This is a genomic window from Candidatus Microthrix parvicella Bio17-1 (genome assembly GCF_000299415.1).
In the GTDB taxonomy this organism is placed as follows: domain Bacteria; phylum Actinomycetota; class Acidimicrobiia; order Acidimicrobiales; family Microtrichaceae; genus Microthrix; species Microthrix parvicella.
Genome location: NZ_AMPG01000003.1, coordinates 287,876 through 344,641, shown reverse-complemented (window position 1 = coordinate 344,641; position 56,766 = coordinate 287,876). Strand labels below are relative to the sequence as shown.

At 65.1% G+C, this 56,766-nt stretch carries 54 protein-coding genes and 5 pseudogenes (2 of these 59 only partly in view); 21 read left to right on the top strand and 38 right to left on the bottom strand.

The annotated features are described in order from the left end of the window. Positions 1-459 (top strand): annotated as a pseudogene (locus MPARV_RS26140) (DUF1206 domain-containing protein) (its annotated part extends 24 nt beyond the left edge of the window); the annotation flags it as partial. Between the two features lie 378 nt (positions 460-837). Here MPARV_RS26140 and MPARV_RS25665 read toward each other — a convergent pair. The 10 genes from MPARV_RS25665 to MPARV_RS25655 all read right to left on the bottom strand — a co-directional run bounded on the left by MPARV_RS25665 (position 838) and on the right by MPARV_RS25655 (position 12,393). Then, positions 838-1,314, bottom strand: a complete 477-nt coding sequence (locus tag MPARV_RS25665) for a hypothetical protein (protein ID WP_020378857.1) — start codon at positions 1,312-1,314, stop codon at positions 838-840. Beyond that, a complete protein-coding gene (locus MPARV_RS25660) occupies positions 1,314-2,621 on the bottom strand; it encodes a prepilin-type N-terminal cleavage/methylation domain-containing protein (protein WP_020378856.1) in 1,308 nt (435 codons plus the stop codon). Before MPARV_RS25660 ends, MPARV_RS25665 begins: the two co-directional genes overlap by 1 nt. Continuing rightward, complete coding sequence (locus MPARV_RS0114855) at positions 2,618-4,933, bottom strand: ricin-type beta-trefoil lectin domain protein (protein ID WP_274517216.1); 2,316 nt, start codon at positions 4,931-4,933, stop codon at positions 2,618-2,620. The genes MPARV_RS25660 and MPARV_RS0114855 overlap by 4 nt, the downstream gene beginning before the upstream one ends. Positions 4,934-5,118: 185 nt before the next feature. Beyond that, a complete protein-coding gene (locus MPARV_RS0114850) occupies positions 5,119-6,336 on the bottom strand; it encodes an IS4 family transposase (RefSeq protein WP_012231293.1) in 1,218 nt (405 codons plus the stop codon). 25 nt (positions 6,337-6,361) lie between these two features. Then, positions 6,362-8,161 (bottom strand): ricin-type beta-trefoil lectin domain protein, encoded by a 1,800-nt coding sequence (locus MPARV_RS0114845; protein WP_081582333.1) that lies wholly within the window; start codon positions 8,159-8,161, stop codon positions 6,362-6,364. A gap of 233 nt (positions 8,162-8,394) precedes the next feature. Continuing rightward, positions 8,395-9,177 carry an inositol monophosphatase family protein gene (locus MPARV_RS0114840; RefSeq protein WP_020378852.1) on the bottom strand — a complete coding sequence of 261 codons (783 nt, stop codon included), beginning with the start codon at positions 9,175-9,177 and terminating at the stop codon, positions 8,395-8,397. Beyond that, complete coding sequence (locus MPARV_RS0114835; protein WP_020378851.1) at positions 9,174-10,058, bottom strand: DUF1295 domain-containing protein; 885 nt, start codon at positions 10,056-10,058, stop codon at positions 9,174-9,176. Before MPARV_RS0114835 ends, MPARV_RS0114840 begins: the two co-directional genes overlap by 4 nt. A gap of 100 nt (positions 10,059-10,158) precedes the next feature. Beyond that, a complete protein-coding gene (locus MPARV_RS0114830; protein WP_157789660.1) occupies positions 10,159-10,815 on the bottom strand; it encodes a hypothetical protein in 657 nt (218 codons plus the stop codon). Positions 10,816-11,390: 575 nt separating this feature from the next. Further along, positions 11,391-11,954 (bottom strand): hypothetical protein, encoded by a 564-nt coding sequence (locus MPARV_RS0114825; protein WP_020378849.1) that lies wholly within the window; start codon positions 11,952-11,954, stop codon positions 11,391-11,393. A 247-nt stretch (positions 11,955-12,201) separates the two neighbouring features. Then, entirely contained in the window at positions 12,202-12,393 is a 192-nt protein-coding gene (locus tag MPARV_RS25655) for a hypothetical protein (protein WP_020378847.1), read from the bottom strand. A gap of 85 nt (positions 12,394-12,478) precedes the next feature. Between MPARV_RS25655 and MPARV_RS25650 the strand changes: the two genes are divergently transcribed. Beyond that, on the top strand, positions 12,479-12,748 hold the full coding sequence (locus MPARV_RS25650; protein WP_031278753.1) for a hypothetical protein: 270 nt from the start codon (positions 12,479-12,481) through the stop codon (positions 12,746-12,748). 2,040 nt (positions 12,749-14,788) lie between these two features. Here the strand turns inward: MPARV_RS25650 and MPARV_RS26135 are convergent. The 7 genes and pseudogenes from MPARV_RS26135 to MPARV_RS0114775 form a co-directional block, all read right to left on the bottom strand. Beyond that, positions 14,789-14,905 (bottom strand): annotated as a pseudogene (locus MPARV_RS26135) (prepilin-type N-terminal cleavage/methylation domain-containing protein); the annotation flags it as partial. 1 nt (position 14,906) lies between these two features. Beyond that, positions 14,907-16,676 carry a PKD domain-containing protein gene (locus MPARV_RS25850; RefSeq protein WP_020378844.1) on the bottom strand — a complete coding sequence of 590 codons (1,770 nt, stop codon included), beginning with the start codon at positions 16,674-16,676 and terminating at the stop codon, positions 14,907-14,909. A 40-nt stretch (positions 16,677-16,716) separates the two neighbouring features. Further along, positions 16,717-17,802 carry a type IV pilus twitching motility protein PilT gene (locus MPARV_RS0114795; protein WP_020378843.1) on the bottom strand — a complete coding sequence of 362 codons (1,086 nt, stop codon included), beginning with the start codon at positions 17,800-17,802 and terminating at the stop codon, positions 16,717-16,719. Positions 17,803-17,969: 167 nt separating this feature from the next. Then, positions 17,970-18,380, bottom strand: coding sequence for a type II secretion system protein (locus MPARV_RS21510; RefSeq protein ID WP_020378842.1), 411 nt, complete (start codon positions 18,378-18,380; stop codon positions 17,970-17,972). 85 nt (positions 18,381-18,465) lie between these two features. Continuing rightward, a complete protein-coding gene (locus MPARV_RS0114785; RefSeq protein WP_020378841.1) occupies positions 18,466-19,683 on the bottom strand; it encodes a type II secretion system F family protein in 1,218 nt (405 codons plus the stop codon). Further along, on the bottom strand, positions 19,680-21,653 hold the full coding sequence (locus tag MPARV_RS0114780) for a GspE/PulE family protein (RefSeq protein WP_020378840.1): 1,974 nt from the start codon (positions 21,651-21,653) through the stop codon (positions 19,680-19,682). Before MPARV_RS0114780 ends, MPARV_RS0114785 begins: the two co-directional genes overlap by 4 nt. A gap of 314 nt (positions 21,654-21,967) precedes the next feature. Continuing rightward, the gene (locus tag MPARV_RS0114775) at positions 21,968-23,497 is read right to left on the bottom strand and encodes a M1 family metallopeptidase (protein ID WP_051012011.1); all 1,530 of its coding nucleotides are present in this window, start codon (positions 23,495-23,497) and stop codon (positions 21,968-21,970) included. 56 nt (positions 23,498-23,553) lie between these two features. Here MPARV_RS0114775 and murA point away from each other — a divergent pair, with 56 nt between their 5' ends. After that, complete coding sequence (murA, locus tag MPARV_RS0114770) at positions 23,554-24,939, top strand: UDP-N-acetylglucosamine 1-carboxyvinyltransferase (RefSeq protein ID WP_020378838.1); 1,386 nt, start codon at positions 23,554-23,556, stop codon at positions 24,937-24,939. Between the two features lie 38 nt (positions 24,940-24,977). Here the strand turns inward: murA and MPARV_RS0114765 are convergent, their stop codons facing one another. From MPARV_RS0114765 to MPARV_RS0114735, 6 genes and pseudogenes are all read right to left on the bottom strand, one after another. Next, positions 24,978-25,235 carry a VapC50 family PIN domain-containing toxin gene (locus MPARV_RS0114765; protein WP_020378837.1) on the bottom strand — a complete coding sequence of 86 codons (258 nt, stop codon included), beginning with the start codon at positions 25,233-25,235 and terminating at the stop codon, positions 24,978-24,980. A 306-nt stretch (positions 25,236-25,541) separates the two neighbouring features. Next, a complete protein-coding gene (locus MPARV_RS0114755; RefSeq protein WP_020378835.1) occupies positions 25,542-25,979 on the bottom strand; it encodes a helix-turn-helix domain-containing protein in 438 nt (145 codons plus the stop codon). 84 nt (positions 25,980-26,063) lie between these two features. Next, positions 26,064-26,774, bottom strand: coding sequence for an ATP-binding protein (locus MPARV_RS0114750; RefSeq protein WP_274517215.1), 711 nt, complete (start codon positions 26,772-26,774; stop codon positions 26,064-26,066). After that, a complete protein-coding gene (locus MPARV_RS0114745) occupies positions 26,764-27,759 on the bottom strand; it encodes a ParA family protein (protein WP_051012010.1) in 996 nt (331 codons plus the stop codon). The genes MPARV_RS0114750 and MPARV_RS0114745 overlap by 11 nt, the downstream gene beginning before the upstream one ends. Then, positions 27,756-27,965 carry an ATP-binding protein gene (locus tag MPARV_RS26130; protein ID WP_420886280.1) on the bottom strand — a complete coding sequence of 70 codons (210 nt, stop codon included), beginning with the start codon at positions 27,963-27,965 and terminating at the stop codon, positions 27,756-27,758. The genes MPARV_RS0114745 and MPARV_RS26130 overlap by 4 nt, the downstream gene beginning before the upstream one ends. Positions 27,966-28,063: 98 nt before the next feature. Further along, positions 28,064-28,546: pseudogene (locus MPARV_RS0114735) on the bottom strand (ExeA family protein); the annotation flags it as partial. 56 nt (positions 28,547-28,602) lie between these two features. On the opposite strand from MPARV_RS0114735, the gene MPARV_RS0114725 reads away from it, so the two are divergent. The 3 genes and pseudogenes from MPARV_RS0114725 to MPARV_RS26125 form a co-directional block, all read left to right on the top strand. After that, complete coding sequence (locus tag MPARV_RS0114725; protein ID WP_020378829.1) at positions 28,603-28,791, top strand: hypothetical protein; 189 nt, start codon at positions 28,603-28,605, stop codon at positions 28,789-28,791. After that, positions 28,788-29,375, top strand: a pseudogene (locus tag MPARV_RS0114720) (ExeA family protein); the annotation flags it as partial. The gene MPARV_RS0114725 and the pseudogene MPARV_RS0114720, both read left to right, overlap by 4 nt. A gap of 179 nt (positions 29,376-29,554) precedes the next feature. Continuing rightward, positions 29,555-29,785: pseudogene (locus tag MPARV_RS26125) on the top strand (ExeA family protein); the annotation flags it as partial. Positions 29,786-30,164: 379 nt separating this feature from the next. Here MPARV_RS26125 and MPARV_RS24890 read toward each other — a convergent pair. Next, positions 30,165-30,308, bottom strand: coding sequence for a PIN domain-containing protein (locus MPARV_RS24890; RefSeq protein WP_020378828.1), 144 nt, complete (start codon positions 30,306-30,308; stop codon positions 30,165-30,167). 250 nt (positions 30,309-30,558) lie between these two features. Here MPARV_RS24890 and MPARV_RS0114705 point away from each other — a divergent pair, with 250 nt between their 5' ends. The 4 genes from MPARV_RS0114705 (at position 30,559) to MPARV_RS0114685 (ending at position 35,286) form a co-directional block, all read left to right on the top strand. Then, positions 30,559-31,959, top strand: coding sequence for an IS1380 family transposase (locus tag MPARV_RS0114705; protein ID WP_012231233.1), 1,401 nt, complete (start codon positions 30,559-30,561; stop codon positions 31,957-31,959). A gap of 1,192 nt (positions 31,960-33,151) precedes the next feature. Further along, positions 33,152-33,424, top strand: coding sequence for a helix-hairpin-helix domain-containing protein (locus tag MPARV_RS0114695; RefSeq protein WP_155852519.1), 273 nt, complete (start codon positions 33,152-33,154; stop codon positions 33,422-33,424). Between the two features lie 180 nt (positions 33,425-33,604). After that, entirely contained in the window at positions 33,605-34,786 is a 1,182-nt protein-coding gene (locus MPARV_RS0114690) for a glycosyltransferase family 2 protein (RefSeq protein ID WP_020378826.1), read from the top strand. Next, the gene (locus MPARV_RS0114685) at positions 34,783-35,286 is read left to right on the top strand and encodes a glycosyl-4,4'-diaponeurosporenoate acyltransferase CrtO family protein (RefSeq protein ID WP_012228229.1); all 504 of its coding nucleotides are present in this window, start codon (positions 34,783-34,785) and stop codon (positions 35,284-35,286) included. The genes MPARV_RS0114690 and MPARV_RS0114685 overlap by 4 nt, the downstream gene beginning before the upstream one ends. A 200-nt stretch (positions 35,287-35,486) precedes the next feature. Here MPARV_RS0114685 and MPARV_RS24885 read toward each other — a convergent pair whose 3' ends face one another. Next, the gene (locus tag MPARV_RS24885) at positions 35,487-35,675 is read right to left on the bottom strand and encodes a hypothetical protein (RefSeq protein ID WP_157789658.1); all 189 of its coding nucleotides are present in this window, start codon (positions 35,673-35,675) and stop codon (positions 35,487-35,489) included. Positions 35,676-35,975: 300 nt separating this feature from the next. Between MPARV_RS24885 and MPARV_RS26120 the strand changes: the two genes are divergently transcribed. Both MPARV_RS26120 and MPARV_RS0114675 read left to right on the top strand, forming a co-directional pair. Next, positions 35,976-36,131 (top strand): excalibur calcium-binding domain-containing protein, encoded by a 156-nt coding sequence (locus MPARV_RS26120; RefSeq protein ID WP_420886268.1) that lies wholly within the window; start codon positions 35,976-35,978, stop codon positions 36,129-36,131. Positions 36,132-36,174: 43 nt separating this feature from the next. Further along, positions 36,175-37,020, top strand: coding sequence for an HNH endonuclease family protein (locus tag MPARV_RS0114675; protein WP_020378824.1), 846 nt, complete (start codon positions 36,175-36,177; stop codon positions 37,018-37,020). Positions 37,021-37,086: 66 nt separating this feature from the next. Here the strand turns inward: MPARV_RS0114675 and MPARV_RS0114670 are convergent, their stop codons facing one another. The 3 genes from MPARV_RS0114670 to MPARV_RS0114660 all read right to left on the bottom strand — a co-directional run bounded on the left by MPARV_RS0114670 (position 37,087) and on the right by MPARV_RS0114660 (position 40,249). Further along, positions 37,087-38,259 carry a serine hydrolase domain-containing protein gene (locus tag MPARV_RS0114670; protein WP_012228235.1) on the bottom strand — a complete coding sequence of 391 codons (1,173 nt, stop codon included), beginning with the start codon at positions 38,257-38,259 and terminating at the stop codon, positions 37,087-37,089. A gap of 58 nt (positions 38,260-38,317) precedes the next feature. Then, positions 38,318-39,730 (bottom strand): DUF2252 domain-containing protein, encoded by a 1,413-nt coding sequence (locus MPARV_RS0114665; RefSeq protein WP_020378823.1) that lies wholly within the window; start codon positions 39,728-39,730, stop codon positions 38,318-38,320. Positions 39,731-39,829: 99 nt separating this feature from the next. After that, on the bottom strand, positions 39,830-40,249 hold the full coding sequence (locus tag MPARV_RS0114660) for a DUF6326 family protein (protein WP_020378822.1): 420 nt from the start codon (positions 40,247-40,249) through the stop codon (positions 39,830-39,832). Between the two features lie 162 nt (positions 40,250-40,411). Between MPARV_RS0114660 and MPARV_RS0114655 the strand changes: the two genes are divergently transcribed. Then, positions 40,412-40,981: a TetR/AcrR family transcriptional regulator gene (locus MPARV_RS0114655; RefSeq protein WP_020378821.1), complete on the top strand. Its 570-nt coding sequence runs from the start codon at positions 40,412-40,414 to the stop codon at positions 40,979-40,981. Between the two features lie 18 nt (positions 40,982-40,999). Here the strand turns inward: MPARV_RS0114655 and MPARV_RS0114650 are convergent, their stop codons facing one another. After that, positions 41,000-41,971 carry a tyrosinase family protein gene (locus tag MPARV_RS0114650; RefSeq protein ID WP_012228244.1) on the bottom strand — a complete coding sequence of 324 codons (972 nt, stop codon included), beginning with the start codon at positions 41,969-41,971 and terminating at the stop codon, positions 41,000-41,002. After that, positions 41,971-42,339, bottom strand: a complete 369-nt coding sequence (locus MPARV_RS22930) for a hypothetical protein (protein ID WP_020378820.1) — start codon at positions 42,337-42,339, stop codon at positions 41,971-41,973. The genes MPARV_RS0114650 and MPARV_RS22930 overlap by 1 nt, the downstream gene beginning before the upstream one ends. Before the next feature lie 191 nt (positions 42,340-42,530). Here MPARV_RS22930 and MPARV_RS0114640 point away from each other — a divergent pair, with 191 nt between their 5' ends. Then, entirely contained in the window at positions 42,531-43,739 is a 1,209-nt protein-coding gene (locus tag MPARV_RS0114640; protein WP_012228249.1) for a serine hydrolase domain-containing protein, read from the top strand. A gap of 46 nt (positions 43,740-43,785) precedes the next feature. On the opposite strand, the gene MPARV_RS0114635 is transcribed toward MPARV_RS0114640, so the two are convergent. The 4 genes from MPARV_RS0114635 to MPARV_RS0114620 all read right to left on the bottom strand — a co-directional run bounded on the left by MPARV_RS0114635 (position 43,786) and on the right by MPARV_RS0114620 (position 46,614). Beyond that, positions 43,786-44,715 carry a zinc-dependent alcohol dehydrogenase gene (locus MPARV_RS0114635; RefSeq protein WP_012228252.1) on the bottom strand — a complete coding sequence of 310 codons (930 nt, stop codon included), beginning with the start codon at positions 44,713-44,715 and terminating at the stop codon, positions 43,786-43,788. Next, positions 44,712-45,452: a nitroreductase family protein gene (locus MPARV_RS0114630; protein WP_020378818.1), complete on the bottom strand. Its 741-nt coding sequence runs from the start codon at positions 45,450-45,452 to the stop codon at positions 44,712-44,714. Before MPARV_RS0114630 ends, MPARV_RS0114635 begins: the two co-directional genes overlap by 4 nt. A 125-nt stretch (positions 45,453-45,577) precedes the next feature. Then, a complete protein-coding gene (locus MPARV_RS0114625; protein ID WP_155852520.1) occupies positions 45,578-45,826 on the bottom strand; it encodes a hypothetical protein in 249 nt (82 codons plus the stop codon). Positions 45,827-45,834: 8 nt separating this feature from the next. Next, the gene (locus tag MPARV_RS0114620) at positions 45,835-46,614 is read right to left on the bottom strand and encodes a crotonase/enoyl-CoA hydratase family protein (RefSeq protein WP_012228257.1); all 780 of its coding nucleotides are present in this window, start codon (positions 46,612-46,614) and stop codon (positions 45,835-45,837) included. A 182-nt stretch (positions 46,615-46,796) separates the two neighbouring features. Between MPARV_RS0114620 and MPARV_RS0114615 the strand changes: the two genes are divergently transcribed. Further along, positions 46,797-47,612, top strand: a complete 816-nt coding sequence (locus MPARV_RS0114615) for a class I SAM-dependent methyltransferase (RefSeq protein WP_012228259.1) — start codon at positions 46,797-46,799, stop codon at positions 47,610-47,612. Positions 47,613-47,623: 11 nt separating this feature from the next. Further along, positions 47,624-48,406: a hypothetical protein gene (locus MPARV_RS0114610; RefSeq protein WP_157789657.1), complete on the top strand. Its 783-nt coding sequence runs from the start codon at positions 47,624-47,626 to the stop codon at positions 48,404-48,406. On the opposite strand, the gene MPARV_RS0114605 is transcribed toward MPARV_RS0114610, so the two are convergent. From MPARV_RS0114605 to MPARV_RS0114595, 3 genes are read right to left on the bottom strand one after another with little or no spacing between them, the layout of a single operon-like run. Then, positions 48,407-49,075 (bottom strand): TetR/AcrR family transcriptional regulator, encoded by a 669-nt coding sequence (locus MPARV_RS0114605; RefSeq protein ID WP_012228262.1) that lies wholly within the window; start codon positions 49,073-49,075, stop codon positions 48,407-48,409. Continuing rightward, positions 49,072-49,641, bottom strand: a complete 570-nt coding sequence (locus MPARV_RS0114600; RefSeq protein WP_012228264.1) for a carboxymuconolactone decarboxylase family protein — start codon at positions 49,639-49,641, stop codon at positions 49,072-49,074. Before MPARV_RS0114600 ends, MPARV_RS0114605 begins: the two co-directional genes overlap by 4 nt. Beyond that, complete coding sequence (locus tag MPARV_RS0114595) at positions 49,638-50,504, bottom strand: SDR family NAD(P)-dependent oxidoreductase (RefSeq protein WP_020378813.1); 867 nt, start codon at positions 50,502-50,504, stop codon at positions 49,638-49,640. Before MPARV_RS0114595 ends, MPARV_RS0114600 begins: the two co-directional genes overlap by 4 nt. Positions 50,505-50,530: 26 nt before the next feature. Here MPARV_RS0114595 and MPARV_RS22925 point away from each other — a divergent pair, with 26 nt between their 5' ends. The 4 genes from MPARV_RS22925 (at position 50,531) to MPARV_RS0114565 (ending at position 55,118) form a co-directional block, all read left to right on the top strand. Further along, complete coding sequence (locus MPARV_RS22925; protein WP_020378812.1) at positions 50,531-51,808, top strand: lipase family protein; 1,278 nt, start codon at positions 50,531-50,533, stop codon at positions 51,806-51,808. Between the two features lie 179 nt (positions 51,809-51,987). Next, the gene (locus MPARV_RS0114580) at positions 51,988-52,509 is read left to right on the top strand and encodes a nucleoside deaminase (protein WP_012228269.1); all 522 of its coding nucleotides are present in this window, start codon (positions 51,988-51,990) and stop codon (positions 52,507-52,509) included. 372 nt (positions 52,510-52,881) lie between these two features. Beyond that, positions 52,882-53,910 (top strand): GerMN domain-containing protein, encoded by a 1,029-nt coding sequence (locus MPARV_RS0114575; RefSeq protein WP_157789656.1) that lies wholly within the window; start codon positions 52,882-52,884, stop codon positions 53,908-53,910. Positions 53,911-54,212: 302 nt separating this feature from the next. Beyond that, positions 54,213-55,118, top strand: a complete 906-nt coding sequence (locus tag MPARV_RS0114565; RefSeq protein WP_157789655.1) for a glycoside hydrolase family 16 protein — start codon at positions 54,213-54,215, stop codon at positions 55,116-55,118. Positions 55,119-55,132: 14 nt separating this feature from the next. Here the strand turns inward: MPARV_RS0114565 and MPARV_RS0114560 are convergent, their stop codons facing one another. Next, positions 55,133-56,056 carry an NADP-dependent oxidoreductase gene (locus tag MPARV_RS0114560; protein ID WP_020378808.1) on the bottom strand — a complete coding sequence of 308 codons (924 nt, stop codon included), beginning with the start codon at positions 56,054-56,056 and terminating at the stop codon, positions 55,133-55,135. Positions 56,057-56,182: 126 nt separating this feature from the next. Between MPARV_RS0114560 and MPARV_RS0114550 the strand changes: the two genes are divergently transcribed. Beyond that, positions 56,183-56,766 carry the 5' portion of a hypothetical protein gene (locus MPARV_RS0114550; protein ID WP_157789654.1) on the top strand. It continues 16 nt past the right edge of the window, so only the first 584 of its 600 coding nucleotides appear in the window; it begins with the start codon at positions 56,183-56,185; its stop codon lies beyond the right edge, outside the window.

The following is a 56,766-nucleotide window of genomic DNA, read 5'->3' as shown; positions in this document are numbered from 1 at the left end:
AAACTCGACGACGTCGCCGACAAGACCAACGAGAAGCTTGATGAACACCCGTGGGCCGAGTGGCTGCCCAAGGCAGGCTGGCTCGCCCGGGGTTTCGTCTATGCGTTCATGGGCTGGACCGTGCTGTTGATCAGCTTCCAGAAGGACTCGGCCGACGAGGCCTCCTCCAAGGGTGCGGTGGTCGCGTTGGCCGACCAGCCGTATGGCCGGATTGTGATCGGTGCGCTGGCGGTCGGTTTGGTCGCACTGGTCGTATGGCAGGCACTGGCCCTGGCGCTGATTCGCGACACCGACGCCAAGTCGTGGTTCAAGCGGCTGAGTGGTGCGGGCACCATGGTGATCTACGCCGGGCTGGCGTTCACGGCCACGCGGGCGGCGCTGGGCATGAGCGCCGACAACGGCGGCGGCATCGAGCGGCTGTCGAAGGGGCTGTTGTCATCCACCCCCGGCCGCATCGTCGTGTTCGTCGCCGGAGCGATCGCCCTCGGAGTCGCCGGGTACCGGGCCTACAAGGGCTGGGAACACAAGTTTCTGAAGCATCTCGACCTGGATGGCTGCGACCCACGTCGCCGCAAGCTGATCACCCGACTGGGTACCGTCGGTTGGATCGGACGGGCCTTCGTGGTGGGGCTGGTGGCGGTGTTCTCGATGTGGGCGGCGGTCACCGCCGACCCCCGACAACGCCGTCGGCTTCGATCAGGGTCTGCGCAAGGTGTCGGTCACCTCGTGGGGCTTCGTGCTGGTGGCCCTCGCCGGCCTGGCGCTGATCGGCTACGGACTCTTCTGCGTCGTGTCGCTGAAGTACCGCGAGCTTCGCGACTGAACCTCGGGGGCCGTCTACGAGCCGACGCGGCGCTCGAGTTCTTGAGCCACGGCGCCCGGTTCGGTTCCGTTGAGGTCCACAAACTGCACCCGGGTTCGCAACAGGTCTTTGCCGGAGTAGCTCCCCGTGCAGCGAACCGTGCGATCGTCAAAACCACCGCCTGGGTTGGCGGCCCCGCTGCCCGCCTCGGCCGTGCACTTGGCTGTCGCGCTGTCATAGACGACCTCCACCGGCGTCGAGCCAACGGACCCCTCAGTTCGGTCCTCGCGGATTTCAGCGACTGCCACGTCAACCGCGTCGGAAGCGGCCTGCAACCGCTCGGTCGAGGTGCGATACGCCGAAGCGCTGCGAAGGCTGACCGTCGTGTAGCTCATCAATGCGACCACCGAGAGCATCCCGATGACCATGATCGACATGACCAGAATGAGCGAGCTGCCCCGCTGGCCCCTGCGCTCGTGCAACCGATGACGGAACACACTGGACACGTTCATCAGTCCCCCCACTTCACGACGAGCTGGGGCCCAAGCGAGTTGCGTTCCTTGGAACCGAAGCGCCACCCACCAACCCGACGATCGCCGCCCTCGTCCACGTCACGGTCGAGAGCCCAGCCGTTGTTCGGCATGGTCCCAGTGTACCAACGTTGCACGGTGCCAAGCACGGAGACCTTCACGTTCACGGGATTGTTCCCGAGACCACTTAACCCACCGGGACCAATGCTGAAGGTTCCGAACCAATCTGCATTGGAGTTGCTGCCACACGGCAAGTTGGTCGCCAATGGGAGTGGCGGATCGTCGGGCTTCATGTCCGGCATCGCAGACATCTGAGTACATCCATCGACGCCGTTCTCGTCCAACGTGTATTCACTCCACCGAAACGCCGGGGGAACCGTTGTCAATCGGAAGCTGGAGGGGGTCGACGGCTTGTCGTGCGAGTCCGTCAGGTTCAGCGACAACTCAGCCGAGGTGATGCTCTTGCCGCCCGGAAGGAGTCTGGGCTCGTCCTCGCCCCGGCAGGGAGACAGCAGATCGATCCTCATGAACCCGGTCTTCTTGCCGGAACCCTGAACGACGAACTCCACGTCAGTTCCGTAATACTTCGGATCATCTCTCTTTCTGGGCTGGGTGGAGATGTAGGTGTCGGCGCTGGCGTTCAAGGTGCACTGCTGCTTTGGTGGGGCCCCCGACTCAAGCGGCGTCTGCACGGTATTTCGCCGGCCCTCAACCGTGAACTTCAGGTTGGCGGCGGTCGTCACCGTCATCGACACCAACCGACATTGGTAGTCGCCGTCTGGCGTGGTCGGCGCTGTGTTGGCGACCGCCGAGGCCCGGCAGTTGACCTCCGGCTCGACGCCCGGATCGAGGTCCCGCACCACCGTGCCGACGGACGGGTTCTGCGCCAACGCGTCCGCCTGGTCGGACCCAGTGCACACCCGTCGTTCGAGCGTGTCCTTGTTGGTTGATACGGAGTAGCTGCGCACCTGAACGTCGCCGCCTTCCCGGCTCACCGCCCGAACCAAGCTCGGGCCACCGCCACACCCTGGCGTTCCACGGGTGACCGCCAGCTCGCCGGTTTCTGGTCCGGCCGATTGGATGTCATCGGCAAACATCGAGCCGGTTTGAAACGCCGAGGCGGAACTGGTCAGGTTTGCGACGGTCTCCGGCGGCGTGCGCATGAGGATGATCAATGCCCCGCCCAACCCGCCGAAGATGATGGTGGTAACCGCCATCGCCACCAACAGTTCGATCAGCGTCAACCCGGACTGGCCCCTACGCCGCTTGTACACGCCCCGAACGATCACAGCCCCGCCTCCACTTCAAAGGCCCATTGTTGGTTGGCCTTGATGGGCTCGACAGCGCACGCACGTTGACGGGCGAGCCATCCGGGCCCTGGCGCCTCGATGCAGAGGTTGCTGTTGACGCTGCTCAGCCACCCGTTGGAGTCGATCACCCATTCCAGGGCCGTATTGCTGCTGCCGATCGGGCAGGCGATCGTATTGGGCACCGCACCGTCACTATTGCCGTTGGCGTTCAGGCAGAACCCGAGGTTGGCAACGGGGCGAAACTGCCCGGTATTGAGCCGAACGAAACGCTGTTGCGGCTTGCCGCTGGACGAACACGGTCCACCCTGCACCCGCAGCGATCCGTTGCCCTGGAGCGCCTCGGTTTGGAGACACAAGTTGTCGCCCGGCGTACGCAACCGCCCGACCGTATTGGGCCGCGTGTTGAGCCCGTGGGCTTCGGCCACCCACTGCTGGTCGCCGGAAGTCGAGCAGTTCGTTGTGATGGCCCGGGCCCCATCAAGACCGCCCCGGATGCACACGCCCCGTGATACTCCAGCGGCAGTCACGTTCATGATCCGACCACCGTCCAGCTTCCAACGTTGGTTGGGGTTGTTGTCGGCGCAGGGGTACAGCAACGGGCCGGTTGAAGCCGCGTCGACACACTGGCCCGGAGTGCCGGTGGAGCGGATCATGCCGTTACTCATCAGCCGGAACGACTGGTTGGTGCGGGCGGAACCCAGGCACGGCATGACGACCAGTGGGTCGTTATTGGAGTATGAGGCTCGGGTTGTACCTGCAATGTCCAGGCAGCCATTGTCGGCGTTTCGGAACTGCAACGTGCTGGAGGGGGTGCCGGAAACATCCTCGACCGCCCAAGCTTGGTACTGCCTGGTGGAGTCACACGTCTGCACGCTGGAAAGGTTCGAACCGGGGTTGAACTCGGCGCATCGACCGGAGTCGCCTTGCCTGAACAGCGAACCGTCAACCCTCCACTCCTGATTATCCGCCGGGCTCTTGCAGTCCCAGGCCAGTAGTGCGTCACCGTTCTTGCCGCCGCCGTCGACGCACAGGTTGGGGTCGGAGGATGCCGAGGCGAACGCACCATTGTTCAGCTGCACGAACGCCTGGTTCGGGCGATCCGCACCGGAACACGGCAGGCCGGTGTAGGCCTGGCCCTTCGTCACCGTACCGAGCACATCGAGGCAGCTACCGCTCTTCACATTTCCAATCTGACGCAGCTGCCGGGTGTCGGTCGCGTCCTTAAACTCCCAGCGTTGCGCAGCATTGGTGCTGGCATTGGAGTCGCAGGTCTTCATCAACAACGGTGCGTTGTCCAAGCCACCCTGCAAACATCGGCCTTGGGGCGACGAGGTCTTCAGCTGGCCGTCTTCCGACAACGTCCAGCGCTGATAGACGCCGTAGTTGCAGCCGATCGGACGCACCGCCGCGTTCTCGTTGCCGCCGTTCCGTACGTCGAGGCACTGGCCGGGGTTGGCGGCCGAACGGACCTCGTACTCGTTGCCGACCTTCGCCAGCAACACCCCCTGAATGGCCCGCTCCGCCCCGCTGCACGGCCAGGCGATGGCGTTGACATTGATCTGCAGGTCGGCACAGCTTCCACTGTCGAGGTTGCGCATCTGGCGGCGCACCGAGGTGGTCGTGCCGAGTATCTCGGAGCTCCACTGCTGGGCCGGGTCGACGTTGTTCTGGTCCGTGGCACAGCCAACCAGGGTGAGACGTTGCAGGTTGCCGTTGCCCTGAACGCAGTTGGATCCCGACAACTGGAGCTGGCTCAACTCGGTGATCTTCCAGAGCTGTCGGCCGGCTTTGGCCCCGTAAATTGAGGCGCACTCCCTCACCATCAACGCACCGTCCCGGGTGAGGCACATCGCAGGGTTGGCCAACGACACCATCTCGTCGGTGTTGGTATGGATGAACGCCTGGCCAGAGCGATCGAGCCCGCCGCACTCGTAGGTCCACATCCACCGTCCTTCGGTGACTGCGCCGTCGGGTTCAAGGCAGTCGCCATTCAGGTTGTTGCGCAACTGCACCGGGGTAACGGATGCCGGGGAGTCAGCCGGTTCCAACAACCAGGCTTGGCCAGCGGCGTTCGAGTTGCAGGTGGCCAACACCAGAACTTGTCGACCGTCACCCGCCTGGATGCACCTGTCTTCATGGATGTTGCGAATCTGGTTTCCCTCGATCGCCCACAGCTGCCCGCTGCCCTGCGCGCATTGCTCGGCGGTCACAAGGCTTCCGGACGCCCGGTAGCCCAAACATGCGGCGGGGAACTGGCGGTTGACCATCCGCCCGTCGGGCCCTAGGTCCAATACCGTCCAGTTAAGGGAGGATGGTGATGAGGGGTGGGCCGTCGGGTTGGGGCCAGAGTGCGTGGCGGACGCGTTTGACGTGCCAGCTGACGTATTTGCGTTTGACGACCCGTGGGTTGGTGCGGAGCCGTCGGGGCGGGTTGAGCCGGTGGGCGAGCCTGCGGATTGCTTGGGTCCAGCGGCTTTCAGTGTGCTGAGGGGGGAAAGTCGCCCGGTTGAGCGATGGTGGCACGAGCGATGTTGATGGCAGCAACGAAAGAGACCCGGTCCGGGTCTCGGCCGGCGTGGTGGGCGGCTTCACACATCAACGTTCTGATGGCGTAGTGGCAACACAGGTGCCCCCAGATCTCTTGGTGGACCATGTCCGGCGACCTCGACCGGAGGACCACCCTCGCTCCGCGCTGATGGGTTTTCAACTCGTCGAAAGCTGTTTCGATCTCCCATCGTTGGGTGTACGCCACAGCGAGTTCTTGGGCTCCGATGTCGCCCGGGTCCATCACGGTGGTGAACAGCCGGATCTCCGAGGGTTCTTGGCCGGTATGGTTGTCGACGGTGTAATCGATCAGCCGAACCCGGAACGCCTTGCCCCGGCTGATCCCAGGGGTTTTCGGTGGGCGGATCTCCACGACCCACGACCCGTCGCAGAGTTCCTCAACCGGGCGGGGTTTGATCGATTTCGAGACCCGCCACAACAGATCCGCACCGGTCGATGCGGCCTGTTGCCACAACGCAGCACTGTAGAAACCGCGATCTGCGAGCAGCATCATGTCCGGGGCCAGCCGGTCGATCAACGGCCCGGCCAGTTCGCGTTCACCAGCCGAGTACACACCGATCTCCGCGTCGAACATCGCGTGGGTGCCACACTCAGCGACCGCAACAACCCGGGCCTGGGGGAACGCGGACCGTTCGCCTTTGTTCACCCCCGGCCGCCCAAAGAACCCGTCGTTGGCCGGGCTGTCATCAAGATCGAACGTGGTCCCATCAATCGCGACCAAACGACGGCCAGCCAAAAACGACCCCGGCGTATCAACCGTTGCGAGCGGGCCGGTCACCTGACGGAACAACTGCTCCACCGGCGCGGACCCAAGACGTTGACGGGCCTGGGAGATCGCCGACTTCGTCGGCAACTTCCAGGCGTCCTCCCACCCCGAAGTCCACGACAACCCGTCGGTCAACAACGCCAACACATCCACATACGAGCCGTCCGCGTAGAGGGCCATGCCCATCGAGTAATAGGCCATCACCCACGCCGGTAACGCCCGGTGGCGTTGCTCCTTCGCACCCGCCTCCAAGATCACCCGATCAACAGCATCTGGCGGGAACGCCCTCATCAACACCCCCACCGACACCAAATCCGACAAACGACGATCCGACTCGGGCTTCAACTGTCCAGCACGTGGCATCCACCCAAACTACACCAATGTGACCCTAACTGGACGGTATTGGCCCTAGGTCCCACTGCTGCGCCTTTCGCGTCGGTCCCAGGCACGGAAACGTCTGCGATGGACGGTATTCATACGCGAACCTGTCGTAGGGTTCGTTTCCTCGGCGGACCTCAACATCGGCGCAGCTACCCGTCGGCTTGCCATCGCTGCCAAGCGCAGTCAGGCGCACCGCTTGGATCGACGTTGAGGTAACCGGCGGTCCAAAGATCCATTGTTGTTCCGTTGAGCCATTGCACGCCTGGACACCCACGGCGCTTCCAAGCTTCTGCGAGGTAGCGACCAGACATCGGCTGGGGTCGCCCTGGTTCTTGATCGCCCTGCCAGCGATCTCCCACCTTTGGTTGGATCGACCGTTGTCACAGGTCTGAACGCTGGAGTCGGAGTTTGAGTCATTGGGCTGGATGCAGCCCAGGCCCGTGATCGTCTCGAATTGTCCCTCACCGGAGGCCGAGCCGGGCGTGTGGAGCCACAGTTGGTCGGGGCGCCCGGCACAGCCGATCGAAACGATGTCTCGGCGTCCGTCAACACCACCGTTGTCGATCGAGGCGCAGGTGGCGTATCGCACGTTCTGCAGCTGCATGCCAGGGTCGTAGTTGGGTTGAAACACGATCGACAGCGTCGGACGCTGGGAGGCATTCGGCCACTCGCGGGTCCGCATCCGAAATCCAGGCGCCGGAGATTCGCAATCCGCTCCAGAGGCTCCGCAATCCTGCTCAATGAGCCAGCCACGGTTGTTCTCGGGCGGCGCCTGATAATACAGCGAAACCTGATTGAGCAGGTTGACATCGGTGATGATCTGGTGCCGGGGGCTGAGGTCGCCAGAGCCCGTGCCGTGCTTGAACGGGATAGCTCCGCCGGGGTCCACCTCCAGGTCTGACCCCCACGTCATCGTGTCCTCGTCGTCTTTGTCCCAGCCCTTGGTCACACGACTCAGGGTGTGCTTGCAGGCCGTGGCGCAGTCGGGGCTCCCGCTCACCTGCCAGGTATACAGCCGCATCTCGACAGAGCGCACCGACATACCGACCGGGACCAGCTTGCCATCGTCACACTGGGCGGCGTCGGGACGTAGGTCGAAATGCACGAGACCCTGGCGCTGGGACCCCGGCGTTCCGGCGACGTCCATGGAGACCTCGCCTCCGTGGTTCTTCCCCGGCTCGTTCTCGTCGATGAACGTGTCCCTATCTGCGGTGACGTTGCACCGCACGGCCCCAGCCGGCACCTGCTCGTAGAGATCCGACAGCGTGCCGTCAAAGCGCTTCAGGATCGACAGCTTCCGAACGTCTTGCCCAGCATCATTGGCTGTTGAGACCGAGTACTCGACCTTCTGAATGCCGGTGTCGTCACCGGCGTTTGCGCAATTGTCATTGAAAGTGGCGGGGTTGGTGGAGCCTTCGTTCCAAAAGGAGACCTTGGTGATGTCGATGGTGGACCCATCGACATCGAGGTCGTCGGCCTCATCGATCCCGTTGGCCGCCTTGACCGCCTTGAGGTACTCATCCCCGGTTCCACACGCAACGTAGGGCGCGTCGGAGAACGCTTCGGAGAAGTTGCGAAGCACCACCTCGGATGTGGCTGCGCGTCGTTGCAGCGCACTCCCCTTCAGGGCGGTCATGACGCCCCCCAGCAACCCGACGACCACGATCGAGGTGATCGCCACCGAGACGAGCGCTTCGATCAGCGTGTACGCCGCCTGACCACGACGCGAGCGGCCTACGGGGCGGCGGCGTCCGGGTGCGGCCAGCCGGCGCGCGCGTGACGAGGTCCAATTACGCAACAATTTCATGAGGCCCCTCGGCGGCAGCGATCCGCCGTGTCTGTGTCCGAATTCACGCACAGTACACACGCGTTCACTTGAATGCTAGGCACACCAGAACACTCACGGGCGTCGTAGTGAACATTCAACGACCAGCGAGTGTGAGGTCACATTCACATTGGGCCAGGTGTTCTCCGCCGCCGAGATTCTTCATGAACGCCCCGATGGCTGGGGCCCGGGGAATCACCCCTCAGGTGGCCGACTCAGTGGGGGAGCACCGCCATTAAATAGTCGTGGATCAGGCCGTTGGTGCCCAGCCCGCTGCCCCGGTCGGCGCCCTCGGTGCCGTCGAGCGCGGTAAACCGTCCGCCGGCCTCGGTGAGGATGATCGACATCGGGGCCACGTCCCATTCGGCGACGATCGGGTCGACCATCGCGTCCGCCACCCCGGTGGCCACCATGGCGTAGCCATATCCATCACCCCAGGTGCGCAGCAACGCGCCGCAGCCGTGAACGGCAACCACCTGTTCGGTGCTCCACGACCCGAACCCGCTGGTGGTCAGCATCGCCGAACCCACAGTGTCGGTGGCACTCACCCGGGCCGGTCGTTCGCCGCGGGCGTCCGCGACGAAGCAGCCCAATCCGCGTCCAGCGAACACTCGTTGGCCCAAGGCCGGTAACTCGATCACGCCGACCGCAGGCCCGTGCTCATCCTCCACCGCCACCAGCGTGGAGTACAGCGGAACCCCGCGGGTGAAGGCCTTGGTGCCGTCGATTGGGTCGATGATCCAGCGGCGGCCGCTGCTGCCCGTCGACAGGCCCTCCTCCTCACCCAAAATCGTGTCATCGGGCGCGAAGTCGCCGATCAGCAAGCGAAGCCGTGCCTCAGACGCCTTGTCGGCCGCGGTCACCGGCGTGCCGTCGCCCTTGTGCTCCAGGTTCAGGTCGCTGCCGCGGAACCAGTCCAGCGTCAACGCGCCGGCCTCCTGGGCGAAGCGGCGGGCCGCCGCCAGCAGTTCGGGGTCTGCGGGGGGTGTGGTGCTCATGTGGGCGAGTCCTTGCTTGTGTCGGGCTTGGCAGGTGGAGCCTCGGCAACAAAGCTCTCCGTGTCAAAGTCTCCGGTGTCGTCATCCTTGCCGTGCGTTGCGGCGTCGCTTGGCAGCGACTTGGGGGGCATGGGAAAGAAGGTGGACGTGCGGGCGATGTAGTCGGCGTAGCCGGGCCGACGCTTGGTGATCGTCCGCTCCAGCATGGTCACGCCCGACACCCGCAGCAGAAACACGCTCATCACGATCGGCCCGACGATGCCCCACCAACCGCCGGCAGCCAGCGACACGAGGAACAGCCCCCACCACACGGTGAAGTCGCCGAAGTAGTTGGGGTGCCGGGTGTAGCGCCACAGGCCGCGGTCCATCACCTGACCCTCGTTCTCCGGCTTGGCCTTGAAGCGGGCCAGCTGGGCGTCGCCCACCGTTTCAAAGGTGAAGCCCACGAGCCAAATCGCCGCACCCAGCCAGGCAACCCAGCCCAACGTCACGTCGTCGCCGGCGGCGGTCAACTGCACCGGCAGCGACACGATCAGCACCAGCGCACCCTGAAGGCCGAATGTCTGGACCAGGCTGAACCACCAGAACTTGTCGCCGTAGTGCTTGCGCATGGCCACGTAGCGCTTGTCCTCGCCGGTGCCCCAGTTACGCCACAGCAGGTAGCCGGACAGGCGGAAACCCCAGATGGTGACCAGCGCAGTCAGCAGATCGATCCGGGGGTTGGGGTCGACCACCGCGCGTGCAGTGTGGGCGACGAGGACGAACGCCAGGCCCCACACCAGGTCGACGATGCTGACGTCGGAGAGAAACACCGACGCCACCCACATGACGAACATCAACACGATGACCGCAATGGCGCTGGCGGTGGACACGGCCCCCATCAGCGGGCTCTTCTCTCGTCAGGCGTCATCTCGTCAAACCTTCGGTTCGGGTGACCCGTGCAGTCTGGACCCTATCCCTACGGGCTCCCCGGTCCTCCGTTCAGGCCGAGGCGGTCGCTCGGGCGCCGAGACCAAACCGCTGACGTTCGTTGTCGGTGAAGGGCTCGGTGAGGAAGTCGTAGAAGTCGGGCCGGTAGATGCGCAGGCCGCTCTCGAGGATCGTCAATTCTTCACCGACTGCCATCGAGTCGAAACCCAAAAACGTCTTGACCGGTCCCAGAGCCCGAAACTTGATGCCGTACTCATCCCTGAAGATGCCCAGGGTCATGGGGTCGACCGAGGCGACCAGATGCTCGGCGCCGTGACGACGAGCAAACACGTAGACCGAGCGGTACAGCAGCTCGGTGGTGCCCTCCGGTGCGCCTGCCTCAACAGCGATCAGCGGGCATTCACAGACCAACCCGTGTGGCCGCTTGTCAGGATCGATCAACTCGCCGAGGCTGAGCTGATCCAGCGTCCCGAGAGCGGCACGCATCACCCCGACCGGCTCACCGGTGGGTGACATCACGACGTGGAACGAAGTTCGCCCCACCGGCCGAAGAGCAGGCGGAACTGCGCGTTCTGCGCCCTCCACGCCGGCCTCGGCCAGCCTTTCCCGGTAGATCTCCGCTGAACGCGACAACAGCGGATCCCCCATCACCACGTGTACGGTCGGGCCGCTCTGCTCTGTCGATGGATCCGTTTGGAGGTTGTTCATGTGGTGTCCATTCTGAAGGAAGCGCAGGGAGCCAAAACCGAACTCGAAGAATATTCAGTATCACGGTGACTGTCCATCCGAGCGTCCAAGTTCCCACTTCGCCGCTATGGCAGGCATCGTTTTCGTACAAGCTCGGCCGAGCCGACATCGCGTCTCCCGCTCACCTCAGCCGAGACGCGCTCCGCCCAGGTTTCCGGCGACAAACCGAGTCCAAAGCGGTGTCGTTCGTTGTCGGTGAACGGTTCGGTGAGGAACTCGTAGAAGTCGGGTCGATAGAGAGGCTGAGCTGATCCAGCGTCCCGAGCGCGGCACGCATGACACCCACACTGGAACTCCGCTGGGTGAGCGACGACGTGGACCGAAGTTCGCCCCACCGGCCGGAGAGCAGGTGGAACTGCGTGTTCCGCATCCTCTACGCCAGCCTCGGCAAGCTTCTGCCGATAAAGGTCCGTCGAACGCGAGAGCAAGGGGTTACCCGTGACCAAGTGAACACTCGGTTCAGTGCCACAGGAATGTAGGTTGGACTGGTCTTCAGTCATTGATCACCGGTCTTTCCGAGTTCACCGTGGACTGATCTAGGGCCCGGCGGGAACGGCGGGACACTCTGCCAACGGTTTGTCGTTGTTACCTAGCTGCCAATCACAGACCAGCATTTCAAAACCAGGCTCTGGGTCAGACCCAAATCGATCCACGTACCGAACCCTCGCCTCACCAAGCTTGGAAGTCCCAACCATCGCTTCGAAGTCAAGAATCCGACCGGCCGAACCTACTTTGTGAATGGAGCAGTTGATATCAAGGTCAAGTGTGCTCTGGGAAGGGCGCAACTGATCGCGTTCGAAAACTACTGTCGCAGGATGCGGGCTTCCTTGACAGCCCCCTCCGGTCTTGGCTGCCTCTGGATCAAGACGCACTTCGGCGATCACCTCGGACATAGCACCGTCAATGGCGCGAAGGTTTTCCTGCCCCAGAGCGTTGCCGGTCGCTTGGCGGGCGGCAACCAAGGTTGACTCCGCAATCATCACCATTGGGATGGTCAAAGCGAGCAACACAAAGGCAATGGAAATCGTTGAAAAGCCAGCACCCTTACGCGCACCAGCCACGCGGCGTCGCCACTGATTTCGCTTCATCTGGCGAATCATTGGATGAGCACCTTTTCGGAAAACCCTGCATCTCCACCGCCCCCACGTGCGCCGACCCCACCACCTGCCCCGTCATCGGCTTTGGCAATCTCGTCGGGCCAAGCGTCGGAGCCATCCCCCGTGCCACCGGTGCCGCCAAGGCCTCGTGCACCTGGTGACCCACCCGATCCACCTGGTCCTTGGGCGCCTGGTGCCGGAAGTGCTGACGAAGTTGGCACACTTGTGGACCTCTGCTTGCGAACGTAAATCAGGATGGATGGTCCCCCTTCACCACCGCCAGCACCGCCGCCGCCACCACCACCGGCACCACCACCTCCGCCGCCACCGCCCTCGCCTCTGTTCGTCTCCCCAGAGTGGCCACCATCGCCGCCAGCGTCGCCAGGGCGGGCATCTCTTCCTCTACCACCCGCACCGCCAGCACCGGATCGGATCGACGCATCCGTGACCGTCAGCGTGGAGTCATATGCGTAGACACCAAACGAGCCGCCTCCATACTTGCCACCTGTGGTGCCACCCGACCCGCCTTGTCCACCACCGCCGCCGGCACCGCCGCCGGCTGGGTCAGCATCGTCCAAGAGGGCGCAGTTACCAGCACCACCACCACCACCACCACCACCAGCCCCTGTGCCGCCGTCGCCACCCACCAAGCCATCGTGTCCAACCCAGGTTTCACCCGCTCGAATCTCACTCCCCACGCGTACCTGTTTGCCTCCGCCGCCCGCATCTCCACCACCAGACAGCGCATCCGATGCAGCTTGGCCACGAATACCTGCGCCCGCGTCACACCGGGTTAGGCCTCTTCTGGAGCCGCCGCTACCACCCTGTCCGCCGTACCCCACTCCCAAGCGTTCTCCATCGCCTCGTAGTCCAGGGTTACCGTCAGAATTAAAGCCGACACTGGTTGAGTTACCACCACTTCCGCCGGCTCCACCACCACACTTGCTTGTCCCATTCTTCTTGTGGTTCTCCCCATCCCCTCCCCTGCAGGCCTTCCCCGCCACTGGATTTTCCAAAGGTGTCGCGGACGCTCCTGCGGTCCCAGATTGTGCCTCATACTCGCCACCGTCAACGCTAACGTTTGATCTCGCGATCCTAAGGGCGTATGCCGACGATCCTGCACCGGTTGCTTGCGGGGACCGTGCCCTTACATTCTTAAGATCAACGGTTGACGCCGCAATGAGAACCGCAGCAGGCTCTATGCCTTGTCCTCTATACCCAGCTGAACCTGCCGGCCCGTATCCCACCTCGACATTCTGAAGTGTGACCTTTCCAGCACTACCGCTCTGATCGATGAGAACCCCTTGCGTGGTTCCACTGGAGACCGCTTTGGTTCGCACCTTGAAACCGGAGATGACGGCGTTGTTCACCTTTGAGATGACGATCCCAGTGGGATCACCCGGCAGGGTTCCCCCAGTGATCTCAGACGGCAGGCCCGCCCCATCGAACTGCTCGGTGTATCCCCCAGCCAAGTCGATGTTGCTCTTCATTTCAAAGCTGGCATACAACCCCTCAGCTACGTATACTCTCGGTTTCACGAGGCTCTTTGCTCGGTCGAGGCCCTTACCTATCGACTTGCAAGGGATGGTGATTGCGAGGCCACACCCTCCAGCCAGAGAATCGTTTCCTCGACTATTGCTCACATAAACAATATCTGGTTCTACCTTAACCGTCAGGACCGACTCGGCCCGCTTGTTGTTGCTATCGACGACACTCACCTTGACGGTGATATAACCAACATTTGGGAAATCGTGACTCTTGGTCTGATTGCAAACTGTACCTCCGAGGTTGCAGTCCTCCTCCTCCTCCGGTTCGTCACCCCATTTCCAAGTTACGTTTTGAATTGTCGCCCCGGAATAGGTCGTGAGAACAGGTTTTAGATCAAGGCGGGTATTGCGATTGACAACTACGGGCGGCACTGGTGACAGCTCGGCCGTGGGTCCCTTGGCGTCAACATCTACGGTCTGGGTGGTTGAGTTGGTCTCACCGGACTCTGAACTCTTGACGGTGAGCGTGACTTCCATCGCTGGAATCGGCCCGCCAGCCGTCCGTTCCGGCATGGTCAAGGCTGTCTTTGCTTCGCCCGGGAGCGAGAAGCTTCCATCAGCGGGGACGGTCTTGTTCACCGGCGGACCGAACGACCACTTATAGCTGAGCGTTCCACCTCTAGGGTCCCGTGATGGCCGGCCATCGAAGAGCACCTCGTCCCTATCTTCGACGCTCGCTGGCCGGTACGAAAACCGGGCGATGGGCGGCGTCATCGGCACTGCATACGTGTCGTTGCGGCGTGTCGCTTGTACCACGACCGCTTCTATCTCATTACCGGTAGATGATCTTGCCATTGATTGCAGGCGCAGTGTCACCTCGCGACATTGCACCGCTTGGCCTCCATCGCCCTTCGGACAGGAGCTAGCCGCACTTTCGATCCGCTGACCGATGATGGCGCCCTCGGTGCCACCAGCCACGGGCGGGTTGATCTGAAGCAATGGATCACCGAGTGGTGTACCGGTTGCGAAATTTTGATTTGGACACTCGCGTCGCCAGAGCGTTCCACCCCCGGGGCCTGCCGATTGCACCAGGCTGTAGACGATCCGGTGGTTCTGGCTCGACACCAACCCGAGCACCACCGAGCCACCGGAGCCCGGACCGTCCAGACAGTCGGAGACGGTCTGTGGAAGACCGTTGGCGTCAACCGATGCCGCGACCGCCCTCGCGTTCGTGACGTCACGGACTACTGCAAGATCCACCGCAGCAAGGTTTGAGGTCTCGGTACTCAGCAGCCTGGCGCTGGCTTGCTCGCCCATCGACATGGTGATGAAACCCAGCGTCGGTAGGAGAACCATTGCGGTGACCACCATGGCAACCATGATTTCGATCAACGTCAGCCCTAGTTGTCCGGACCGCCGTAGACCCTGCTGCGACACGGGCACCCGACGACTGCTTCGTTTTGTCATGTCAGAGGCTCCGCTTCTGCACTGGCGAAGACCAAGGCCCAGGGTTCAGCCCGTCCACCCGGGGAGCGGCAATGTTGACGACTCGAGCACGATACGGATAGGTCGATCCAGCACAGAACGTCTGCCCAATCGACACGCTGGACTCGCTCCACCGATACTTCCCACTGCTCAGAGCGATTCCCGGCTTCGTCACGTTCTTGATCCAGCAAGCATTCACGGGTTGTGATTCCTGGATCTGCACTTCCACCTGCAGATTTTCTCCAGGTGCCGACTGGAGCGGCGTCCAAGCAAAGTCGAGGTAGCCCCAACGAATCAGGGGAAGCATGTACTGGGCACCGGACACCCGGAAGTTGGCGGGAGCATCGAGCGTCTTCACCAGAATGTCGCGGGTGGTGAACGATGTCTGACCCGTGGAATCTTTGACGGTCAACTTGACCTCGTGAGTGCCGGACGTCTTATACACATGAGTTGGGGCGGGGCTTGTGGACGTCTGTCCATCCCCGAAGTCCCATAGATACGACGAGACCGGGGCACCGGCATGATCCCGTGACGGCCTGCCATCGAACGGCACCGGCGTAGACACATGGAAGACACCTGGCGCAGGATTCGGTTGGGCGAAAGTCGCTGTGGGCGGAGGCGGACTGGTCGACTGGATCTTGATCAGGATGCCGGCAGGTGAGCTCAGTCCGAACTCATCCGTGACCGTCAGCGTGACCTGATAGCTGTCGTCCAGTCGGAAGAAGGTGTGCGTCGGATTCTCCAGGTTGGAAATATTCGACGACCCACTCGCAGGATCCCCAAAATTCCAACTGAAACTCAACGGGGTGCCGTATGGCGAAACTGTTCCGAGAGATGAGAAACCAAACGTGGTTCCAGGAATTCCAACGTTTGTACCCCCAACCACGGATGCCGCTGCGACAGGCGGAAGTCGTGGGTCGGTTCGCTTATCGACCGTGACATCCACCTCGGCTTGGCTGGTCTGGTCCTTTGAGTCGGTAACTTGCAACGTGACACGGACCAGTCGATCGCTGGGGCCTGCCACGTACTGGCACAGCATCTGCTGGTCGGCCGACGTTGTCTCGCCGGTTTTTTCCGTCCCGGGGACCATCGTTGCGACACCGTCAGCATCGCAGTCCCACTCGAACTTATAGAGGTCATGGAAGGACATCGAGTCGGTAGCGGTCAGCGAAAAGACTGAACGGATGTCCCCTGCCTTCGTCTGATGCATCGGAGCGTCGATTTTTGCAACCGGCAAGCGCAGACGACGCGCTGAGTCCACCTTCGTTACTTTGGCGATGCGAACCTTGCCGTTGCTGGCATTGGTCACCGAGACCTTGACGCTCTGACGTCCGTTATCTCCTTCCGGAGTGCTGCAGGTTTCGCTCGTAACGCCCGTGATCCTCACCTCAGGCGCTCCAGAACCAGTCTCACGAATTAGGTTCTGATCGTCGGTGCGAGCGGCGTCGGCGTCCAAAATGGCCCTTTGATAGACCTCAGGTTCAGCGCATTCCACATAGGCGGTCTCACGCACTGCCTCGCTGGCACCCACCAAGACTGCGTCCATACGGGCGGTCTGGTTGCCCTCTCGCGAAGAGTTTTGGAGAACCTGAAGCCCGGTAGCTCCGGCCCCGATCAGCAAGGCCACCATCACCATGCCAATGAGGGCCTCGATAAGACCGAATCCACCCTGACGCCGAGAGAGCGCCCGCTGCTCTTCAAGTTTCGACAGCGAGTCGGTCATGTCGAAGACCCTTTCCGAGCCGAGTTCCATGAGACCACTGAACGTAGCCCGAACAATGCCGCACGCGTCATCACGTTCGGCCGACCACCTGCTGGTGATAGACGACCTCGTCGGGGTACATCGAGATCGCCTGAGCGTCGTCCAGGGTGATCGTCCCGTTGGACACCAACCCGCTGAGGGAGCTCTCGAGCAACTGCATGCCGTCGCGGCCGGAGGTGGTCATCACGTTGCGAATCTGGCGCACCTGGCCTTCACGGATCAGGTTGGAGATGGCCGGCGAACCGGTCATCACCTCGAAGGCGGCCACGCGGCCCCCTCCGACGCGTGGGATCAGGCGCTGGGCGATCACCGCCACCAACGACATCGACAGCTGGGTGCGCACCTGCGCCTGCTGGTCGTGGGGAAACACGTCGATCAGGCGGTCGACCGTCTGGGCGGCGTCGTTGGTGTGCAGGGTGCCGAACACCAGGTGGCCGGTCTCGGCCAGGGTGAGGGTGAGGGCGATCGTCTCCAGGTCGCGGAGCTCGCCAACCAGCACCACGTCGGGATCTTCACGCAATGCGGCGCGCAGTCCCTGGGCGAAGTCCGGCACGTCGGTGCCCACCTCGCGCTGGTTCACCAACGCCATCTTGGAGTGCTGCATATACTCGATGGGATCCTCGATCGTGAGGATATGGCAGGCCCGGGTGGCGGCGATCTCGGCGACCATCGCCGCCTGCGAGGTGGATTTACCCGAGCCGGTGGGGCCGGTGGCCAGCACCAGGCCGTGCGGCTTCTTCACGATCTTCTCCCACACGTCGGGCAGGCCCAACTGCTGGGGAGTGGGGATTTCGGTGGGGATCAGCCGGAATGCCACCGCCGGCGAGTTGCGCTGGTAGTAGGCGTTGGCGCGGAAGCGGGCGCGGTCCGACCATGGGAACGAAAAGTCGAGCTGACGGTCTTCGTTGAAGCGGTCGATATCGTCGGGGCCGACCAGGCGCTCGACGATCATCGTCGTCTGCTCGGCCGTCAACGGCTCGGCGCCGTCGATCGGCTGGAGTGACCCATCGATACGGATCATGGGGTGCGAGCCGGCTGCGATGTGCAGGTCGGTGGCGCGCCGTTCCATCAGCTCGTTGAGGTAGGCCTCGATGTGGGAAACGTCTGCGTTGTACACGTGCGACCTCTACGGCTTAGGTGGGCAATATCAATGCCAATTGATCTGATGTAAATGCCTTCATGAGCGGACCGGCGTGGACAGGGTGTTCCCTGCCCACGCCGTCACCGGGTTCCTTGAATGGACGTCAGCCAAGAACCTTCACCTACTGAACGCCCACTTGCGCGTCAGGCCTGCAGCTCATTAGCTGCAATCTGCTTGCAATCTGCCTCAGCAGGGTTCGTGCCAGGATTCGGGTCCCGAAGGACGATTCCCGGAGCTGGCTTGGTGGTCTTGCCAGCATTGGTCTTGGCGGGATCGGAGAAGTACTCGAGGTTCGCGTTCTTCAGGTAGTCAGTCCAGTCCTCGTAGGAACCCGAGGCATTGATCTCATTCGACGTGGCCGCTGCGTTCCACGCAGTAATGATGCTCGACCGCTCAGTGGCGCAAGCGGTCTTCTTGGCGTTGGCGGTCGAGTTGCCGACGGCGAACACGACCACCCCAGCCAAAATGGCCAGGATGGCGATGACGACGAGCAACTCGATGAGCGTGAAGCCCGATCCGCTGCGTGCCTGGAGGCGCTTCAATGTGCTGTGCATGGGGGGTTTCTCCCTGTTTGTGTGATGACACCGGTGTTGGTGCCGCCGTTGGTGTCCAACGATTTGTGAGTGGCGAGGGAACCCATCAGAGCTCGACCTGGCCGTAGATTCCGTACATGGCGCTGACCATTGCGAGGGCAACGAAGCCGACCACGACGCCGATGAAGATGATCATGATCGGCTCGAACCATTCGGTCATCTTGTCGACCGCATAGTCCAGCTCGTCGTTGAAGAAGCCGGCCACGTTGTCCAGCTGGGCTGCCAGCTCACCGGTTTGCTCGCCCACCTTGATCATCTGCAGCATCGTGTTGGGGAAGATGTTGGCGTCGGCCATCGGCTCGGCGAACCCGTCGCCCTGCATGACGAGCTGCGTGGCCCCATCCAAGCGACCCTTGAACACCAGGTTATTGGAGCAGTCCGAAGCGCTTGGAAGCGCGTCGGATAGGGGAACTCCTGACGACAGCAGCACGCCCAGCACCCGCGAGAAGCGCTCGGTAGAGGAGAACACGATCACCTTGTTGATCATCGGCATCTTCAACAGCACGCCGTGCCACCAGTAGCGACCCTTGCGGGTATTGATCGTGGCGAAGAAGCCGACAACGACGCTAACGATCACCACCAGCGTGATCAGCCCGGCGGTCGACTGCACAAAAGCGGCGATCGCCATCAAGATGCGGGTGGGCAGCGGCAGCTGGGCGCCGAAGCTGTCGAAGAACTCGGCGAACCGGGGGATGACGAACACCACGATGATGCCCACCACCGCGACCGACACGACCATCAAGATCATCGGGTAAATGAGCGCCTTGCGCACTTGCTTGCGCAGCGCGACGTCGCGCTTGATGTAGCGGTGCAGCTCGTCGAAGGCCCGGTCCATGCGGCCGGTGAGGTCAGCCGAACGGACGATGGCCACGAAGTAGGGCGGAAACACGTCGGAGTGACGAGCCGCTGCGTCGCCGACCGTGGAGCCGGAGCTGATCAGCTCGATCATGTCGTCGAGCACGATCTTCAGCTGCTTGTTGTCGCAGTCGTCGCTCAAACTCTTGAGCGCTTCGTTCACCGGCACGCCGGCGCGCATGAAGCTCGACATCTGCCGACAGAAGTGCATGATCTCGATGAGGGGAACACCCTTTTTGGTGATCTCCACGTTGAGACCCTTGCGTTCCGTCAACTTGGAAACGCGGGTGCCGTTGAGGGCCAACTCATTGCGGGCGGCCAGCGACGACGGGGCCTTGATCTCGCCCTTGACCGTCTCGCCCTCGACGGTTTCGCCCTCGTAGCGGAATCGCACCATCGTCTCGGTCATTGCGTTACCCCTACCTGGTCCGTGCTGTTGACGTGGGTCCGCTGCGGGACGCTGGCTTCGATCTGGGACAGGCCCACCTCGGCGGCCTCGTCGAAGACCATGTCGTCGAGTGAGGCGTAGACGGTGCGTTGCACCTCGTCGAAGGTGGTGATGCCGGCGTTGACCAGGGCGAAACCCTCGGCCTGCATGGTGCGCATACCGTCGCGGCCCGCCGCCTCGTGAAGCGCTGCGTGCGTGGCACCCTCGGTGATCAGGTTGCGGATCTCGTCGTTCACCCGCAGCAACTCGTACACGCCGATGCGCCCCAGGTAGCCGGTGTGGTTGCACTGGGTGCACCCGGCGCCCACCATCCACTGGCCGATCCGCTCCTTGAGCACCCGGCCGACCATGTGGGCCTGGGCGGGGTTGGGCGTGGCCGGCTCCTTGCAGGAGTCGCAGATGCGGCGCAGCAGGCGCTGGCCCATGATGCCGTTGATCGCCGAGGCGACCAGGAAGGGCTCCATGCCCATGTCGACGAAGCGGTGCAGCGCCGACACGGCGTCGACCGCGTGCAGCGATGACAACACCAGGTGGCCGGTGAGCGCAGCCTGCATGGCGATGCGGGCGGTCTCGGCGTCGCGGATCTCGCCGACGAGGATGACGTCGGGGTCCTGGCGCAGTGTGCCCCGCAGGCCGTCGGCAAAGGTGAACCCGCCAGCCTCGTGCACCTGCATCTGGTTGATGCCGGCGAACTCGTACTCGACCGGATCCTCGATGGTGACGACGTTGCGGGTGTCGTCCTGAATCTCGGTGAGGGTGGCGTACAGGCTGGTGGTCTTGCCCGAGCCGGTGGGGCCGGTGCACAGAAACATGCCGACCGGCACGTCGACGACGCTCAGGTAGCGCTGCACCAGGTCGTCGGGCATGCCCAACTGCTCGAGGCCGATCAGGCTGCGGGTCTTGTCGAGCAGCCGCAGCACCACCTTCTCGCCGTGGATCGTGTTGACGACCGAGGTGCGGATGTCGATCGGGCGACCGTCGACCTCGGTGGAGAACTGCCCGTCCTGGGGGCGGCGGCGCTCGACGATGTTGAGGTCGGCCAGCACCTTGATGCGCGAGGCGATCGGCGAGCTCATCTTGGCCGGCAGCTGGATGGCCTCGGTGAGCGCACCGTCGATGCGGTAGCGCACACGCACGGCGTGCTCGAGGGCCTCGATGTGAATGTCGGAGGCCCGCTTGCGCACGCCCTGGACGATGATCTGGTTGACGACTTTGACGACCGGCGAGCTCTCGTCGACCACGGCGCGGGCGGCGGCGGCCTCGAAGTCGGCCGAGTCGTCCATCAGGCCGAAGGCCGCAATTGCCGAATCGGCGCTGGCGAGGGCGTCGTAGGTGCGGTCGAGTGAACGCTCGATCGCCGGGCGGGTAGCCACCATCAAGCCGATGGCGCCGCACTCCTTGGCCAGCTCGGTCAGGCCGATTGCGTCGCCCGGGTTGGCGGTCGCCAGGTAGATGCGACCCTGCTCCAGCTTGAACGGCAACACGGCGTGGCGGCGGGCCACATCCTCGGGCACCCGGGCGATGGCCTCGGGGTCGGCCGCCTTGTTGTCGACTGGCGCCACCGGCAGGTCGTAGCGGGCGGCGAGGGTGTTGACCCACTGGCCCTCGGTCAGCAGCTTGGCGTCGACCAAAGCTCCGCCGATGTCCTTGCCGGCGGCGTGGGCCTCGGCGGCCACCGTCGTGGCTGCTTCGATGTCGGCGACGTTGGCCTCGGCCAGCGCCTCGGACAGCGACGGGCGCTCCAGGTCGAGCCAGGCCTGAACTTCGGCACCGGTCATCTCGCTTGGGTGGGTGGAGGCAGCAACCTCCGAGGACTGATCCTCTGGCTTCAGCTGACCCTTGGGCGCGCTTGGTGGGGTGGTCGTCGCCCCGGCGTCGCGGGTTGAGGTATCGATTGGCTCGGCCTCGGTGCGTTTTGACCTTCGCAACACGTTGCTGGTTCCTCTGATTCTGCCGAATGTTCGGCTGAAGTGTTCAAGTCGTCTCGAATGCTGCCGATGCCAAGGAGACACCGACCTGCGCTGCCACCGCACTGACCCTCCGCCGCCCCCCAATGCTGTGCGAACACTCAGGAGCAGAGGGCGAGCCATTCGTCACCCACTGCGCCCGAACTCTATAACGGTGTCTGGGGGTCGACTAGGGCAGGAGCGAACATATTCAGGGGTGAAATCTCACGCATACTCACCCCCCTCGCGCGGAAAGTGGTTACGAGAGTGATAGCGCTCACGCTCAGAGGTAAACTCACCTATGGGGGTTCAGGTTCGCTTAGCCAGGCACTCACCAACGATTCCGCATCCGACCCGCCCACTTCGTCCACCAGTTGCAGGAAGTCGTCGGTGTTGGCGTTGGCAAGCCGGTGATCGGCTGCCCAGGTGGACATGATCGTGAAGAACTTCGTATCGCCAACCTCTTGGCGCAGCGCTTTCAGGGTGAGGCCTCCGCGCACGTAGACGCTCGTGTCAAACATGGCGTCCGGTCCCGGGTCCAGCGGAGGAGCCAGCGACGACCCCGCACTCAGCGGCGGTCCCCCGCTCCCCCCGGTGGCTTCGGCCCACAGCCATTCGCCCATGGTGGCGAAGCCCTCGTTCAGCCAGATGTCCTCCCAAAGCTCCAGGCTGACCGAGTCGCCGTACCACTGGTGGGCCAACTCGTGGGCCTGGTAGATCGGCTCAGCCCACATGTCGGAGCCAAATATCGATCGGGTTTGGGTTTCCAATGCGAACCCCAACGGTTTGCCCACCACGATGATCCCGTAGGTCTCAAACGGATAGGGCCCAAACCGCTGCGACAGCACGGTGAGCATTTGCGGTAGTTGGCCCAACACCGCGTCGATTGCGGGCTTGCCCTCCTGCTTCACCACCTCGTCGGCCACTGCGCTCAGCAGCGGCAGCCCATCAGGCGCCGTCCCCTCAAAGAAGGTGTACTGACCGATCGCCACGGTGGCCAGGTAGGTGGCCATCGGATCTCGGACCGACCAACTCCAGGTGGTGCGGCCGCTTTTTGTGGTCTCACCGGTTCGGGTGCCGTTGGCCACCGCCTCAACCCCTTCGGGCACGGTGATCTCAAAGCCAAAGGTGGCCTTGTCGCTCGGGTGATCGTTTGCCGGAAACCAATTGCTGGCGCCGTCGGGTTCTGACACCACGTAACTGCCCTCGCCCGGCGTTCCAAGCCAGCCCAGCCCACCGAGCACCTCCGAGCCCCGAGGCTCGGGGGTACCCCCGTAGTCCACCGTGACGGCAACCGATGCCTTGGCGGGCAGCGGTTGCTTGGGAGTCAGCACCAGGTCCAGCCCCGCACGGTGGTTCGGCACCTCGGTGCCGTCGATCGTGGTCTTGGCCACCTCGTGGCCGTCGAGGTCGAGGCGGAGCTCGTCGAGCGACTCGGTGGTGGTCAGGGCGATCTTGGCCACCGCCTCGAAGCTCACCAGATCATCGTCAACATCCAGGGTCAGGTCGTAGGAGATCACGTCATAGCCGGGGTTGCCCGTATCGGGGAAGTAGTCGTCGCCGATACCCAGCGCCTCGTCGTTCTGCGACTGGCCACTGGTGCTCGACCCCTCGGGGGCGGAGGTGGAGGTCGTCGTGGACGAGCCTGGCGTCGCCCCGGTCGTTGTCGTGGTGCCGGTGGTCGATGTGGCGGCATCGGTCGCAGTGTCACCAGTGGCGAGGCCCGATCCGCAGGCAGCAAGCACCAGCGACATCACGCTGAGCATCCCGACGGCTGCGGTTGGTGAGACGGCGCCGCGGCGCCATCGGACCTCGGGTCGGGGGAGCATCGGGTCATTCTGCCCGCTGACTCGTGGCGAAACCGCGCAGGAGTAGCCTTGAGGTCATGGCGATCACCGAACACGAACTCTCCGCGGTGGCCCCACCCTCCGATCTGGCAGTTGTAGCTGATTCAAGCCACGACGAGCGTTGGCGCATCACCGGCGGCTCACCGATCCGAGGCGAGGTGCGCTCCGCGGGCGCGAAGAATGCAGTCACCAAGGAACTGGTGGCCACCCTGCTCACCGATGAGCCGTGCACGTTCACCAACGTGCCCCGCATCGGCGAGATGGATGCCACCCTCCCGATGCTGGCTCAGTTGGGAACGAAGTACGAGTGGGTGGACGACCACACGCTCACGCTGCACACGCCCGAGATCACCGGGCAGATCTCCGAGGAGTACTCGGGCATCAACCGCATCCCCATCCTGTTCATGGGGCCGCTGCTGAACCGGATCGGCGAGGCCGAGGTTCCATTGGTGGGCGGCTGCACCATCGGCCCCCGGCCAGTCGACTACCACGTCGAGGGCCTTCGGGCCATGGGTGCCGAGATCGACATCTCGCCCCAGCGGTTTCGGGCCACCACCGACCGGCTGGTGGGCACCCGCCATCGGCTGCCCTATCCCTCGGTCGGCGCCACCGAAAACCTGATCCTCGCAGCGGTCACGGCCCGAGGCACCACGGTGATCGAAAACGCCGCCATGGAGCCCGAGGTCATCGACCTGGTGCTGTTCCTCCAGAAGATGGGGGCCAACATCGCCGTCGACATCGACCGGCACATCATGATCCAGGGGGTTGATCGCCTGGGGGGCGCCACCCACCGGGTGATCGAGGACCGCATCGAGATCGCCTCCTACGCAGCCGCAGCCGTGGCCACCGGTGGCGACGTCGAGGTGTTGGGTGCCCAGCAGGAGCACCTGTTGACCTTCCTCAACGCTCTGCGCCGCGTGGGCGGCAACTTCGAGGTCCACGATCGGGGCATCCGCTTCTGGGCCGAGGGCCCATTGACCGCCCACCATCTGGAAACCGACGTCCACCCCGGCTTCATGACCGACTGGCAACAACCGTTCGTCGTGCTGCTCACCCAAGCAGACGGGCCCTCGGTGGTGCACGAAACCGTGTACGAAAACCGGTTTGGCTATACCTCCACGCTGGCCCGCATGGGCGCCAACATCTCTCTCACCAGCCAGTGCCTCGGCAGCCGAACCTGCCGCTTCGCCAACCGCGACTTCAGCCACTCGGCCGTCATCATCGGGCCCACACCGCTCCAGCCGTCCGACCTGGTCATTCCCGACCTGCGCGCCGGCTTCGCCTACGTGTTGGCCGCACTGATCGCCGAGGGCACGTCCACCCTGCACGACATCGGCTACCTCAAGCGCGGCTACGAAGACATCCCCGGCAAGCTGGGCGACCTTGGCGTCACCGTCGAGGAACTGAACGGCCCGGACGCCTGACCGACGGTATTCGTCGAAGCCGTGGTCAATTCAAGTCTTCAAGTCTTCATGGCTTCGGCGAACTTGGCCAGGCCTGAACGTTTCAGCGCAGCCAACAGGTCGAAGAGCGACGTGGGTGGGCGGCTGCGCGCCTCGACCATCTCGGCCAACACCTGCATGACTTCCACCGGTTCCTGCATCACAAGCTCAACGAAGTAGGCATCGGGGTGGAGCACCACGACGCCCTTTTGCAGCAGCGGCTGAATCGGGAAGTCCTTCGTGTTGGCGGTCAACAACGTGGACGGAGCGATCGCCACGGCAGCCGCGGAGTGAACGTGGCGTCCGGATCGTTGCCCGGCATCTCACACACAAGACGTTGATACTCGTTTGCCGGTATGCGCTGCGTGCGGAACGTCGATTCGATCTGCTGCACAATCGTCCGAGCTGCAGCTTCGCTCTTGGCGCCATTTCGAACCCAAACCCGAACAAGTTCCTCCAAGAGATCGTCGGTCCACATGACTCGGTGCAGGTCGTGTTCGTCGCATCGCAACACCAAGTCCAACAACACCATCGGGCAACAAACGTTGGTATGGGAATCACCCGTTCAAGAGCGCTTGATTCAGTCAGTAGTGGAGGCCTGCCTGCTCTGCCGCATCGAGGATCGAGGCAAGCCCCTCACGCTTGGACTGTTTGACCGCCAAGTGAGCCAAGACCGATCGAGCCGGGATCTTCCGATATTGGCTGTGGGGCATCCGTCGAACCGGTAGGACGCCCTTGGCAACCAGTCGATCGACGTACTGGCGGGATACTCCCAGCAGCTTGGCCGCCTCAGCTGGGCTGACCTCAGCCTCCTCCCTCATCAAGGTCAATGCACTGCCTTGTCCAAGCGCACCGGCGCCAGCTGTGATCAACGCAACCAGCGACGGGGGCAGTTCCACCTCATGATCACCCAGGGTGAGTCGCACAAGTGGGTTTTCGCGCTCCACTAGTCGAGTGACCTCTGCAATCCCCTCGAGTTCAGACGCAGTTGCCTGAATCTCGGACATTGCTTTGGACACCATCAGCCAAACATACGCCGAACGTGCAATACCTGCAACCTTCCGTCAAGGTCGGGTTGCAACGCGGGCCTGCTCAGTCGACCACAACTACATCAACCACAGTGAGCTGATCGGAACAGCCCAGACCCCGTCGACCAGCTCGAAGGTTGCTTCGCCGCGATGGAGGACGACCGCCGCGTCAATGCGGTCACCGATCCGGTCACGGAACCATGACAGGTGCCGTGCATCTCGGGGGGTTGGGTTGACGCCAGCCTTGACGTCGATCGCAATGAGCTGACCACCGATGTCAATCACGATGTCGACCTCTTGGTCTCCTCCGCGGGTCCGGAGATGAGACAAGTACCCGCCCGCGGCGTCGACTTCCGGTCGCAGCTGTGCGACTACGAACGATTCGACGTAGCGGCCAGCAAGCGTTGGATTGCTGGCCAGCTCGTTCGCGTCGATCCCTGCCAGCGCCAACGCGAGCGCCGTGTCGACCAGTTGTCGCTTCGGATACGACGTGATTCGCTTCAGACGATTCGTTTCCCACGCTGGAAGCGGAGTCACCACATGGGTGCGGGTAAGCATGTCCCGATAGGAGTAGAGCGTCTCGCGGTTGATGTCGGCCGCTCGCCAGACGGTCTCGTCTGGGTCGGGTCGTCGTCCACGATGCGCGGGAGGTAACGCTCGATGTCCATCGCCGACCTGACTCCGCGCTATCCGCGGTTTTGTCAGGGCCAGACCAGCGGTTTTGTCACGCCGATGAAGGCTGACACATGAAGTCCCTGTCGAAGCGTCGAGCGAGCCATCAGGACGCAACCGGACTTGGCACCTTTGCCGCTGACATCACCTCGTTGGCGAGTTGCTCGAATTCTCGATAGCACGTCTGAACCAGGCGACTGGTGGAGCCAAGCGCGCCGTCGGCTGCACGCAGATCGAACATGGGCTTGCGTGCGTCCTGGGCCAAAGGCACAAGGCTTCGGTAGTTGCGAAGGCTGGCAAGTTGATAGACGTCTCCATGTGGAGCAACCGTCGGATCACCCTCGCCAAGCACCGAGCGGTGAAACTCGGCAGGGATGCGACGCAACCACCGGTCGTACGCCAACACCGGCCGATCCAGCCGTACCGCATGCTGGAGAACGACGTAGCCAAGTGGGTTCATCCGCCCCAGCGGCGCACTGATATCCGCCGGCACCTTCGGCAGTCCCAACTCCTGCCATGACTGGCGCCAGGCCCGCAATGTGGGTCCAAGGTTGCGGAGTCCCTGCAGCGAGAACAGATCCGCCGCCAACGGGATCACGACCTCGTCAGCCGCCAAGAGCGCTGAGCGGTTGAGTGCACCGAGGTTGGGACCCACGTCGATGAACACGACGTCGGCGTCGACCTGGGCGGAGGCTTGCTCGATGATGCGATGAAAGGCCGTCGTTGCCCGCATGGCGCTCTCATCGCCCATCAGACTCCTTGGCCACGCATCAGACAAGCGGTCCTCAAAGCTGCTCAGGCCAAGGTCTCCAGGGAGAATCCACAGTCGCTCCGCGACTTCGTTCGGAGCGGGAACATCGATGTCCCCGGTACCTCGAACCAGGGGCGCGAGAGCCGACAGCATCGTGCCGCTGCTCGTCGGCTCCCACAACGCTTCAAGTCGCTGTTCATCAAAGAAGGCAGACGTCAGGTTGGACTGAGGATCGAGATCGACAGCGAGAACCCGCCAGCCAAGACGCGCCACCATGTGCGCCAAGTGATAGGTCAGCGTGGTCTTTCCCACCCCACCCTTGTTGTTGAACAACGCGATCCTCGTAGTCACGACACCCCCCTGACGACAACCGACCAGTACGTATCTTCCACGTGGTATTCCGCAGGCGGATTACCGTTGGAGTCGAGTGAGCGCCGGATCAGCGTGATCCCTCGCCCAAACCGGTTGACGTAGCCGAGGTTCTTCATCGCCGCCGCCAACGCTGGGTTTCGATAGTCGTTTCGTTCGGCGAACGTCTGCTGTTGATCGCCGGCCAGGTTGAGGATGGAGCGGTCGTCTTGGGTGAGGATGGTTTTGGGGTGTGGGTGCTCATGTTGGGTGTCCAGGGGTTTGGCTGGGGCGGGCGGTTGGAGGGTCAGGCGGTGGTTTCTTTGACGGCTTGCCGTGCGGAGGATTCGTCGACGATGCCGGTGTTGGCGGCGTAGGCGGCGAGGAGTGCTTGGACAGCAAGGTTGTTGACCGCGCGGGGCAGCCCCCGGGAGGTTTGGTGGATCAGCCCGACGGCGTCCGCGCTGAAGAGGGTGTCGGTCCGCCCGGCGAGGGCGGTGTGGTGCGCCACGTAGCTGGCGGTTTCGTCGGGGGTCATGCCGGTGAGTTCGCAGCGCAGCGAGATGCGTTGGTCGAGCGCGGCGAACACCCCGAGTTTCATGCGTTGGCGGAGGGTGGGCTGGCCAACGAGGAGGCACGCGAATGGTGAGGTGGCGTCCATGTCCGCTGAGGTGAGAAGCCGGATCTCGTCGAGTTGTTCGCTCTGCAACATATGTGCTTCATCAAATATGACGGTAACGGTCTTGTTGCGTTCGTTGGTTTCGACGGCGAGCGCGTCGGTGGCTTGGGGGATNGCCCGAACCGGACCGGCACCACCACGCAGCCTCAGGGATCGACTACCTCGGCATGATCGCCAACAAGACCGACGACCAACTCCACCAACAGATCGGAGGCGAACCCGACATCGACTACCAGGCCCTCATCGAGACCACCGACCCCGACCAAATGCCGGGCCAATACCAAATCCCCACCAACCCCACCACCAACAGCACCGACCCCGACAGCACCACCATCGAAGAGGACAACCGCCCATGAGTATCGACGCGCTCCGCACCCACTACGGGTTCACCCGCATGCCATTCGGGAAGAACATCGCCCCCGGGATGGTCCATCACCACCAAGCCCACGACCAAGCAGTCGCCCGGATCAGCTGGGCCATCAACGAAACAGCGATCGGGGTTGTCACCGGTGAGGTCGGCGCCGGCAAAACCCTCGCGATCCGCACCGCGACCGGCGCCCTTGACCCGTCCCGGCATCGGGTCATCTACCTCCCCAACCCCGCTGTCGGAACCCGAGGGCTCTACTCCGCGATCGTGACAGCGCTCGGGGGGACACCCCGGTTCCACAAATCGGCGCTCATCCCCCAAGCCACCGACGCGCTCGCCGTCGAAACCAACGAACGCAACAAGACCGTTACCGTCATATTTGATGAAGCACATATGTTGCAGAGCGAACAACTCGACGAGATCCGGCTTCTCACCTCAGCGGACATGGACGCCACCTCACCATTCGCGTGCCTCCTCGTTGGCCAGCCCACCCTCCGCCAACGCATGAAACTCGGGGTGTTCGCCGCGCTCGACCAACGCATCTCGCTGCGCTGCGAACTCACCGGCATGACCCCCAGGGCGGTGTGGTGCGCCACGTAGCTGGCGGTTTCGTCGGGGGTCATGCCGGTGAGTTCGCAGCGCAGCGAGATGCGTTGGTCGAGCGCGGCGAACACCCCGAGTTTCATGCGTTGGCGGAGGGGGTGTTCGCCGCGCTCGACCAACGCATCTCGCTGCGCTGCGAACTCACCGGCATGACCCCCGACGAAACCGCCAGCTACGTGGCGCACCACACCGCCCTCGCCGGGCGGACCGACACCCTCTTCAGCGCGGACGCCGTCGGGCTGATCCACCAAACCTCCCGGGGGCTGCCCCGCGCGGTCAACAACCTTGCTGTCCAAGCACTCCTCGCCGCCTACGCCGCCAACACCGGCATCGTCGACGAATCCTCCGCACGGCAAGCCGTCAAAGAAACCACCGCCTGACCCTCCAACCGCCCGCCCCAGCCAAACCCCTGGACACCCAACATGAGCACCCACACCCCAAAACCATCCTCACCCAAGACGACCGCTCCATCCTCAACCTGGCCGGCGATCAACAACAGGTCGGCATACGTCTGGGCTTTGCTCGTGAACCCGGCCGGCCATGAGCGCAGTGCCCGCTCAGCGCTCCCCACGTTCGCTCCGTCACCTATTGGTGGACGGCCTGCAGGAGGCCTTGGTCTGCCGGATGATGCGAGCACGATGGGTAGCTCGCCGCCATTCGCGCCTACGTCGAAGAGCGCGACCAGATCGCTGCAGCGCGTGCCGGACGGATCTCGCTGACCTCAGGGTCACCCGCTCATCGACCCCGTTGGCCGTGGGATCATTCCGGCTGATCCACGGTGTCGGGACGCCACAGCTTCAGTTCGGTGAACCGCGCCATGTGCTCGAAGTCTCGATCGGCGCTGAGCAGACCGAGGTCTCGGCGCAGGCACAGCCCGGCGATCAGCGCATCAACCGTGCCCACCTTGACTCCCCTCGTGCGGCACGTTGTGTACTACTCGGTGGCCTGCCGGTGGTCGGATCGACTCGCAACCAACAGCGGCAACTTTTCAAGCTCGGCAACGATCCCGTCCTTGACTCGACCTTCGCTCAGACCCGGATATTGCAGCCGGGTAGCGGGTTGTTGGTGGTTTGACGCGGCAGGTGCCCCTGCTGGTTGGAAGAATGGAGAGTACGAACAGCTCTATTCGACTAGCGAGAGGAGCACCTGCCAGGTGAATGCTACAGGCGCGTTGTTTGATGCCGGGGAACTGATCGGACAGCCCCGCCGCCGGAGTGCTTCGGTGAAGGTCAAGGTGAGCGATGACAAGGTGACCGGGGTGGGCGGGGTGGCGTTGTGGGGACCGATGTTGGACAACCTGAACCTGGTCGGTGTCGCCGATGGGCGCCGGTTGCGGCCGATCGGGCCTGGCGGCTACACCGGCGGGGAGTGCTATCGGGCGTTGGTCGAGATCCTGTTGGCCGGAGGCGATTTCTTGTCGGACCGGTCCCTGTTGGATGGGCCGACCCAACAGTTGCGGGGCGCTCACGTGTTGCCCTCACACGCGACGATGTTCCGGTTTTGTGGCGGAGCCGATTTTGGTCGGGTCCAGAAAGCCGCGGCGGTGAACCGGACGATGTTGGCTCGGGCGTGGGCGTCGGGTGCGGGACCTTCTGGTGGGATGGTCACGGTTGATCCCGATGCCACGCTGGTCGACACCTACGGGCCGGACAAGGAAGGTTCGAAGTTCTCCTACCGGGGCGAGGTTGGCTTGTCACCGCTGATCGGGGTGTGTGGTGAGACCGGTGACGTGCTCGCGATCCGTGCCCGGTCTGGGAATGCCCATCCGGGCCGGGACAACGCCGGGTTCATTCGAGAGTGTGTGTCGGCGATCCCCGGCCCGGTCCGGGAAACAACGAACCTGTGGGTCCGTGTCGATTCCGCCGGCTACCAACACGCCGTGTTCGACACCGTCGAGGCGCTGGGTGGGGTGTTCTCCGTGACCGCGCCACAACGGTCCAACGTGAAAGCGAAAGTCCGGGCGTTGGCCACCAACCCTGACACGCAATGGGTGCCAGCGTTGGCCGGCGAGGCCAAGCGGGGTTCCGAGGTCGCAGAAACACCTTTCGTGATGGGGCAAGGCAAGACCCGGCGCATGTTGCGGATGATCGTGCGCCGTCAACGCACCAGCGCCGGTGACCAGTTGTCCTTTGATGATCTTGACGGTTGGAGGTTCCATGCGATTGTCACGAACCTTCCCGCCCTGTTCGCACCCCCAGCAGAGGTCGAGGCCCACCATCGGCTTCGTGGCGGGATCCCCGAGGACACCATCCGGCAACTCAAGGAAGACTTTGGGCTGATCCACGCGCCGGTGAAGAACTTCTTCGGGAACTGGTTGTGGTGGCACGCCTCTGTGCTTGCTCACAACACCGCCCGCTGGGTCCGTCACCTCGGGCTGCCCCCGACGTTCAAACGGTGCCGTGGGAAACGGCTCCGCCTCGCGTTCTTCAATGTCGCAGCACGAGTTGTCAACCACGCCGGCGGCCTCGAGTTGCGGCTCCCACGATCCCACGCCTGGGCCGACGCGTTCATCGAAGCCCTCACACGCATCCGGGCCCTGCCCGCGTTCGCCTGACCCGGCCAGGCACCCACACACCCAGACTCAGCCCGGACAACCCGACCACACCACAACCTTCTGCCTCACCGCGCCCCAAAACCAGACAAACACCATTCAACCTCACACCAGAGGCAGCACCCACCCAAACCAGTGGCCTACACGCCGTTCAAGAACCGGGCTGCAATATCCGGGTCAGAGTCTGGAGCGCCTCCTGCATCACGATGCCTGGCAGGACCCCCTCGCCCGCCATCAGTGCTTCCCGAACCTCACCACATGAGGGCTGTCGACTGGCTGCCTGCGGCGCAACGCGAGCGACCACACCGGGGGCGGATGGCCACTGACCACATACCGACACCGGTTCGACCAGGTTCGACGCGCCGGCGAGGGCTGCCCAATCGCTCACCGGCCGACTCCACGTCATCGAACTGCTGCCGTTCTCCCAAGGCGAACTCGACGGCGTCCGGGAGACGTTCCTCACGGATGTCATGGCGGATCCATCGTCGATTGCCAGCGGACTACAATCCCAAACCACTCGGGGGTGGGGCCTCGGTGGCCGTCTTCCACGAGGCGAGTTGATGGTGCACCTGTGGGGAGGGTCACGCTCCGTGGAAAAGCACGAAGAACAGGTCGGGAACGACGGGTGACAACAGCTGAGGAACTACTGAGCGACCAAAACTGGCGTCTCAGAAACTCGGTTTGGATTGCCGGGACCCTGTTTTGCTGCTGCTTCACGTGGGCGTCGTTCCTCTACGTCGGTATCTCTGCGAAGCGCCGGTCTTGGCTGATCGCCGCAGGTGGTTACGGCGCTGCGACTGTCGCATTTATGGCATTGTCCGGGTCGGGTCCGCGGCTTCCTGACGGCACAGCTGATTCGTCGAGATGGCAATCGAAGGTCGGTATGTTCTTGGCACTTGGCGTCTGGGCAGGCGGGTTCGTGCACGCGCTTGCCATCAATCGGTCTTGGCTCAGATTCAAAGCCGGCGCAGACAGTTCGTCACGCCCTGCGGCTGGCTCGAACGGCGCTGCTTCAGCGGTCCCGACGTGGGGAGCGGCGGGCGCCGTCGGCGGTCAAGGAACTGCCAACCAGTACTCCAGCCATGCGCCCCTTCCTCCCCCACCAACATCAGTTCTTCGGCCACCGTCTCCGGCGAGACCAAATGCCGGAACCGCTGCGGCACGCGAACGGCCGAGTAGCCACGACGACCAGGCATTGATCGATGTGAACACCGCAACGCTGGCCGACTTTCTTGGTCGCGCCGGGCTCGATGTCGAATCGGCTGAGCGTGCGATCGTCGCACGTCAACGCTTCGGAGGCTTCTGGAGCATTGATGAGTTCATGACTGCTGCTCGACTTCCCCCTGATAACGACGCCCAGGTCCGAAATCTTGTGACGGTGAGGACGCTCCCGCAGAAACCCCAGCCAGAGCGACCGGATAGCCCCAACCGCCAGGGTGGCGACAATCAGCCAAACCTCGACGTCTAATCACCTACGAATGGCTCGTGTCCGCTGCCTTCACCTGAGTCATGCGGCTCGCACGTAGTCTGCTGACCCATGAGCGCTCTTGGGATCAACACGGCTGTCGGGTTTCGGTGGTGATGATTTCAACGCGACCGGACCGGCGAATTGCACGCTGCGCAGCCCAGGGCGCATGGTGACGGATTCATGACGGCAACCATCGTCTTCTGTGTGACGGGTTGGGTCTTGGGTTGGGTGGTCTTCGGGCGCCCACGGGTGCTGGCAGCAGGTATCGAACCAGTCGCTCACGCTCCGGCAGCCGCAACCCCTGCGGGTTTGCAACGAGCGATCATCATCCCGGCCCGCAACGAAGCGGGAAGCCTCGGCGGGCTTCTCATGGATCTGACCGCCGACCGGGCCGCGACGCGCACACCGTTGATCATCGTGGTGGACGACCACTCCACCGACCAGACCGCTTCAATCGCCAACGCCGTGGATGGAGTCGTCGTGGTTGGCGCCCCAGACCTACCGATTGGTTGGACCGGCAAGAGCTGGGCGTGCTGGAACGGGGTGGCTGCAGCACAGCGGCTCTTGGGATTGACCACGGACGAAGGGGGTGATCTCCAACTGGTCTTCATCGACGCCGACGTCCGCATGGCACCCGGAGCGCTCGACGTGGTGACGGGCCAACAACGCAACATCGGTGGGCTGCTGTCTGTGCAACCACACCACGTCGCGGTCAGGCCGTACGAGCAACTGTCGGCGCTGTTCAACGTCATTGCCATCATGGGTGTTGGGGCCGGTCACTCCTCCCCCCCGACCGGTGCTTTTGGCCCGGTGCTGGCCACCACGTTCGCCGACTATCAGCGAGTGGGCGGCCACCAATCCGTCCGGACGGACGTGGCCGAGGATGTGGCGTTGGCCCAGCGATATCAGGATGCGGGACTCACCGTGAACATCAGGCTGGGCGCGGATCTGATCAACTTCCGGATGTACCCCAAGGGCGTGCGCGGTCTCCTCGAGGGGTGGACCAAGAACTTCTGTGCCGGCGCCTTGTCGACCCGGTATCCAACACTGGCCGCAACGGTGCTGTGGGTGACTGCCCTCGGCTCTGCGACGCTCGGTCTTGTCGACGGCATCGCCGGCCAATCCCTGCTGCTTCACGCCGGGATCTACATGGCTTTCGTCGCTCAGTTGGCGGTGCTGCTTCATCGGGTGGGGCGATTCAGGTGGTGGACATCGGTGCTGTACCCGGTGGGACTGGTGACGTTTTTCGGCGTCTTCGTGCGCTCAACGTGGCGCACGCTCGTGCGGCGTTCCACACGATGGAGTGGTCGAACGATCGATCTCACCCAGAGGGCCGCCGCCTTCGAGTCTGAACTCACGTGATCCTGCATCTGAGCGACCACGCAGCCGTGGGCCTGTCGGTGGTTGTGTGGCTGTTCATCGGCCTGGGCTCCGGGTTCTACTTCAGCCGCGTGCCTCTGGGCCGTTTGGACCAGGACAACGTCATCACCCGCGAACGGCCCTTCGAGGCCCATGGCGCGTTCTACCAACGACACCTGCGCATCGGAAACTGGAAGGACCGCCTGCCAGAAGCGGGCAACTTCTTTCCCGACGGGTTCTCCAAACGACACCTGACCAGCCGCTCCGAACAGCACCTCAACCGCTTCGCAGCCGAGACCCGACGAGCCGAACTGGTGCACTGGACCAACCTGTGTGCCGGACCGGCGTTTCTCCTGTGGTGCCGCCCGATGGTGGGCGGGCTGATGGTGGTCTTCGGTGTTGTGACGCACCTGCCGTTCATTGCAATACAACGATTCAACCGACAACGACTCCAGCGGGTGCTGGCCAGAAGTGCGAGCCCTCGACGACGCGCTCACCTGTAGCCCGGAGTCGCCACCAGATCAACGCTGGGCTCGACCGCGACGGCGACAAGATCGCCTGCGAGAAGCGCTGACACTCGAACGTTTCAGATGACGAGCCTCCACGCGCGACAGCCGCGCCCCGGCACCTTCCCTGGCCAGGCCTCAGGATGAACACCCTGTGTGGGAGCATTGCGCCTGTGAGTGACATCCATGAGCGATAATCAGCCTGATTCGGGGTGGTGGCGGGCTTCTGATGGGCGCTGGTATCCAGCGGAACTCCAACCCAATTTTGTCGCACCGACGACCACCGAAACATCGTCGACAGCACCGGGTGCGCCGACCCCGTTGCAGCGCTCGGGCTGGTCGAGAACCTGGCCCTGGCTGGCGGTGAGCACCACGGGATTCCTCATGCTGGCCATGCTTGCGGGCCTGGCCGCAGGCCCTGACGACGCCACCGGCAACGACCGCATCCAGGAGGTGCGGGCCGTCCAACGGACGACCACAACCGAACGGGTGGGTCCCACCTCCACTGCTGCTGCGCCCACAACCGCACGGGCAACGACAACCGGGCGCCCACAACCACTGCCCCGCCTCCTTCAACGACGACCCCACCACCACCAACCACAGCTCCGCCACCACCAACTCCGGCCCCAACCGCAGCACCAATCCCCACAACGGAATACGCTCCACCTCCACCTCCACCTCCGCCCATGCCGGTGGCTGCGCCTCTGCCTGAGATTGGAAGCGGAAGTTACAAGAACTGCTCCGCAGCGAGAGCCGCAGGCGCCGCGCCGGTGTACCGAAACGACCCCGGGTATGGCGCACATCTGGACCGGGACGGTGACGGAGTTGGCTGCGAAAACTGACCGGCGACCCAGATGGAGCGACCTACGGCGTCAGCACCCTGCGGTGCAGGCCGCAGTGTGGCTGTTTGCGCTGCCGGTACCGGTGTGGCTGTGGGCTGCGCAGTTGCCTCATGATCGGCGGGCACCGGCCATGACGTTTGCAGCAATGGTCACGGTGTTCTGCCTGGCGGTGCCGATTGCGTCCGGAGTGGGCGAACGACGCAGCAACGAGGCCACAGCCGAGATGGCCGATACGACGGCCAGAATCAAGCAGCCCTCCGACCCTGAATCCGTGCCGACGGCAGCGCCGCCGACGACAGCGCCGCCGACGACCTCGACACCAACAACCGTCACCCCAACAACCGCGACGCCTGCCACGGCGGTCCCGGCCAGTGAGTTGGCAGCCTCGATCGACCGACTCCCGCTCGCGGCTGAAACGGATCAGGAGAGCTACGACCGCAGCATGTTCTCCCCCTGGTTCGACGCCGACGACAACGGCTGCGACACACGTTGCGAGGTGCTCGCCGCCGAACGTCACGCCGGCCTCCCCGGGCTTCCGGGCGGTGGATGGCTCTCGGAATACGAGGGCTACAGCACCCCGGACGAATCCGAACTGGACATCGACCACCTGGTGCCACTGGCCGAGGCCTGGCGCAGCGGTGCATCCCGTTGGGATCCTGCCCGCCGGGCGGCGTTTGCCAACGACCTGGATGCACCCCAGACCCTCATTGCGGTGACCGCGGCAACCAACCGGTCCAAGTCCGACAGCGATCCGTCCGACTGGCAACCCCCAAACACGTCCTACTGGTGCACCTACGCGAGCGACTGGGTGGCCGTGAAGCTCCGCTGGGGACTGACCGCCGATCCGGGCGAGGTGAGAGCGCTGACCAACATGGCCGCCAAGTGCTGACGACCAACGCCGGACACGAGCCGCGCCTGTGCCGGACCCAACCGGGCAGCACCGTGACCGCCCAGGTCAGTCGGTAACCGCTGAGACCACTCGGGCCGGGAGTTCCTGCCCGAAGGATCCACCGACGGGATCGCTCTGGTCCTCGGCCGCCATCCGTGAGATCACCAGCTTCTGCGACGGGATCACGACGACCATCTGGCCGCCCAACCCCAATGCGGCAAAAGTGTCATCCGGCGCATCCGGGAAGAATGCCGCCTTGGAGGTCCCGCCGACTGCCGGCTTGAACGGTTTTTCGGTGTACAGCCACCACAGGAACCCGTAGGCCGGGTTCAAACTTCCGGGTGTGGCCGCCTGGGTGAACCACCCGCTGGGGACCACCTGCTGGTCTCCCCACTTGCCGTCCCGCATGGCCAGCAGCCCGAAGCGGGCCAGGTCGGGGCAGGTCGATTGAAGGCCCATGAACATCAGCGTCGAGTCGTTGGGGCCTCCGGTGAAGCTGCTGTTGGACATGCCGATGGGTTTGAGAATGCGGTCGGCGCCGAACTGTGAGGTCGGTTGCTCCGTCGCTGTGGAGATCACCCGGTCCAGCGTCTGAATGGCGGCGTTGTTGTAGTTCCAAACCGTCCCGGGCGGTGCGGCCTGCTTCAGATCGATGGCGAACCTGGTGCGATCGCGTGCCTGCAACATTTGGACGTAGTCCGAAGACAGGCTCCAGAATCGACCGGAATCGTTGCTGATGAGGTTTCTGACCGTCACATCCGCCGAATCGGTGTTTTTCCACTGGGGAATGAACGTTGAGGCCGGATCGGCGAGCGAAAGGTCTCCGTCGGCCTCGGCGATGCCAACCATCGTCGACGCAAACGACTTGGTGACCGAAAACGCCTCGAGCGGATCGTCGGACTGGTGGCCCCGAAAGTTTCGTTCGTAGGCCACCCTCCCGTCTTTCACCACCGTCAGGCAGTAGGAGTCGCCGGATGCGTCCTTGGCGATGGTGTCAAGGACCGCCGGGTCGAGCGCTGCGTCTGCGGGCTCAACCCGAGCCCAGGCTTTGCCCGGCACCATCTCGGACCCGACCACCTCAGCGGTGCTCGAACCGGACGTCGACCTAGTTGTGGAGTCGGCGCTGGATTCGGCATCAGGCGAGGAGCACCCCGCCACCAGGCCGGACAACACCAGCAGCGCCGTCGCAGCGCCCGCGACACGCAGTGACGATGAACCTGACTGGACCAATCGAATCATCGGTTTCCTTGAGGATCGAGCGGCAGGTGCGCCATCGAAGGCGCTACCAGAGCTGCGGTCAGTAACCGGTCTCGGCGTGCAACCGGCCGGTGTCAACCGCCGCCTTCAGCGCCGAGTAGTCCAGTTCGTTCTGGGCGGCGTACGCATCGGCATAGGTCACCATCGCACGATCGAAGTTGTCGCCGGACCCCAGATAGCTGGAGATGGCAATGGGATCCCCGGAGCGAGCATGGGCACGGGCAAGCGTCCAGCCGCAAAGCTGAGCGTACAGGCGCATGGTTTCGGACGAGAGGCCTTCGATGTCTGCAGAGGCCTTGTTGTCCCAGAGTTGACGAATGTAGAACGACCGCGGGACACCGTCGAAGCCCTCGGTGTCGGTCCAGCCCAGCAACACGTCGCTTGTCGCCTGCAGGATCCGTTGACCCTCAACGACACGCTGCCCATGGCTCGAGAACCTGCTGGCTCCGAGAAACGGCTCCAGCACCGACTGCTGCGCCTCCTTGCATTGCAACATCAGCGGGTCGCTCTGGTCGCGTCCCATGAGCAGCACGATGTAGGCGCGGGTGCCGACACTGCCGACCCCGACCACCTTGCGTGCCCCGTCGACGTAGCCGTAGCGCTCCACCAAGCTCCGGCGACTGCCCGACAGCGTGGCCTGGTAGGAGTGGAGCTGTTCGACGATGAACTGCTCGATCCCCTCCCGCTCGAGCGTGGGGAACAGGTCGATGAACGGTTCGATGAGCGGGGGGTCGTTGACGATTCGCCGCTCACCATCGACGACCTCGGTCAGTTTGTTGAACGCCTTGAGGCTGTTCTTCGTGCGTGCCTTGGCCAGGCTCTTGTCGAACTTCGCACGGCCCTTTTTGCCCACCACGCTGACGAACTGCTCGACGATGTCATCGACGGTGATACGTGAGTACCAAATATCGATGTTGCGCATGCCCGCAAACGTCGCCATGGCGCTCCGATATGACTTCATCACCTGTGCGGTCACCCGGCGCCGCTGCTTGTCACTGGAACCGCGCTGGTGTTCCGCCACTGCGAAGCTGGCAACCAGCCGCTTGACGTCCCACTCAAAGGGTCCCGGGAGAGTCTCGTCGAAGTCGTTGACGCTGAAGACGATCTTGCGATCCGGTGCGGCGAAGAAGCCGAAGTTTGACAGGTGTGCATCACCGCACAGCTGCACTTCCAAACCGGAGTTGGGGCCCTGAGACAAGTCGGAGGCCATCGGGTAGGCGGCACCCCGGAAGTACGTGAACGGCGACACCAACATGCGGCCGTAGCGGATGGGCACCAACTCGGGCACCCGGGCCTCGGCCTGCCCCTCAAGAAGCGCAACCGGGTCCGGCCGGTCGGCCGACGGCTCCCAGGCCGCATGCCCCGAGCGCGGGACTGCGGCACGGGCTGCGCGACCCGCCGCGATGCGTTGCTCCACCGTGAGGTGCTCCACGGGTGTTGGTTGGTTCGTCATCGTTGGACCCCTTGTCGTGACGGAGCCGATATTGACCCCCGCACTGTTTAGCGCCTGAGGTGGCCGACGCGTCGTTGCACGGCCGGTTGCTGGGGCCACCTACCTCGATGGCTGCGCCTCGGGCCAGGTCCAGGCGTGACGGATCACCACGGCGAGCAGTCCAACCTCGACGACGCTGCCAAGCAGGTAGTAGTTCCACTCCCCCGCCGCACCGCCCAGGATGGTGAGGCCATAGATGGCCGCCAGCGTGACGTTGACGATGCGATTCACCCGTCGTTGCATCACCAACGTCAGGTAGATCATCAGCGCCGGGATGATGACGTACAGGGTGGTGAAGAACAGGAACGGTTGCCCAACGTCAAAGACAAACATCTTCCCCGCCTCGAGGTCGGCCCGCACGTCAGGACGGTAGAGGGAGAACAGGTCGACGTAGGCGAAGATCAGCATCGTGGCGGTCCACAGTGCTGCGATCTTCAGCCGGGTGTCGATCGGACGGTCGGGAAAGGTATCGGTGCTCATTGGTACTGCCGCCTTGTCATCATGGGCGCACCCTGGGTGACGCCGGTCTGTGAAAGGTAACCCACCTTCGCAGCATTACGCAACGCCATGTAGCGATATGATACCAACACATTATCCTGGATACGATCAGGAGCTCATCTTTGCGCTACGCTTCGCATCGTTATGGCACGAACCCGAAGCGAAAGCGCACGAACCAAGCTGCTGGCGGCCACGGCCGAACTGCTGGTGACCGACGGGGTTGGCGCCGTAACCGCCGAGGAGGTGGCCCGGAGGTCCGGGGTGGCGAAGACCACCCTGTACCGACACTTCGGCACCACCGACGCGTTGGTGTTCGCCACCGTGCAGGCCAACGTGGCGGCGATGGACGCGCCGGACACCGGCACGCTGCGCGGCGACCTGGCCGAGCTACATCGGGCCTACCTGAAGGTGGCAAGCCTGCAACAGAGCCGAGAGCTGTTCGCATGGATGGTGGCCCGGGCAATCGAGGACCCAACCAACCGCGAGCTGTTTCGCCAAGCCCGGGTGCAGCCTCGGGGCCCGACGGTGCTTGCCCTGCAGCGGGCGATGGCCAGAGGCGAGGTCGAGCCCAACCTGGACGTCGACCTGGCGATGCACGTGATCCAAGGGCCGCTCATCTCGATGCGGATCGTCGATGACCACGACGTGAGCGATGCGGAACTGGAGCGAATGCTCGACCTCACCTTGAGGGCCCTGGGCGTCGCCAACAGCTGAACAGCCCCGGCTTCCGCTTTAGGTTTCGACGCTGAGGTTGTCGAAGGAGTACCAGGGACTCGGGTCAAGCACATCGGCGGGAGTCATGGTTGCACCAAGCAGAGCCACCATGTTGTCGTTGAGATTGTGTCCCGGCGAGTCGGCCCCGGGTGTGCCGGTTGGTTCGTAGGGGCGGCCGGGCCGGCGGTCCATCCAGGCTTCCCAGATTCGATCAACATTGCAGTGATGAAGGAAGAACACAGGGTCGTTGGGTGAGGTGCCCGGGCTCATGTCGCCCCCAATCCAGACGTGCACCCGGTTGTGGAGCTCGACCGGCCATCGACGCCAGCCTTCGAGGTGGTTCCGAAACCCGACCGACGCGGTGTCCCAGTTGGCGGTGTCGTAGACGCCCTCATCCATGCATGCGGCGACGTCGGACTTGCGCGGGAGCGTCCGGTGATCCGGGTCGGCGCCGGCATCGCGGGTGATCGCCCGCGGTTGGTGGGCCAACAGGAAACCACCCTGACTGAAGCTGCCCTGCCCGGTCAGACGCACCCGAAACCCGGCCAGCCGGCCGGCATCAACCGTGCCACGGTTGGTGCCCAGGCGGCTGTCGGCCCACAGCGGCGAGTTCAGCTGTCCATCCTTTGCCCAATCCCAATACGGCAGCCCAAAATCGGGGTCGTCGAGCACGCCCTGGAGCTGTGCTTCGAGCCGGATCAGAAAGAGGCGGTGCCACGGCAGAAAGACCGGGCCGCCGTGGGCGCGGTTGGTGTTGACGCCGGCGGTGGGCAGGCCCATGGCGACGTAGTGCCAGAGGGTGAACAGGTCCCACATCGACAGTTCGACCGACCCGTCGCCGCGCATCGCCCAGCCCGGCACCTGGGGCTGGAGGATGCGATGCACGTCGAGGGCGGTGGACCCGGACGGAGTATTGGCCAGCAGCATGCAGCCACGGAGATACGCCTCACGGTCGTCGTCTGAGGCGAGAACATCACGACGAACACCCATCACGAACCCTGACCCGGCGTATCGGCATCGGCATCGGCATCGATGGGAGGTGGGGTCTCCGCCAGGAAGTCCTCGGCGATTCGCTTCACGATGTCGACCGCCGAGGGCGATCGGTACTGCGGGTAGCCGTGGTAGTGCACGGTACCGTCATCGGCAACATGGAGTTGGTCGGGAAACTCCTGGCCGTCGATGGTGATTCGGTAGTGCGTTTCGATCTCGATGTGGTGGCCCGCATGCTCGAACCGGCGGACGTTGCCGTGGCTCTGGCCGTGCATGTGCGCGGGTGGCGCCACACCTTCGGTCACGTCGTAGGTCGGGTCGCTCAAGTTGGCGAGAAACCCATCGTCTCCGGCGCCGTTGGTGGTCATGGTTGCCCTCCTTTGAGGCGACTCCCGCCGCGGTCGGCAGCCGGTCTCGGCCTCCGAATCGGCAGGGAATCACCGTCGCACGAACGAACCTAGCGCGAGACCAAGGTGGCTCGTGACGGCATCGGGCCACCGAACGGGCGAGCGAACACCTCATCTCGCCACGATCCGGCCGGGTGTGGCACGGTCCCATCATGCAGGGACACTCCAGCGCCGACTTCACCGAGCTCGCCGAAACATTCAGCCACCAACTGCGACGCACCACCGGCGGCGCCTCCTTGGCCGTGTACCACCGAGGCGAACTTGTGGTGGACCTGTGGGGCGGGTTGCGCACCAACGAAGGCGACCCGTGGCAATCCGACACCCTGGCGATGTGTTTCAGCACCACCAAGGGCATCGCCTCGGCCGCACTGCACCTGCAGGCCGACGCCGGCCTGGTGGACTACGACGCACCGGTGGCGACCTACTGGCCCGAATTCGCCCAAAACGGCAAGGAGAACCTCACCGTCCGCCACGTGCTCAGCCACTCGGCGGGCCTGCACCGGCTTCGCAGCGTCATCGAGAACGCCCATCAGATCCTGGACTGGGACTACATGGTGGGCGCACTCGCCCGAGAACGACCGGCCTACGAACCAGGCACCAAAACCGGCTACCACGCCATCACCTATGGATGGCTCGTCGGTGAGATCGTCCGCCGGGTCACGGGCCGCCCACTGGCCGACGTGGTGGCCGACGACCTCGCAAAACCGCTGGGCCTCGACGGCCTCTTCCTGGGTTGCCCCCCTCAGGAACGACACCGCGTCGCCCCGTTGGAGCCGATGAGGAGCGCCAGGTCGGTGCTGCCCTCCCCCGTCTACCGGGCGGAGAAGGCGGTCGGCACCCAGTTGGCCAGAGGGCTCAGCCTGGTGCGCTCACCGGTGAACCCCCGCCGCGTGATCAACGCCCTGCTGCCCCGCGGCATGGAGGACGTGCTGGCGAGCCCCGAGATCATGGACGCCTCGGTACCCGCAATGAACGGATTCTTCACGGCCCGCTCCCTGGCGGCGGTCTATGCGGCGCTCGCAGGCGGCGGCGCCCTGGGGGACGTGCGCCTGATGTCGCCGGAGACCGTGAGGAGGATCGGGGAGGAACAGAACAATCGGCGCGACCTGGTGCTGGTGATACCCATGCGGTGGCGGCTGGGATATCACCGGGTAATGACCAGCCGGGGAGGCTGCCCGGAGGGCTTCGGGCACTTCGGTCTCGGGGGCTCAGGGGGCTGGGCGGATCCCAGCCGTGACCTCTCGATCGCCATGGTGTGCAACCGCGGCGGCGGCACGCCCGTGGGCGACCTGCGCCTGATGCGCCTGGGCGCCGCCGCGATCGCCTGCGTCGACCGGTTGCCCGCTACACACGGGTCATGACCCCGGTTGGGCCCCATCCGGTGATCGTCGACGGGTGATGGCCGACTCAGACCTCGAAGACCACCTTGATGGCCCCACTCGATCGGTCGCGGGCCGCGTGAAAGGCGTCCTCTGCCGCATCGAGCGGAAACCGGTGGGTCACCAGGGTTGAGGCGATCGCCGGGTGGTCGGCGAGGATCGCCGCCGCCCGGTAGAAGTCGCTGCGCCCGCCGGCGCCGCAGTACATCGTGGAGGGAACGATCTGGACCTCCTTCAGGCAAAGGCCCACATCGATGGTCGCCGGATCCCACAACGTTCCGACCAACCCCACCGTGCCCTCGGGTCGGCAGGCACGGATCGAGTCGGCCAGCGACTCGGTGGTGCCGACGGCGTCGAGCACCACGTCGTAACGACCGTTCAGCCCGACGGTTCCGCCCAGCCGTTCAACCGCTGCCCGCTGATGGTCGTGGCGGGCGCTCACGTCGGGCTCCAAGCCTTCGGCGCGACAGACCGCAGCAAGGGCGAGCCCAATGGGACCTGCGCCGATGATGGCGATCCGGGCGCCGGAGCGCGCCTGCGTCCGATGGAGCCCATGCACGGCCACGGCCAACGGCTCGACGATCGAAGCGACCGACGGGTCGACCCCGTTGGGCAGCCGGTGGAGGCAGGTGTCGGGCACTATGAGCTGCTCCGCCATGCCACCGTCGGCGAATATGCCAAAGGCCACCATCGAGTCGCAGTGGTTGGCATACCCGGCCTCACAGTTGTTGCAGTGTCCGCACCGCCCGACCGGCTCGACCGACACCGCCGTGCCGTCCGGAGTTCGCCCGGCGATCTCGTGACCAAGGATGCGCCCCTCGACCAGTCCATGGTCGATGAGGTGCAGGTCGGACCCGCAGATGCCGGCCGACACGACGTCGACGAGCACCCCATCACCGGTGGGGGCCGGGGTCTCAACGAAGGTTGCAGCGCCGTCGATGATACGAACTGCCTTCATGCCTCTTCTCCCCTGGACCGGACAAGGAACGGCTGATTGCCGTAGCGGTCGAGATGGACCACTTCGCCGATCGGCCGACGGGTGGTGGGCCCGTAGCGGCCACGTGGCCACCCGATGGGGATGATGCACACCGGGTTGACCTTGCGGGGCAGGCCGAGGATCCGGCGGGCCGTCGAGATGTGCCAGATGGGCAACGTCTGGATGGACGCACCCAACCCGACCGCCCGACATTCCAACAGCAGGTTCTGAACTGCCGGGAACACCGACCCGTAGAACGAGGACACCGCAATCTGGGGACGGCCAACCGGCCGGTGCTTCAGGCCACGCCGGTAACACGGGATGACGAAGAGCGGCAGCTCCGCAAAGTGCTTGGCCTGCCAGCGGCCCGGCGCCATCTGGCGCTGCGCCTTTGCGTCACCGCGGGCCATCCGGGAGACGATCGGGTCGTAGGCGCGGAAGAGCGGCCGATACAGCTTGGCCAGCCGCTCCTTCTGCTCGGGATCCTCGACAACGAGGTACGACCAGTCCTGGGTGTTACTGCTGGTCGGCGCCTTCAACGAGAGCTCGAGCAGCGGGAGCAACACATCGTGGCTGACCGGATCGAGGTGCAGCTTGCGGATGGCCCGCTGGGTGCGCATCGCCTCACCCAGCGGCATGTCGAGACGCGACAGCGCCTCTTCCGTCGAGGGGATGTCGGCGGCCGCCTCGGGCCTTGCCGGACGGCCTGATGTGGTCACGCGCGTTCCCCCTGTTGATCGAGCGCTTGCGACCTTACTGGTGAGCTCATCCGTGGCTGGGCTCCAACACCAACTTGCCCACGAAATCCGTCGCCTCGAAACGGGCCTGGGCGACGGCGATGCGATCAAGTGGGTAGGACCTCCTTCCATCCGGCCACCGCATCGGGGTCGGCGGCAGTGCCGTAGGCGCCACGACGCGACCACAGGTCGGTGTTGTTCACCGCGGCGGCGCCGACCTGGACGAGCACCTCGCCGGGGCCCGGCGGAGGACAGGGCCAGTCGGGATGCACCTCGATGACCTCCGGCCCGCCGTGGGCCATCGTGACGGCCGCCTGCATCGTCCTTGGAATCGTCGGCGGAGTTGTCGGCGGCATCGCCGAACTCAGGTGCCGGTGAACTTGGGTGGGCGTCGCTCCATCATGGCGGCGACGCCCTCGGCAACGTCGGCCGTTTCCAGCAGCTGCGGCATGCTCTGGCGCATCTGCGCACAGGCCGCATCGCGGGCCGCCCGCTGACCGGCCCGGGTGGCCGCCAGCGCACTCTGCACCGCCAGCGGGGCGTTGGTGGCGATCTGCTGGGCCACCTCGATCGCCCGATCCAGCTGGGTCCCCGGCTCGACCACCTCGGTGACCATGCCGGCGAGAAGCGCCTCCGACGCCGAGAACGGCTCGGCACCCAACAGCCACTTCGTGCCGATCGCGCCCAGTTGCGGAAGCCTCAGCGATGCCCCACCCAACGGCACGATCGCCCGGGCCACCTCGAGCTGGGCGAAGACGGTGTCGTTCGCGGCGATCGTCGCCTGAGATGCCAGCGCCAACTCGATACCCAACGTGTAGCAACGGCCCTGAACCGCGAGCACGATCGGTTTGGCGCACGGCTCACCGAAGAAGTCCCACGGGTCGCGCATCCCCTCGGGGAGGACGTCGGCGATGTCGCCGCTCTGAACCGCCGGAAGCACGTCGGGCAGGTCGAGCCCGGCACTGAAGTGTTTGCCGGCCCCGTGCACCACCCCGACCCGGAGGTCCGGATCGTCGTGCAGTTCGGTGTAGGCCGCCGCGACCGCCGCGATGATCTCGACGTTCCACGCGTTGGCCTTGGCCTGGCGATCGACGCCGATCACCAACACGTATCCCTGACGCTCCACGCTGACCAGGTCCGACATGTGCAGCTCCCTTCGTAGCGGCCGCCACCGTACCGTCGCCGACGGCACCGGGCGGGTGGAGCCGCGACCAAACTCGACCGGGACGGGGTGCGGGTTCTCGGGTGCCGCTGTGACCGACCCCACATTTTGATCGAGCACGTGCGGTGTTATGGTTCCCTAACGCAACCCTTTGGGAGCCCTTGATGACCGCGACGATGACCGAACCCATTCCCGGCAACGAGCTGGCCGTCGACCGGATGCCCGGGCACTGGCTGCTCGCCCGGATGGGCAAGCGGGTGCTGCGCCCGGGCGGTCGGGAGCTGACCGACCAGTTGCTGGGTGCCCTGGCGATCGACCCATCCGCCGACGTCGTCGAGCTGGCGCCCGGGCTGGGTTCGACCACCGAGCTGGTGCTCGGCTGCAACCCGGCCACCTACGTGGGCGTCGACCGCGACCCGGTGTCGGCCGAGCGGGTCGCTCACGTGGTCAACGGACCCGGTCGTTCGGTGGTCAACGCCTCGGCGGCCGATACCGGCCTGCCCGACGCCTCGGCCGACGTCGTTTTCGGCGAGGCCTACCTGACGATGCAACCGGCGTCGCAGAAGGCCAGGATCATGGCCGAACTCGCCCGCGTGGTGCGGCCCGGCGGCCGCATCGGCCTGCACGAGGTGTCCTTCGCCCCCGACGACCTCGACGACGAGCGCTGCGACGCGATCGCCGCTGACCTGCGGCGGACGATCAAGGTGAACGTGACACCACTGTCGCTTCGGGGCTGGACCAACCTCTTGGATGAGGCGGGATTCGACGTGGCCGGCACGGTCACCGCCCCGCTCCACCTGCTGGAGCCCCGGCGGTTGATCGCCGATGAGGGCGTCCTGGGTGCGGCACGCTTCGTCGGCCGGGTGGCCCGCAACCCCGATGCCCGTGCCCGGGTGCTGGCCATGCGGGCGGCGATGCACGACAACGCCGAGCACCTCCAGGCCTGCGTGGTGACCGCCACCCGCCGCTCGGCCGCCTGAGCCCGCAGTTGATGAAACGATCCGTGGCGGCGGCGCTGGCCGGCGTCCTGCTGATCGGGCTCGTTGGCGCGGTCGCGTTCTGGCCCCGTGGCGCCACCCCCGCCAACGAGATGAAGGTGCGCGACGACTTTGCGGCCCGCGACGGCAACCCGGCTGCGCCCAACGCAGCCCTCCGCACACCTGAACCCGGCATCCACCGCTACGCCACGTCGGGCTCCGAGGAGCTGAAGCTGGGCCCGCTGCCCACCGAGACCCGGCCGTACCCCACATCGATCTCGGCACCGATCGTCGATGCCGACCCGGGCTGCTTCACGATCACCCTGCACTTGTTGGAACAACACAGCGAGGACACCACGTACTGCGTCGGCGAGGATGGGTCGATACGTCTCGACGGACATACGAAGCGCCAGCAGATCGGCCCGATGAACCCGACCGCCGACATGGCCTGCGACCCCGACGTGCTCGTCGACCCAGAGCGCGACCGCGCGCCGGTCGCCTGCGAGCTGACGTTGGACGGCGGGCCGAAGCAGCTGACCGCCGAGCTGACCGGCACCAGCACCTGGACGCGGCGGGTCACCGTCGAGCTCGGCGATGGAACCCCGGTGGACACCACCGAGGTGGACCTCAGCTTCGAGGTCACCGGCGACCTCACCGGAACCTGGCGGGAACGTGTGTGGCTCGCCGGTGATGACGCGCTGCCGGTGCGCATCACCCGAGACCTCGACCTCGACGGACTGGCCGCCTTCACCGAGCACCGGGACTCCACGCTGACGACTCTCACGCCAGAACGCTGATCACGACTCCGCGGCGAGGGCTCGCAGGCGGCTGACGAGCGGGTCGCGAAGCGCGATGATGGCAGTGACATCACCGGTGGCCAGCGGGAGGGTCACCAGCGCGGCCACGGCGGCGACGAACGCCTCGCAGGCGAACCGTGTGTCGGGCTGCTCCATCCCGAGCAGGCCGGCCAGCGCATCGACCACCTCGGTCTGCAGCGCCGCCCGCCGGACGAGCGCCCGGGGCCCGGCGGCGTGGGCCTCGACGACGTAGAGGCGAGCGAAAGCCGGATGATCGACGATCGCCTGGAGGTACCCGTCGAGCGCGGCGATGGCCCGGTCCAGCGGGAGGCCTTCCTGAGCGGCCACGGCATCGGCCAGCCGACCGACGAGCACCTCGCCGACCAGGTCGAGCGCCTCGAGGAAGCACTCCAACCTGTTGGCATACAGCGCATAGAAGGTCTGGCGTGACACGCCCGCAAGTTCCAGCACCGCAGCGACGGGCGTATCGGAGTAACCACGACCGACGCACGCCTCGGCCATGGCGACGGCGAGTCGCAGCCGCTGTGACTGCTCGACCTGGCCCCGGGTCAGATCGTGGCGACCCCGCGGCAGCGGCGGCATCGACGCCTCGATGCCCGCAGCGGGCCCCGATTCGGCCGGGATCTCGCCGGCCGAGACGGTCCTCACCTCGACACCGAACCCCCGCGGGCTCGACGCGGCCGGTCGAGCGGGACGCGCAGCGTGTTGATCGTCGTGGCCAGCATCTCGTAATGGCCGACCAGCATCAGAAACTCGAGCGCGGCGGGCTCGTCGAGGTGGCGACGGAGATCGAGCCAGGCGTCGTCGCCAAGATCGCGCCGGTCGTGCAGCTCATCGACGGCGGCGAGCAGGACGTGCTCGCGGTCGCTCCAACAGGGGGCGGAGGGCCCCTCGACCACGCCGTCGATCTCGGTCGGCGTCACCCGAGCCCGCTTGGCCAGGAGCCGGTGATGGGCCTGTTCGTACTCGCAACCGGTCAGGTGGGCCACCCGCAGGATGATCAGCTCGGTCTCCCGCCGTGGCAGCTTGCCGCCGGGCATCAGCCGTCCGGCGAAGCGCAACCAGCCCCGAAACAGCTTGCGGTTGCGACCCAGCGTGAGAAACAGGTTGGGAGGGGTGGTGCCGGTGACCAGGCCCGACGCCTGGGCGAAGGCCCAGTTGAGCACGCCGACATCGGCGCGTTCACCCGGCGCGATCCTCGGGGTGACGCTCATGACCGCTCCCCCGGAGCCGGCTCCCCCTGGGGCGTGGTCAGCTCCACCCGTTCGTCGCGGGCGATCGCCAGCACGCCGGCCACCTTGCCGCGCAGTGCCCGGTCGACCACGGGCTGGGCGATCGAGCGGATCGGCAGCACGCCGGCGACCCACCATGGGGCGACGATGCGTCGGGAGCGGCGGGCGATGCCCCGCTCGAGTGCGTTGATGCCCACCTCGAGGTCGGTCACCGTGGTGACCGTGCGTCCGCCCAGGAACGACCGGGCCGCCTCGGTGTCGAACCCGCGGCTGGTCATCTCGGTGTCGAGCTCGGCGAAGTAGGCCACACCCACCCGGGCCCCGCTGGGCGCCAGCTCGGCGCGCAGCGTGTTGCCGAGCGCCTCGACCGCTGCCTTCGACGCCGAGTAGGCGCCCATCAGCGGCACGTTCACCACGGCACCCAGCGACGAGACCGCCACCGCGTACCCGTTGGGGTGAGCGATGTGTTGCCCGGCGGCGCGAAGCGTGTAGTAGGCGCCGAGCACGTTGACCCGGTTGATCTGCTCGAACACCTCGGGATCGCCGCCGACCAGCGGCAGCTGGGCGGCGATGCCGGCATTGGCGACGATGACGTCGAGACCGCCCAACTCACCGACGGCGGCCTCGACCGCCGCCTCGACACTGGCCCGGTCGCCGACATCGCAATGCCACCACGGGGCGTCGGCCTTCGCAGCCGCCTCGGCGAGGAGATCATCCTCAAGTCCGGCGAGAGCCACCCGGGCACCGCGTTGATGCAGCCGTTCGGCCAGCGCGGCGCCGATGCCGCGAGCCGCCCCGGTAATGAGGACCCGACGACCGGCGAGCGAACTTCCACGAGCGTTCATCAACCGCAGGCTAGCCTCCACAAACAATGATGTTCCTCAATGTTCGAACAACCGGCCGGATCTCAGCGGCGCTGGCGGCGACCATGATGCTGCTGGGTGTGAGCGCGTGCTCGGGCAACGCCTCCTCCACCTCCGACGAAGTCGGGTCCGGGGCGACCGGCCAGACGACGACAACCTCCGGCGCCGAGCCGACCCCGTTTACCGCCAAGCCCTTCGACGGCGACGATGCGGCGTTCTACGTGCCGCCCGACCCGTTACCCGAAGGCGAGCCCGGCGAGCTGATCCGGGTGATGGACCTCGGCGAGGCGGACGGTGCCGCAACGGTCAAGGTGATGTACCACTCCCGCGACGGCGCCGACCGGGACCGGGCGGTCACCGGCCTGGTGACCTACCCCACCGGCACGGCACCCAAGGATGGCTGGCCGGTGACGGCCACCGCGCCGGGCACGGTTGGGCTGGCACCCCGGTGCGGCGTCAGCCGCCAGGCCAAGGTTGCCCCGGACTGGGGCGTCGAAGGCGTGGCCGTGATGACCGACTACATCGGGCTGGGCACCGAGGGCGGGCCGCTGCACCCGTACTTCTCCAAGCCCAGCGAAGGCCACAGCGTGATCGACGGGGTCCGCGCCGCCAGGCAGCTCGCCGATGCCCACGCAGGCAACCGCTGGCTGTCGGTCGGCCACTCCCAAGGCGGGCACGGCGCGCTGTCGGCCGGCGAACTGGCCGCGGATTACGCGCCGGAGCTCGACCTCGTGGCCACGTTGGCCCTCGCCCCGGCGGTGATGTTCGAGAACGTCTACGGCGGCATCGACCCGATCGTCACCGGCATCCTCACCGCGATGAGCCTGTACGGCGGGGCGGGCGAGCACCCCGGGATCAAGCTCGGCGACTACGTGACCGACGAGCTGGCCGCTGCCTCGGACGTGTTCACCACCGGGTGCCTGCCCGAGATCACCGACACGCTGATACCGCTGTCGGCGGGCAAACAACTCTTCACCCACGACCCGCGCGACACCGAACCGGCCCACCAACTGCTGTTGGCGAACGATGTTGGCGAGGTCAAGGTGGACGCTCCGCTGTTTCTGGTGTCGGGCACCGCGGACGACCGGGTGGTGATCGACCGGGTGCGCGACCTGTATGCCCGCCTGTGTGAGACCGGTCAGGTGACCGAGCTGTTGATCGTCGATGACGCCACCCACGACAGCATCATCGGTGAGACATCGGAGCAGACCTCGGCGTGGCTGAACGCCCGCCTCGACGGCGACCCGCCCACCGACAGCTGCGCCAAGAGCCCGACCGCTCCCTGAACCCGCCAAACAGTCGGTCTGGTGTCCGGGCACGTCGACCTGGCCCACCACATCCGTGCCGGTTTCAGTGAACCAAAAGCGACCCTCAGGAAGTTGTGTTCGAGGATCTCGTTAAACATCCTGGTGGGCAACACCGACAACCGTGCCCACAACCACGCACCGACTGAGAAGAACCATCGATGAACGACGACGACCTCCTCCACCTGCGACGCTGCCTGGAACTCGCCGCTGAGGCGGTTGAACGCGGCGACCAACCCTTTGGTTCGGTGCTGGTCTCGGGTGACGGCACCGTGCTGGCCGAACGCCGGAACCAGATCGTCACCACCGGCGACCTCACCGCCCACCCCGAGCTGGCGCTGGCCGGTTGGGCGTCCCAACACCTCGGTGCCGCTCAGCGTGGCGCTGCCACGATGTACACCAGTGGTGAGCACTGCACGATGTGCGCCGCCGCCCACGTGCGGGTGGGCATCGGCAGGCTGGTCTATGTGCTGTCGGCTCCGATGATCGCCGAGCTGGCCAAACCCGACGTGATGATCAACCTGCGGGCCACCGACATCGCCGCAGCGTCCAACTTCGGCATCGTGATCGAGGGCCCCTGCGACGAACTGGTGCCCGAGGCCACAGCGCTCTTCCACAGATGGCGAGGCCCACATCGCGCTGCCTCAGCAGCGAGCACGATCCAGTTCGAGTCAAGAATCTGAGATCGGTTGGCGCCCGACGCGTCTTCGGACTCGGAGAAGAACACGCCGGCGGCCTGGATCGTGTCCTGTGCAATTTGGAGGTTCTTGCACACGACATCTGGCATGGGCGCTTTCGGAGGCTCGGCGGTCGGACGAGCCGTCGCCGGAGCCGCTGGCGGCGGCGCAGCGGTGGTGGTAGGAGGAGTGGCCGGCGCTGCAGCGGCGCCGCAGGTCTCACCGAGCTGCATCCGCATCGTCGGGTTTGGTCCCTGTTCAGGATCTTCTTTCCGCTCGAACCGAGGAGGCCGATCCGACAGGGAAGGAAATGTGACCAAGTGCCCTACTGCGCGATCGGCTCAGGGTGCACGATGACGGATAATCAGGAGGTGTGTCGTGGGCGGTTCCGGAGTTCGCGCTGACAGCGGTGGAGTGCCCGGGAGGTTCCGTTGGCGACGGCTGGCCATGGTTTCGGCGATGGTGCTCGGGCTGGCGGGTGTTGTCGCGTGCGGCGACGGAGCCAGCACGGAAGTTACCGCCACCGCCCCGGACGCAGGAGCAGCGCCGTCGCCCGCAGGCGAATCCAGCTGGCGCGCCGCCTCGGAGACGCGTGTCTACTTTGCGTGGAACGAGAAGGTCGGAGCCGCCGGACGCTCCAGTTCCCCGGGGACGCCGGAGGGAGCGATCGAAGCGCTGCTCAAGGGCCCCGACGCCTTCGAGACCGACATCGGCATGACCAGCGCGATCCCCGACGCCACCAAGCTCCTCGGGGTGTCGGTCTCGGGCGGCACGGCCGTGGTCGACCTTTCCGGCGCGTTCCAGACCGGCGGCGGCAGCCTGTCGATGCAGCTCCGGGTCGCCCAGGTGGTTTTCACCGCAACGCAGTTCGATGAGGTCGACCGGGTGACGATCCACCTGGACGGCGCACCGGTGGACGGCATCGGCGGCGAGGGCGTACCCGCCACGGAGGTGGACCGCAACGACTCCGCCAACGTCACCCCCGCGGTCTTGGTGGAATCGCCCACCCCGGGGGCCAACGTGGCCTCCCCGCTGGCGGTCTCCGGCATCTCCAACACCTTCGAGGCAACCGTGAACTACTCCATCGCCGACGGCGACGGGCTCATCGTCGCCGAGGGGCACACAACCGCCACCGCGGGCAACGGCACTTGGGGCGACTTCGAGTTCACCGAGACCTTCGAGAACGCCAAGCCGGGGCTGGGCGCGGTGATCGCATTCCAAGAAGACGCAGAGAAGGGCGGCCAGCGGGACGTGTACGAGGTACCTGTGCGATTTGGGGCGACGCCTCCATCCTCAGCGGCCTCCCCGCCCGACGCCGCGCCGACGCCGACATCGGCCTCAGCACCGGCACCCCCACCCCCACCCCCACCCTCGGGGCCTCCGGCATCGGCTGTCTTTACGGGCTGAGGCCCACGGGCGGTTCGGCGTCAGCGGGCACACCGAGTGGTGGTGGTCGTCTTCGATTGCGCAGCGTCGCCCACGCCGGTGCCGCAACCGGCGATCAGAACTGCGGCCAGTCCGACGATTGCCCCGCGTTTGCCGACCCAACTCACGCTCGCGCCCTCCAGGTCAGCAGAGCCGAACTGGCCAAAACGAGATGACGACCTGGTGGGTCCTTTTCTCAAGGGAGCACCCGGCACCCTAGAAAGGGGACCTGAGAACATCCTGAAAGCGCCAGAACCCCTTCCTCCCGATCAGGAGCAACCCTCGTGAACCTTCGACGAACCCGGATGACGCGCGGAGCGGCACTCCTCGCCGCCCCCCTGCTCATCGCCACAGCGTGCAGCGGCAACGACACCAACGAGCAGGCCGACTCATCGACCACCACGACGACACCATCTGGCCCGACGCCGCGCTTTGCGGACGAGTTCGACGTCGACGGTCCGCTCGACTGGGAGGTGTGGGAACCGATCATCGAGAAGCGTCACGAGTCGTACCAAACCGACCGCGACAAGAACGTGCGCGTCGAGGACGGCAACCTGGTCATCGAAGCCCACCAGGAGGACTACAAGGACGCCAAGTACACCTCCGCGATGATCCAGACCCGGGAGTCGTTTCAGTACGGTCGGTTTGAGGCCCGGATGAAGCTGCCGGAAACGCCCGGCACGTGGCCGGCGTTCTGGTTGGTCAACGACGACCAGTGGCCCGACTTCGGCGAGATCGACGTGATGGAGCACTTCGCCCGCGAGACGGAGACCAAGGGAGAGCCGCAGTCGATGGGCTACGTCGAGACGAACCTGCACTCCACCCCGCCCAAGGCTGTTCCGGCGCTCACCGACTGGGGCCGGGCGAAGTCCACCCAGGTCGACGTCGCCGAGTGGCACACCTACGCGGTCGAATGGGCCGAGGGTGAGATCCGCTTCTTCATCGATGATGAGGAGACGGCCACCCACGTTCGCCCGCCCAAGGGCGACGAGCAGACCTGGCCCTTTGACGACCATCCCGAGGTGATCGCGTTCGACATGTTCCTCGGCGCCTATGCGGGCGAGGTCGACTCCGCAGCGCTTCCCCAGCAGCTCCTCGTCGATTGGGTTCGGGTGTGGCCCCTCGACGACGCCGCGGGCGAGGAGGCCCCCGACGACACGACCCCACCCAGCACCACCCAGTCGGGCTGACCGGCCCCGACCGCCTACTCGGCGACGGGCAGGGTGGCCACCCGCTTGCCCCGTGCATGACGGGTCTCCGTCGCCTCCAACGCCGTCAGCGCCTCGGCGAACGGGTGGACGTGTTCCAGCACCAGGCGGATGCGCCCCGCGGTGATGTCGTCGACCAGCGCGTCCATCTCACCGCCGGTGTCCTGGCGATGCACAAACGGTTCCACCGTGACCCCGCGGTCGGGCGCCTCCTGGTCACCCGAGACGGTGATCACCCGGCCCCCGTCGCGCACCACCTGCCGGCTCGATGCGCCCGTGCCCGGCTGGATGGCCAGCGCCGCGTCCACCCCGCCCGGTGCCCAGGCCAGCACGTCGTCGGGCCACCCGACCTCGCGATAGTCCACGGCGGCCTCGGCCCCGAGCGACAACAGGTAGTCGTGGTTGGGGGCCGAGGCCGAGCCGATGACCCGGATGCCCCGTTGCGCCGCCAGCTGCACCACCAGCGTGCCGATCGCCCCCGAGGCGCCCGCCACGAACAGGGTGTCACCCTCGGTGAGCGCGAGCGCGTGCGTGCTCTCGACGGCCGACTTGCCGGGCACGGTGATGCCGGCTGCGGTCGGAAACCCGAGGCCGTCGGGAATCGGCGACAGACCCGTCGCCGGGACCACCGCGTAGTCGGCCCAGGTTCCGCCCTGGGGCTCCATGTTGGTCGCCACCCTGACGCGGTCGCCCACCTTGACCGTGTCGACCCCCTCGCCCAATCCGGCGACGACCCCGGCACCCTCGATGCCGATGACGTACGGAAACGGGCCGTTCGGCGGGATGAAGTAGCGGTCGTGGATGCCCACGCCAAACGCGTGCATCTCGACGAGCACCTGGCCGTCGCCAACCTCCGGCGTCGGAACGTCCATCAGCTTCACGTCTTGACTCTGCCCGTCGATACGCACATAGGCCCTCATGGCCCGGCAAGGTAGCGCGCCCATCGGCATCCCGATCAACTTGCGAACCTGGCTGGGTGGCCTATGGTCGCCGCGAGGTGCGGCGATCGACGGGAGGTCCATGTTCGTTGCAGGTTCGATTCGATGGTGAGCATTCCGGGACTCGGCGACACGAGCGGCCGGGCCGAGTCGATGCTTGGCCGACGACTTCGACCGTGGTGGGGCGTTTACCCGGGGTCGCTCATCGCTCGCGGTGTGGTCGGGGCGATCGTGTTTGGGGTGATCATCTACGGCGCCCACCAGGTGCGCGCCGGCGAGTTGGATCTTGCCGCAACCGGGCTCGAGGATTCCCGCGAGCTGATCGACCTCGTCGCCCTCGGGGTCGGTGGTGCAGCGCTGCTGGGAGTGCTGTACAAAATAGTTCAGATTGCCGTCGGGGCGTTCGACCTGTTCTTTCGCCGCAGTGTCGAGGGACGGCTGGTGCAGGCCCAGGAACGACGCACCGGCGACTTCCTGCCCGGCATCGTCCAGATGGTGTGGTTCCGAAGCAGGGACAGCTCCGGCATGAATCGGTCGGTGCGGAGACGCACCCGCTACGAGGTGGTGCTCTCCACCCCGCACGGACCCAAATCCTGGAACGTGAACTCCAGGCATTTCGCCGAGTTGCGCGGGCGGCCCGGGGGCTCGGTCCGCCTCCGCGTCAGCCCGCTGCTCGGTTACGTCAGCCGGGC

Excerpts from the sequence above, each read along its gene's own strand:
- MPARV_RS25665 (WP_020378857.1), bottom strand. The coding sequence starts at position 1,314 with ATGAACGTGTCCAGTGTGTTCCGTCATCGGTTGCACGAGCGCAGGGGC.
- MPARV_RS0114850 (WP_012231293.1), bottom strand. The coding sequence starts at position 6,336 with ATGCCACGTGCTGGACAGTTGAAGCCCGAGTCGGATCGTCGTTTGTCG.
- MPARV_RS0114845 (WP_081582333.1), bottom strand. The coding sequence starts at position 8,161 with ATGAAATTGTTGCGTAATTGGACCTCGTCACGCGCGCGCCGGCTGGCC.
- MPARV_RS0114840 (WP_020378852.1), bottom strand. The coding sequence starts at position 9,177 with ATGAGCACCACACCCCCCGCAGACCCCGAACTGCTGGCGGCGGCCCGC.
- MPARV_RS0114835 (WP_020378851.1), bottom strand. The coding sequence starts at position 10,058 with ATGGGGGCCGTGTCCACCGCCAGCGCCATTGCGGTCATCGTGTTGATG.
- MPARV_RS0114830 (WP_157789660.1), bottom strand. The coding sequence starts at position 10,815 with ATGAACAACCTCCAAACGGATCCATCGACAGAGCAGAGCGGCCCGACC.
- MPARV_RS0114825 (WP_020378849.1), bottom strand. The coding sequence starts at position 11,954 with ATGATTCGCCAGATGAAGCGAAATCAGTGGCGACGCCGCGTGGCTGGT.
- MPARV_RS25655 (WP_020378847.1), bottom strand. The coding sequence starts at position 12,393 with ATGCGTCGATCCGATCCGGTGCTGGCGGTGCGGGTGGTAGAGGAAGAG.
- MPARV_RS25850 (WP_020378844.1), bottom strand. The coding sequence starts at position 16,676 with ATGGAACTCGGCTCGGAAAGGGTCTTCGACATGACCGACTCGCTGTCG.
- MPARV_RS21510 (WP_020378842.1), bottom strand. The coding sequence starts at position 18,380 with ATGCACAGCACATTGAAGCGCCTCCAGGCACGCAGCGGATCGGGCTTC.
- MPARV_RS0114785 (WP_020378841.1), bottom strand. The coding sequence starts at position 19,683 with ATGACCGAGACGATGGTGCGATTCCGCTACGAGGGCGAAACCGTCGAG.
- MPARV_RS0114775 (WP_051012011.1), bottom strand. The coding sequence starts at position 23,497 with ATGCTCCCCCGACCCGAGGTCCGATGGCGCCGCGGCGCCGTCTCACCA.
- murA (WP_020378838.1), top strand. The coding sequence starts at position 23,554 with ATGGCGATCACCGAACACGAACTCTCCGCGGTGGCCCCACCCTCCGAT.
- MPARV_RS0114755 (WP_020378835.1), bottom strand. The coding sequence starts at position 25,979 with ATGGTGTCCAAAGCAATGTCCGAGATTCAGGCAACTGCGTCTGAACTC.
- MPARV_RS0114725 (WP_020378829.1), top strand. The coding sequence starts at position 28,603 with ATGATCGCCAACAAGACCGACGACCAACTCCACCAACAGATCGGAGGC.
- MPARV_RS0114690 (WP_020378826.1), top strand. The coding sequence starts at position 33,605 with ATGACGGCAACCATCGTCTTCTGTGTGACGGGTTGGGTCTTGGGTTGG.
- MPARV_RS24885 (WP_157789658.1), bottom strand. The coding sequence starts at position 35,675 with ATGAGGAATCCCGTGGTGCTCACCGCCAGCCAGGGCCAGGTTCTCGAC.
- MPARV_RS26120 (WP_420886268.1), top strand. The coding sequence starts at position 35,976 with ATGCCGGTGGCTGCGCCTCTGCCTGAGATTGGAAGCGGAAGTTACAAG.
- MPARV_RS0114670 (WP_012228235.1), bottom strand. The coding sequence starts at position 38,259 with ATGATTCGATTGGTCCAGTCAGGTTCATCGTCACTGCGTGTCGCGGGC.
- MPARV_RS0114665 (WP_020378823.1), bottom strand. The coding sequence starts at position 39,730 with ATGACGAACCAACCAACACCCGTGGAGCACCTCACGGTGGAGCAACGC.
- MPARV_RS0114660 (WP_020378822.1), bottom strand. The coding sequence starts at position 40,249 with ATGAGCACCGATACCTTTCCCGACCGTCCGATCGACACCCGGCTGAAG.
- MPARV_RS0114655 (WP_020378821.1), top strand. The coding sequence starts at position 40,412 with ATGGCACGAACCCGAAGCGAAAGCGCACGAACCAAGCTGCTGGCGGCC.
- MPARV_RS0114650 (WP_012228244.1), bottom strand. The coding sequence starts at position 41,971 with ATGGGTGTTCGTCGTGATGTTCTCGCCTCAGACGACGACCGTGAGGCG.
- MPARV_RS22930 (WP_020378820.1), bottom strand. The coding sequence starts at position 42,339 with ATGACCACCAACGGCGCCGGAGACGATGGGTTTCTCGCCAACTTGAGC.
- MPARV_RS0114640 (WP_012228249.1), top strand. The coding sequence starts at position 42,531 with ATGCAGGGACACTCCAGCGCCGACTTCACCGAGCTCGCCGAAACATTC.
- MPARV_RS0114635 (WP_012228252.1), bottom strand. The coding sequence starts at position 44,715 with ATGAAGGCAGTTCGTATCATCGACGGCGCTGCAACCTTCGTTGAGACC.
- MPARV_RS0114625 (WP_155852520.1), bottom strand. The coding sequence starts at position 45,826 with ATGCCGCCGACAACTCCGCCGACGATTCCAAGGACGATGCAGGCGGCC.
- MPARV_RS0114620 (WP_012228257.1), bottom strand. The coding sequence starts at position 46,614 with ATGTCGGACCTGGTCAGCGTGGAGCGTCAGGGATACGTGTTGGTGATC.
- MPARV_RS0114615 (WP_012228259.1), top strand. The coding sequence starts at position 46,797 with ATGACCGCGACGATGACCGAACCCATTCCCGGCAACGAGCTGGCCGTC.
- MPARV_RS0114610 (WP_157789657.1), top strand. The coding sequence starts at position 47,624 with ATGAAACGATCCGTGGCGGCGGCGCTGGCCGGCGTCCTGCTGATCGGG.
- MPARV_RS0114600 (WP_012228264.1), bottom strand. The coding sequence starts at position 49,641 with ATGAGCGTCACCCCGAGGATCGCGCCGGGTGAACGCGCCGATGTCGGC.
- MPARV_RS0114595 (WP_020378813.1), bottom strand. The coding sequence starts at position 50,504 with ATGAACGCTCGTGGAAGTTCGCTCGCCGGTCGTCGGGTCCTCATTACC.
- MPARV_RS22925 (WP_020378812.1), top strand. The coding sequence starts at position 50,531 with ATGATGTTCCTCAATGTTCGAACAACCGGCCGGATCTCAGCGGCGCTG.
- MPARV_RS0114580 (WP_012228269.1), top strand. The coding sequence starts at position 51,988 with ATGAACGACGACGACCTCCTCCACCTGCGACGCTGCCTGGAACTCGCC.
- MPARV_RS0114560 (WP_020378808.1), bottom strand. The coding sequence starts at position 56,056 with ATGAGGGCCTATGTGCGTATCGACGGGCAGAGTCAAGACGTGAAGCTG.